This is a genomic window from Actinokineospora lacus (assembly GCF_053813445.1).
Genome location: NZ_JBQERA010000017.1, coordinates 1 through 56,640, shown reverse-complemented (window position 1 = coordinate 56,640; position 56,640 = coordinate 1). Strand labels below are relative to the sequence as shown.

The 56,640-nt window shown below is 73.3% G+C and carries 50 protein-coding genes (1 of these 50 only partly in view); 37 read left to right on the top strand and 13 right to left on the bottom strand.

Translation table 11 applies throughout. The annotated features are described in order from the left end of the window. The 3 genes in view from ACTG9Q_RS30805 to ACTG9Q_RS30795 are tightly spaced (at most 17 nt apart) and all read right to left on the bottom strand, a layout consistent with a single transcriptional unit that may run on beyond the window. Window positions 1–1,052 carry the 5' portion of an FAD-binding protein gene (locus tag ACTG9Q_RS30805; RefSeq protein WP_455576462.1) on the bottom strand. It extends 448 nt beyond the left edge of the window, so 1,052 of the gene's 1,500 nt are visible here — the first part of the coding sequence; it begins with the start codon at window positions 1,050–1,052; the stop codon falls past the left edge of the window. Window positions 1,053–1,069: 17 nt separating this feature from the next. Further along, a complete protein-coding gene (locus ACTG9Q_RS30800; RefSeq protein WP_455576461.1) occupies window positions 1,070–2,623 on the bottom strand; it encodes a flavin-containing monooxygenase in 1,554 nt (517 codons plus the stop codon). A gap of 12 nt (window positions 2,624–2,635) precedes the next feature. Further along, window positions 2,636–3,520, bottom strand: coding sequence for a class I SAM-dependent methyltransferase (locus ACTG9Q_RS30795; RefSeq protein ID WP_455576460.1), 885 nt, complete (start codon window positions 3,518–3,520; stop codon window positions 2,636–2,638). 176 nt (window positions 3,521–3,696) lie between these two features. Here ACTG9Q_RS30795 and ACTG9Q_RS30790 point away from each other — a divergent pair, with 176 nt between their 5' ends. From ACTG9Q_RS30790 to ACTG9Q_RS30770, 5 genes are all read left to right on the top strand, one after another. Next, window positions 3,697–3,948, top strand: a complete 252-nt coding sequence (locus ACTG9Q_RS30790; RefSeq protein ID WP_455576459.1) for a hypothetical protein — start codon at window positions 3,697–3,699, stop codon at window positions 3,946–3,948. Window positions 3,949–3,956: 8 nt separating this feature from the next. Continuing rightward, complete coding sequence (locus ACTG9Q_RS30785; protein WP_455576458.1) at window positions 3,957–4,940, top strand: 3-oxoacyl-ACP synthase III family protein; 984 nt, start codon at window positions 3,957–3,959, stop codon at window positions 4,938–4,940. After that, window positions 4,937–5,689, top strand: a complete 753-nt coding sequence (locus tag ACTG9Q_RS30780) for an SDR family NAD(P)-dependent oxidoreductase (RefSeq protein WP_455576457.1) — start codon at window positions 4,937–4,939, stop codon at window positions 5,687–5,689. Before ACTG9Q_RS30785 ends, ACTG9Q_RS30780 begins: the two co-directional genes overlap by 4 nt. A 229-nt stretch (window positions 5,690–5,918) precedes the next feature. After that, complete coding sequence (locus ACTG9Q_RS30775; protein ID WP_455576456.1) at window positions 5,919–6,890, top strand: AAA family ATPase; 972 nt, start codon at window positions 5,919–5,921, stop codon at window positions 6,888–6,890. Window positions 6,891–7,090: 200 nt separating this feature from the next. Then, window positions 7,091–7,840 carry a putative protein N(5)-glutamine methyltransferase gene (locus ACTG9Q_RS30770; RefSeq protein ID WP_455576516.1) on the top strand — a complete coding sequence of 250 codons (750 nt, stop codon included), beginning with the start codon at window positions 7,091–7,093 and terminating at the stop codon, window positions 7,838–7,840. A 137-nt stretch (window positions 7,841–7,977) separates the two neighbouring features. Here the strand turns inward: ACTG9Q_RS30770 and ACTG9Q_RS30765 are convergent, their stop codons facing one another. After that, the gene (locus ACTG9Q_RS30765; protein WP_455576455.1) at window positions 7,978–11,220 is read right to left on the bottom strand and encodes a BTAD domain-containing putative transcriptional regulator; all 3,243 of its coding nucleotides are present in this window, start codon (window positions 11,218–11,220) and stop codon (window positions 7,978–7,980) included. 273 nt (window positions 11,221–11,493) lie between these two features. Between ACTG9Q_RS30765 and ACTG9Q_RS30760 the strand changes: the two genes are divergently transcribed. The 19 genes from ACTG9Q_RS30760 (at window position 11,494) to ACTG9Q_RS30670 (ending at window position 27,717) form a co-directional block, all read left to right on the top strand. Then, the gene (locus ACTG9Q_RS30760; protein WP_455576454.1) at window positions 11,494–12,705 is read left to right on the top strand and encodes an aminotransferase class I/II-fold pyridoxal phosphate-dependent enzyme; all 1,212 of its coding nucleotides are present in this window, start codon (window positions 11,494–11,496) and stop codon (window positions 12,703–12,705) included. 3 nt (window positions 12,706–12,708) lie between these two features. After that, window positions 12,709–13,935 carry a beta-ketoacyl-[acyl-carrier-protein] synthase family protein gene (locus tag ACTG9Q_RS30755; RefSeq protein WP_455576453.1) on the top strand — a complete coding sequence of 409 codons (1,227 nt, stop codon included), beginning with the start codon at window positions 12,709–12,711 and terminating at the stop codon, window positions 13,933–13,935. Next, window positions 13,935–14,786: a MaoC/PaaZ C-terminal domain-containing protein gene (locus tag ACTG9Q_RS30750; RefSeq protein WP_455576452.1), complete on the top strand. Its 852-nt coding sequence runs from the start codon at window positions 13,935–13,937 to the stop codon at window positions 14,784–14,786. Before ACTG9Q_RS30755 ends, ACTG9Q_RS30750 begins: the two co-directional genes overlap by 1 nt. After that, entirely contained in the window at window positions 14,779–16,260 is a 1,482-nt protein-coding gene (locus ACTG9Q_RS30745; protein WP_455576451.1) for an AMP-binding protein, read from the top strand. The genes ACTG9Q_RS30750 and ACTG9Q_RS30745 overlap by 8 nt, the downstream gene beginning before the upstream one ends. Next, window positions 16,257–16,508, top strand: coding sequence for an acyl carrier protein (locus ACTG9Q_RS30740; RefSeq protein WP_455576450.1), 252 nt, complete (start codon window positions 16,257–16,259; stop codon window positions 16,506–16,508). The genes ACTG9Q_RS30745 and ACTG9Q_RS30740 overlap by 4 nt, the downstream gene beginning before the upstream one ends. A 1-nt stretch (window position 16,509) precedes the next feature. Then, entirely contained in the window at window positions 16,510–17,508 is a 999-nt protein-coding gene (locus tag ACTG9Q_RS30735) for an anthranilate phosphoribosyltransferase (protein WP_455576449.1), read from the top strand. After that, the gene (gene trpA / locus ACTG9Q_RS30730; RefSeq protein ID WP_455576448.1) at window positions 17,501–18,313 is read left to right on the top strand and encodes a tryptophan synthase subunit alpha; all 813 of its coding nucleotides are present in this window, start codon (window positions 17,501–17,503) and stop codon (window positions 18,311–18,313) included. The genes ACTG9Q_RS30735 and trpA overlap by 8 nt, the downstream gene beginning before the upstream one ends. Beyond that, the gene (locus tag ACTG9Q_RS30725) at window positions 18,310–18,684 is read left to right on the top strand and encodes an ectoine synthase (RefSeq protein ID WP_455576447.1); all 375 of its coding nucleotides are present in this window, start codon (window positions 18,310–18,312) and stop codon (window positions 18,682–18,684) included. Before trpA ends, ACTG9Q_RS30725 begins: the two co-directional genes overlap by 4 nt. 22 nt (window positions 18,685–18,706) lie before the next feature. Beyond that, entirely contained in the window at window positions 18,707–19,846 is a 1,140-nt protein-coding gene (locus ACTG9Q_RS30720; RefSeq protein ID WP_455576446.1) for an acyl-CoA dehydrogenase family protein, read from the top strand. After that, window positions 19,846–20,520, top strand: a complete 675-nt coding sequence (gene trpF, locus ACTG9Q_RS30715; protein WP_455576445.1) for a phosphoribosylanthranilate isomerase — start codon at window positions 19,846–19,848, stop codon at window positions 20,518–20,520. The genes ACTG9Q_RS30720 and trpF overlap by 1 nt, the downstream gene beginning before the upstream one ends. After that, window positions 20,517–21,227: a hypothetical protein gene (locus tag ACTG9Q_RS30710; protein WP_455576444.1), complete on the top strand. Its 711-nt coding sequence runs from the start codon at window positions 20,517–20,519 to the stop codon at window positions 21,225–21,227. Before trpF ends, ACTG9Q_RS30710 begins: the two co-directional genes overlap by 4 nt. Beyond that, window positions 21,224–22,411 (top strand): methionine adenosyltransferase, encoded by a 1,188-nt coding sequence (gene metK, locus ACTG9Q_RS30705; protein WP_455576443.1) that lies wholly within the window; start codon window positions 21,224–21,226, stop codon window positions 22,409–22,411. Before ACTG9Q_RS30710 ends, metK begins: the two co-directional genes overlap by 4 nt. A 27-nt stretch (window positions 22,412–22,438) precedes the next feature. Further along, window positions 22,439–23,188, top strand: coding sequence for a thioesterase II family protein (locus tag ACTG9Q_RS30700; RefSeq protein WP_455576442.1), 750 nt, complete (start codon window positions 22,439–22,441; stop codon window positions 23,186–23,188). A gap of 49 nt (window positions 23,189–23,237) precedes the next feature. Then, entirely contained in the window at window positions 23,238–23,585 is a 348-nt protein-coding gene (locus ACTG9Q_RS30695) for an antibiotic biosynthesis monooxygenase family protein (protein WP_455576441.1), read from the top strand. A gap of 99 nt (window positions 23,586–23,684) precedes the next feature. Continuing rightward, the gene (locus ACTG9Q_RS30690; RefSeq protein ID WP_455576440.1) at window positions 23,685–24,851 is read left to right on the top strand and encodes an acyl-CoA dehydrogenase family protein; all 1,167 of its coding nucleotides are present in this window, start codon (window positions 23,685–23,687) and stop codon (window positions 24,849–24,851) included. Continuing rightward, window positions 24,851–25,852 (top strand): s-methyl-5-thioribose-1-phosphate isomerase, encoded by a 1,002-nt coding sequence (locus ACTG9Q_RS30685; RefSeq protein WP_455576439.1) that lies wholly within the window; start codon window positions 24,851–24,853, stop codon window positions 25,850–25,852. The genes ACTG9Q_RS30690 and ACTG9Q_RS30685 overlap by 1 nt, the downstream gene beginning before the upstream one ends. Then, on the top strand, window positions 25,849–26,562 hold the full coding sequence (mtnC, locus tag ACTG9Q_RS30680; RefSeq protein ID WP_455576438.1) for an acireductone synthase: 714 nt from the start codon (window positions 25,849–25,851) through the stop codon (window positions 26,560–26,562). Before ACTG9Q_RS30685 ends, mtnC begins: the two co-directional genes overlap by 4 nt. Next, window positions 26,555–27,145 (top strand): methylthioribulose 1-phosphate dehydratase, encoded by a 591-nt coding sequence (mtnB, locus tag ACTG9Q_RS30675; RefSeq protein ID WP_455576437.1) that lies wholly within the window; start codon window positions 26,555–26,557, stop codon window positions 27,143–27,145. Before mtnC ends, mtnB begins: the two co-directional genes overlap by 8 nt. Further along, window positions 27,142–27,717, top strand: a complete 576-nt coding sequence (locus tag ACTG9Q_RS30670) for a 1,2-dihydroxy-3-keto-5-methylthiopentene dioxygenase (protein ID WP_455576436.1) — start codon at window positions 27,142–27,144, stop codon at window positions 27,715–27,717. The genes mtnB and ACTG9Q_RS30670 overlap by 4 nt, the downstream gene beginning before the upstream one ends. A 12-nt stretch (window positions 27,718–27,729) precedes the next feature. Here the strand turns inward: ACTG9Q_RS30670 and ACTG9Q_RS30665 are convergent, their stop codons facing one another. Continuing rightward, window positions 27,730–28,401 (bottom strand): DUF305 domain-containing protein, encoded by a 672-nt coding sequence (locus ACTG9Q_RS30665; RefSeq protein WP_455576435.1) that lies wholly within the window; start codon window positions 28,399–28,401, stop codon window positions 27,730–27,732. A 71-nt stretch (window positions 28,402–28,472) separates the two neighbouring features. Beyond that, a complete protein-coding gene (locus ACTG9Q_RS30660; RefSeq protein WP_455576434.1) occupies window positions 28,473–29,225 on the bottom strand; it encodes a lytic polysaccharide monooxygenase in 753 nt (250 codons plus the stop codon). Window positions 29,226–29,536: 311 nt separating this feature from the next. Here ACTG9Q_RS30660 and ACTG9Q_RS30655 point away from each other — a divergent pair, with 311 nt between their 5' ends. From ACTG9Q_RS30655 to ACTG9Q_RS30645, 3 genes are read left to right on the top strand one after another with little or no spacing between them, the layout of a single operon-like run. Next, a complete protein-coding gene (locus ACTG9Q_RS30655) occupies window positions 29,537–31,588 on the top strand; it encodes a DNA gyrase/topoisomerase IV subunit B (protein WP_455576433.1) in 2,052 nt (683 codons plus the stop codon). A 29-nt stretch (window positions 31,589–31,617) separates the two neighbouring features. Further along, window positions 31,618–35,388, top strand: coding sequence for a DNA gyrase subunit A (locus tag ACTG9Q_RS30650; RefSeq protein ID WP_455576432.1), 3,771 nt, complete (start codon window positions 31,618–31,620; stop codon window positions 35,386–35,388). Window positions 35,389–35,437: 49 nt separating this feature from the next. Continuing rightward, window positions 35,438–35,941, top strand: a complete 504-nt coding sequence (locus ACTG9Q_RS30645; protein WP_455576431.1) for a ClpX C4-type zinc finger protein — start codon at window positions 35,438–35,440, stop codon at window positions 35,939–35,941. Here the strand turns inward: ACTG9Q_RS30645 and ACTG9Q_RS30640 are convergent. Then, complete coding sequence (locus tag ACTG9Q_RS30640; RefSeq protein WP_455576430.1) at window positions 35,929–36,702, bottom strand: TetR/AcrR family transcriptional regulator C-terminal domain-containing protein; 774 nt, start codon at window positions 36,700–36,702, stop codon at window positions 35,929–35,931. The two genes, ACTG9Q_RS30645 and ACTG9Q_RS30640, sit on opposite strands and share 13 nt — an antisense overlap. A 74-nt stretch (window positions 36,703–36,776) precedes the next feature. Here ACTG9Q_RS30640 and ACTG9Q_RS30635 point away from each other — a divergent pair, with 74 nt between their 5' ends. From ACTG9Q_RS30635 to ACTG9Q_RS30595, 9 genes are all read left to right on the top strand, one after another. Further along, on the top strand, window positions 36,777–39,044 hold the full coding sequence (locus tag ACTG9Q_RS30635; RefSeq protein WP_455576429.1) for an ATP-binding cassette domain-containing protein: 2,268 nt from the start codon (window positions 36,777–36,779) through the stop codon (window positions 39,042–39,044). 80 nt (window positions 39,045–39,124) lie between these two features. Further along, window positions 39,125–40,423, top strand: coding sequence for a hypothetical protein (locus tag ACTG9Q_RS30630; RefSeq protein WP_455576428.1), 1,299 nt, complete (start codon window positions 39,125–39,127; stop codon window positions 40,421–40,423). Next, window positions 40,420–41,418 carry a transporter substrate-binding domain-containing protein gene (locus ACTG9Q_RS30625; protein WP_455576427.1) on the top strand — a complete coding sequence of 333 codons (999 nt, stop codon included), beginning with the start codon at window positions 40,420–40,422 and terminating at the stop codon, window positions 41,416–41,418. Before ACTG9Q_RS30630 ends, ACTG9Q_RS30625 begins: the two co-directional genes overlap by 4 nt. 12 nt (window positions 41,419–41,430) lie before the next feature. Continuing rightward, window positions 41,431–42,678 (top strand): caspase, EACC1-associated type, encoded by a 1,248-nt coding sequence (locus ACTG9Q_RS30620; protein WP_455576426.1) that lies wholly within the window; start codon window positions 41,431–41,433, stop codon window positions 42,676–42,678. Then, on the top strand, window positions 42,675–44,903 hold the full coding sequence (locus ACTG9Q_RS30615) for a tetratricopeptide repeat protein (protein WP_455576425.1): 2,229 nt from the start codon (window positions 42,675–42,677) through the stop codon (window positions 44,901–44,903). Before ACTG9Q_RS30620 ends, ACTG9Q_RS30615 begins: the two co-directional genes overlap by 4 nt. Before the next feature lie 74 nt (window positions 44,904–44,977). Then, entirely contained in the window at window positions 44,978–45,856 is an 879-nt protein-coding gene (locus ACTG9Q_RS30610) for a PP2C family protein-serine/threonine phosphatase (RefSeq protein ID WP_455576424.1), read from the top strand. Then, entirely contained in the window at window positions 45,853–47,112 is a 1,260-nt protein-coding gene (locus tag ACTG9Q_RS30605; protein ID WP_455576423.1) for a VWA domain-containing protein, read from the top strand. Before ACTG9Q_RS30610 ends, ACTG9Q_RS30605 begins: the two co-directional genes overlap by 4 nt. After that, the gene (locus tag ACTG9Q_RS30600) at window positions 47,109–47,681 is read left to right on the top strand and encodes an FHA domain-containing protein (protein WP_455576422.1); all 573 of its coding nucleotides are present in this window, start codon (window positions 47,109–47,111) and stop codon (window positions 47,679–47,681) included. The genes ACTG9Q_RS30605 and ACTG9Q_RS30600 overlap by 4 nt, the downstream gene beginning before the upstream one ends. Before the next feature lie 460 nt (window positions 47,682–48,141). Continuing rightward, window positions 48,142–49,245, top strand: coding sequence for a S1 family peptidase (locus ACTG9Q_RS30595; protein WP_455576421.1), 1,104 nt, complete (start codon window positions 48,142–48,144; stop codon window positions 49,243–49,245). Between the two features lie 233 nt (window positions 49,246–49,478). Here the strand turns inward: ACTG9Q_RS30595 and ACTG9Q_RS30590 are convergent, their stop codons facing one another. Continuing rightward, a complete protein-coding gene (locus ACTG9Q_RS30590; protein ID WP_455576420.1) occupies window positions 49,479–50,198 on the bottom strand; it encodes an SRPBCC domain-containing protein in 720 nt (239 codons plus the stop codon). 96 nt (window positions 50,199–50,294) lie between these two features. Beyond that, complete coding sequence (locus ACTG9Q_RS30585) at window positions 50,295–52,163, bottom strand: ABC transporter ATP-binding protein (protein WP_455576515.1); 1,869 nt, start codon at window positions 52,161–52,163, stop codon at window positions 50,295–50,297. Between the two features lie 91 nt (window positions 52,164–52,254). On the opposite strand from ACTG9Q_RS30585, the gene ACTG9Q_RS30580 reads away from it, so the two are divergent. Continuing rightward, the gene (locus tag ACTG9Q_RS30580; RefSeq protein ID WP_455576419.1) at window positions 52,255–53,004 is read left to right on the top strand and encodes an EI24 domain-containing protein; all 750 of its coding nucleotides are present in this window, start codon (window positions 52,255–52,257) and stop codon (window positions 53,002–53,004) included. Between the two features lie 144 nt (window positions 53,005–53,148). Here the strand turns inward: ACTG9Q_RS30580 and ACTG9Q_RS30575 are convergent, their stop codons facing one another. The 4 genes from ACTG9Q_RS30575 to ACTG9Q_RS30560 form a co-directional block, all read right to left on the bottom strand. Further along, window positions 53,149–53,967 carry an SAM-dependent methyltransferase gene (locus ACTG9Q_RS30575; protein ID WP_455576418.1) on the bottom strand — a complete coding sequence of 273 codons (819 nt, stop codon included), beginning with the start codon at window positions 53,965–53,967 and terminating at the stop codon, window positions 53,149–53,151. A 160-nt stretch (window positions 53,968–54,127) separates the two neighbouring features. Further along, a complete protein-coding gene (locus ACTG9Q_RS30570; RefSeq protein ID WP_455576417.1) occupies window positions 54,128–55,045 on the bottom strand; it encodes a carbohydrate kinase family protein in 918 nt (305 codons plus the stop codon). A gap of 41 nt (window positions 55,046–55,086) precedes the next feature. Next, window positions 55,087–55,482, bottom strand: coding sequence for a nuclear transport factor 2 family protein (locus ACTG9Q_RS30565; protein WP_455576416.1), 396 nt, complete (start codon window positions 55,480–55,482; stop codon window positions 55,087–55,089). Between the two features lie 17 nt (window positions 55,483–55,499). Then, window positions 55,500–56,390 (bottom strand): XRE family transcriptional regulator, encoded by an 891-nt coding sequence (locus tag ACTG9Q_RS30560; RefSeq protein WP_455576415.1) that lies wholly within the window; start codon window positions 56,388–56,390, stop codon window positions 55,500–55,502. Window positions 56,391–56,640 lie beyond the last annotated feature (250 nt).

The window sequence follows — 56,640 nt, the reverse complement described above, 5'->3', positions numbered from 1 at the left end:
CCCTCCTTGAGCAGCACCTCCAGCGGGTCGAGGCGGAACAGCCAGTCCCGGTAGGGGTACTCGGTGACCTGGATGTCCGAGCGCACGTCGCACAGGCCGCTGAGCAGCCGGGCGCGGTCGGGCGCGGTGGCGTCGGTGTAGTAGGACACCGCCTCGATCTTGTAGCGCCAGCCGCTGCCGTCCGGGGTGCGGACGATCTCGCCCTCCTGGTGGCTGAACCGGCCGTCCAGCATGATCTTCTCCTGGTCGGCCACGAAGGCGTCCAGGCTGTTGTAGAACAGGTTCTGCACCAGCGCCTTGGTCGGCGCGGGCACCAGCTTGACCAGTGCCTTGGTGATGATGCCGAACTGGCCGTTGCCGCCGAGGGCGGACTCGAGCAGGTCGGTGCGGTGCCCGGCCGAGGCGGTCAGCAGCTCGCCGGTGCCGGTGACGATCTCGATGGCCTCGGCCACGTCGCACTGCAGGCCGAACTTCTGCACGGTGCCGCCGACGCCGCCGACGCTGATCGTGCCGCCGATCGACAGGTGCAGGTAGTCGGTCAGGCCCACCGGGGTCAGGCCCTGGGCCAGCGCGGCGTCGGTCAGCTGGGCCAGGGTGACACCCGCGTCGACCAGGGCGTGCGTGCGGCTGATGTAGTGGATCTTGTTGAGGCCGCGGGAGTCGATGGCGATGCCGCCGCGGGTCAGGGCCTGGCCGTAGTTGGAGTGCGACTCCAGGTCCGTGCCGTTGCCGCTCTGCCCGTTCATGGCGATCGTCAGCCGGTTGCGCCGGGCGAACTGCACCATCTTGACGATGTCGTTGACCGAGCCCGGCCGCAGCACCGCCTGCGGGGCGCCGGTGACCAGCTCGCCGAAGTCCTTGCCGAACCCGGTCAGCGCGGCGGCCGAGTAGTCCAGCGTGCCCTCGAGGGTCGGGACGCTCGCCATGCCCGCCGGAGCCGCCTGCGCCGTGGTCACCCACATCGAGTTGGCCGCGCTCCAGCCGACCACGGCGGCGGCCCCGGCGGCCGCGCCGCCCCTGAGGATGCCCCGCCGGGAAACCGATCTCGTCATTGCTCTCTCCACATCGTTCACCGGTTGGTCACGGTTTGGGGGGCGCTCGCGTCGGCCGAGGTCGCCAGCCGGTAGGCGGCGGGGTCGGCGTGCTTGGTGGCCTTGCGGAATCGCCAGGTGTAGGTCGGCCAGATCGAGGGGTTGCGGCCGGTGTCGTCCATGTACCAGCTCTTGCAGCCGCCCGCGTGCCAGACGGTGCCGTCGAGCTTGGCGTCCAGGCGGGTGTTGTACTCCTCCTGCGCTTCGGCGCGAACCTCCACACTGGACAGGTTGCGGCTGTCCATCAGCTTCAGCGCGTCGAGCACGTGCGCGATCTGGGCCTCGATCATGACCGTCTGCGAGGAGTGGCCCAGCGTGGTGTTGGGGCCCAGCAGCATGAACAGGTTCGGGAAGCCCGCCACGGTGGTGCCCGCGTAGGCGGACATGCCGTGCTGCTTCCAGGCGTCGGCCAGCTGCACGCCGTCGCGGCCGTAGAGGCGGCCCGCGACCGGGCGGTTCGTCGCGGCGAAGCCGGTGCCGAGGATGATGGCGTCCACGGTCCGCTCCGAGCCGTCGGCGGTGACCACGGAGTTCGCGGTGACCCGGGCGATGCCCTCGGTCACGACCTCCACGTTGGCCTGCTGGATCGCCGGGTACCAGTCGTTGGAGAACAGCAGGCGCTTGCAGCCCACGGTGAAGTCCGGGGTCAGCTTGGCGCGCAGCTCTGGGTCGCCGACGCTCTTGGCCAGGTGCTTGGCCGCCATGCCCTGGATCGTCTTCTCGGCGACGGCCGGGCGCGCCAGCATGAACGCCAGCACCTCGCGGCCCCACATGTTGAAGTTGCGCCGGAAGTTCTGGTAGCCGGGCAGGCGCTTGCGCATCCAGCGGGTGCGCTTGCTGATCTCCTTGTCCGCCTTGGGACCGACCCACGGCGCGGTCCGCTGGTGCAGGTACAGCTGCCCCACCCGCGGCTGGATCTTCGGCACGAACTGGATGGCCGAGGCGCCGGTGCCGATGACGGCCACCCGCTTGCCGGTCAGGTCGAAGTCGTGGTTCCAGTTCGCCGAGTGGAAGACCTCGCCGGTGAACTCGCCGAGACCGGCGATGTTCGGGACCACCGGGTCGCTGAGGTAGCCGGTGCCGGTGACCAGGACCTGCGCGGTGTAGTCCCCGCCGGTGGTCTCGATGTGCCAGCGGCGCTCCATGTCGTCCCAGCGCGCGCCCAGCAGCTCGTGCCGGAACCGGATGTGCGGGCGGACGCCGAACTTGTCGGCGCAGTCGCGCAGGTAGGCGTAGAGCTCGTCGCGCTTGCCGAAGGTGTGGTCCCAGTCCGGGTTCTGCGCGAAGGAGAACGAGTACAGCAGCGACATCACGTCGCAGGCGCAGCCGGGGTAGGAGTTGTCCCGCCAGGTGCCGCCGACCTCGTCGGCGCGCTCGAAGACGGCGAAGTCCTCCACGCCGGACTGCTTGAGCCGGATCGCCATGCCGAGGCCGGAGAACCCGGTGCCGACGACCGCGACGCGGAAGTGCGGGACGGGCCGCCCGGTGTTCTCCTCGGTCCGGGGGACCGCGGGGTTGATGGTGCTGGTCATGTCGTTCCCTCCTCAGGCCCGCCGGGTCAGGGTCATGCGGAAGTTGTTGAAGACGCCGTCTTCCAGGGTGTAGGCGAAGATGTCGAGGTAGCGCTCGAAGCGGGCCACGACCTCCTCGCTCTCCAGGGCGACGGCCTCCTCGCGGCGCTCGGCCAGGAACTCCAGCCACACCCGGCAGGCGCGCGAGAACGACAGCGGCTCGTTGACGATCTCCTCGACGTAGAAGGAGTTCTCCATCGCCTGGGCCAGGTCGTGCAGGTGCGGGATGTAGCACCCGGCGAACTCCTCGCGCTGCAGGAACTTCAGGTCGTCGATGAGCTCCCGGCGCAGCGGCGGGTTCTCGATGGTCATGATGTGCAGCACCAGCTTGCCGCCGGGCTTGATGAGCCGGTGGCACTGCTCGAAGAACGCGCGGAAGCGCTTCACGCGCTCCTTGGGCGGCAGCGACGAGAGCACGAAGTGCTCCAGGGCGTTGACGCAGAAGGCGGCGTCGTAGGGCTCGTCGGTGGTGTGGTCCTCCCACGACTCGACGATCACCTCGACGTCGGGGTTGCCGAGGCCGTCGACGAACTCCTTCTGGGTGCGGCTCAGCGTCACCCCGACGGCCTTCTCCGCGCCGTGCACGCGGGTCACGCGGTCGAGCATGGTGCCCCAGCCGCTGCCGATGTCGAGGACCTTCTTCGCGCCCGCCGCGCCCGCCAGCTCGATGAACTTGTCCAGCTTGCGGTACTGGGCCTCGGTGTGGGTGGCGCGCAGGTCCTCCCCGTCCTCCCAGTAGCCGCCGGAGTACATCATCGGCTCGCCGAGGATGATCCGGTACAGGTCGTTGCCGACCTCGTAGTGGTGCCGGATCGCGTCGACCTCGGGGTTGACCGTCTTACGCTCCACCGTCGTCATGCCTGCCTCATTCCGGGTGATGTCTTCCGTCCTCCTTGTGCGGCACGAGTTGATCGGGTCGGACGCAACAGCGGCGCAACACGGCGCGAATTGCGCTTCCGTTGCGCGAAACCCGCTTGTATCCGTGGCAGAGCCGGACCAGCGCCGGACGTCCCGAGGTGTGAGGAGCTATCGAGATGGAACTGCCCAACGTCGAGGAGCTGGCGTCCCAGCTGCAGGCCGTGTCCGGCGCCGATGAGGTCGACGTCGACGCCCCGCTGCTGCAGATCGCCGATGTCGACTCCCTGGACCTCATGGAGTGGCTGTACGGGTTCCAGAACCAGTACCCGACCATCCCGGCCGACGAGTCGCTGTTCAAGGACATCGACGACACGACGACCCTGCGCACCGTGCACGAGCGCCTGCTGGCCCTCGCGCCCGCCGCCTAGGCCCGGCCGTGAACGGCTTCGAGATCGCCGGGTGGGGTGTGTCCGTCCCCGATCAGGTCCTGACCAGTGTCGAGTTGGCCGAGCGCCTGGGCGTGGACGAGGACTGGATCGTCAGCCGGTGCGGCATCCGTGAGCGCCGGATCGTCGAACCCGGCCAGACAACCGCGTCCCTGGCCATCGAGGCCGGCCGCCGCGCGCTGGACAAGGCGGGTCTGACCGGGGCGGACATCGCGCACCTGATCGTCGCCACCGCCACGCCGGAGCAGCTCTCCCCGGCCACGTCGGCGTTCGTGCACCACGGCCTCGGCATCGCCGGGTCCGCCCACGACGTCAACGCGGAGTGCTCCGGCTTCGTCTACGGCCTCATGACCGGCGCCGCGCTCATGGCGCTCGACCCGCGCCCGATCCTGCTGATCGGGTCGGACACCCACTCGCTCACCGTGGACCCGGCCGACCGGGACCTGAGCATCCTGGTGGGTGACGGCGCGGGCGCCGTGGTCATGACCCCGACCCCGGAAACCTGGGTGCGGGCGTGGAACCTGGGCGCCGACGGCTCCCGCCACGACAGCCTCAAGGTCGTCGCGGGCGGCAGCCGGATGCCCACCACGGCCGACACCGTGGACCAGGGCCTGCACTACGCCAAGATCAACGGCAACGAGATCTACCTCAACGCGGTGCGCTTCACCGTGCGCACCGTGAAGGCAACCCTGGAGCAGGCCAAGGTCGGTCCCGACGACATCGACCACGTGGTCCCGCACCAGGCCAACATCCGCATCATCAACTCGATCCTCAGCCACACCGGTCTCCCGCCCGAGAAGCTGGTCACCAACCTCGAGCGCTACGGCAACACCGCGTCGGCGTCAATCCCGATCGCGCTGGCCGAGGCGCTGGACAGCGGCCGGATCCGCCAGGGCGACCTGGTGCTGCTCGCGGGCTTCGGAGCGGGCATGACCTGGGGTTCGGTGCTGCTGGAGTGGGGAGGACCGCGATGAGCAAGGCCATTTCCGGCATCCGGCCGGAGGCGCCGGTGGCGCTGGTCACCGGGGCCTCCGGCGGGCTGGGCCAGGCACTGGCGATGGAGCTCGACGCGCTGGGCTGCCGGGTGGCGGTGCACTACAACAGCTCCAGGGACCGCGCCCTCGCGGTCGCGGAGAAGTTGCAGAACCCGTCCTGCGTGGTCGGCGGCAGCGTGGCGTCGTGGGAGGCGGTGCAGCAGATCCACGCGGCCGTCGCCGCGGAGCTGGGCCCGATCGACGTGCTGGTCAACAACGGCGCCGTCCGCAAGGACTCGCTGATGGCCATGCAGGACCCGGCCGACTGGCGGGAGGTCATCGAGACCAACCTGATCGGCACTTTCCACACCGCGCGGGTGTCCGTCGGGCACATGCTGCGGCAGCGGTGGGGGCGGATCATCAACGTGGTCTCGCCGTCGGGGATCATCGCCACGGCGGGCCAGACCGCCTACGGCGCCTCGAAATCCGGCGTCATCGGGTTCACCCGCACCCTGGCCGCCGAGTGCGGCCGCCGCGGGGTGACGGTGAACGCGCTCTCGCCGGGCTTCATGATCACGGACATGACCAAGGACCTGTCGGACCAGGTCATGGCCTCGATCAAGGACAAGGCGCCGGTGCCGAGGTTCGGCACCACCGAGGAGGTCGCCCGCAGCATGGCGCTCTTCCTCGACGGCGACTACATGACCGGACAGGTCATCAGCATCGACGGCGGTGTGTCGGTGACCTGATATCCGGCGGTGGCGGCGGTTGGGCCTTCCGGCCCAACCGCCGCTTTCTGCTTTTGGTGGGGTAATCATTTCGACTACCTCATGGATAACAGCTTTCCGGCGCTTTCCGTAGCGCTTTTCGTGACGTTGATTCTTTGGCATCGCGGACTTAGTCTTGGACTACATTCCTGCTGTGAGTGGTCGCAAGGGGGCACCCATGTCCGAGGTCCGCTCGAATCCATTACCCGGAATGGTGACCGCGCTCCTGGTGGCCTCGGTCGACCGGCGCCTGGTCAGCGCGGTGTACCACAGCGTGTGCGACGCGACACGGGCCGCGCTCGAGGTCATCGCCGCCCTGACCGCGACGGGCCTGCGCGTCGTGCTGTGCACCGCGGCGGCCGACCGGGACTTCCCGGGCCGGACGGCGCTGGGCAACGCCCACCGGCTGCTGGCGACTGCGGCGCCGGGCCAGATCCTGGCCACCGCGCCGACCGCCGTGGTGGCGGGCCCGACCCTGCCCGCGGGGATCGATCTGCTCGACCGGGGGCTGTGGACGCCGGGGCCGGGACAGGAGCCCGAGCGGGTCTACGAGATGCGGGTGGAGCAGATCGACGCGTCGTCCAACGTGGCGTGGGCGCGGCGGGCGGTGCAGGAGGGCACCGGGGAGGCCGCGGGGTACGTGGAGGCGGCGGTGTCGGGGTGGTCCGGGGCGGGGCGGGTGGTGGCGGTGACCGGGGGCACCGCGGTGGAGCGGACCGGGGTGGTGGCCGAGCTGGCGCTGCGGCTGCACGCCGGGGGCGCCCTGGTGCTGCGCGGGGGCTGGACGGGCTCGCCCTACGGCGCGTTCCGGGAGGCGTTCGGGTACTACGCGGCGAACTGCGGGCGGGAGCGGCTGTGGGCTGACTTGCAGGGGTGGGCCGACGAGATCGCGGCGCTGCTGCCGGAGGTGGGGGCGCGGGTGGGGGGCGCCCGGCTGGCCTGCGCGGCTGACGGGGACCGGCTCTACGACGCGGTGGAGGCGTGGCTGCGGGCGCTGGCCGCCCGCTCGCCGGTGGTGCTGGTCCTCGACGACGCGCACCTCGCCGACGGGGGGTCGGTGTCGCTGATGTCGCACCTGTGGCACGCGTGCGCGGGGCTGCCGGTGCTGGTGGTGCTGGCGGGGGAGCACCGGGTGGAGGCGGAGTTCGTGGAGGACGGCGCGCTGGTGCGGGTGGCCCTGTAGCTGTGACCTTGTGGCTGTGCCCCTGTGGCTGTAGCTCTGTGGTTGCGATCCCGTGGTTGTGGCGCTCTGGCTGAGCCCTGTGTTGTGGCCTTGTGGGTGTGGCCCTGGGGTTTGTGCCCTGTAACCGGCCCGGAAATTGGTGCTGTGGCTGGTGGGGTCGTGCGTCGGGACCACGGCCTAGGCTCCCGGCGGTGACGTACGTGGAGACGGTGGCCCGGTTGCGGGCGGCGGGGTGCGTGTTCGCCGAGGACGAGGCGGCGCTGCTGCTGGCGGCGCCGGGTGGCGCGGACCTCGTGGCGCGGCGGGTGGCGGGGGAGCCGCTGGAGCACGTGCTGGGGTGGGCGCGGTTCTGCGGGCTGCGGATCGCGGTCGAGCCCGGGGTGTTCGTCCCCCGACGGCGCACCGAGGTGCTGGTGCGCGAGGCGGTGGCGCGGGCCCGGCCGGGTTCGGTGGTGGTCGACCTCTGCTGCGGGTCGGGGGCGGTGGGGGCCGCCGTCGAGGCCGCGCTGGGGCGGGTGTCGCTGGTCGCGGCGGACATCGACCCGGTGGCGGTGCGGTGTGCCCGGCGGAACCTGGGTGACGGGCGGGTGTTCCAGGGGGATCTTTACGGCGCCCTGCCGGACGGGCTGCGCGGACGGGTCGAGGTGCTGGCCGCCAACGCGCCCTACGTGCCCGCGGGCGCGATCGCGCTGATGCCGCCGGAAGCGCGCGACCACGAGCCGCTGATCGCCCTGGACGGCGGCGGCGACGGGCTCGACGTCCATCGCAGGGTGGCGTCCGGGGCGGTGGACTGGCTGGCCCCCGGCGGCTGCCTGCTGATCGAGGTGGGGGAGCGCCAGGTGGCGCCGGTGGTCGGGCTGTTCGGCCGGTGCGGCCTGCGCGCCGAGGTGATCGACGACCCGGACGCGACCGTGGTGATCGGCACGGCGGGCCCGGTCGGCCCGGGGTAGCGGGCAGCCGGCCGCCACGAGCCCAGGCGCACCTCGTGGCCGCTGATCGGCGCCCCGCGTGTGGCAGGGCCGCTCGGCGCCGTCCCACCCGTGTTCCGCCCCGTGTTCCGCTGCGTGGTCCGCTGGAGGCGTGCCGCTCAGGCGCAGTGGCGGAGGCCGAGGCTGCTCAGGGTCCAGGTGGCCTCGGTGCGCAGCGCCGCCGCGGCGCGCAGGTCGCCCATGCGGCCGCGGTTGACCAGGGCCTCGGCCAGAGACTGCTGGGCCACGGCGATCCACGGGCGGGCGCGGCGGGTCGAGAGCTGGGCGATCGCGGCGGAGAGGTAGCGCTCGGCGCCGTCCCAGTCGCCGGTGACCACCGAGAGCCTGCCCAGGTGGAAGGCGGCCGTCCCGACGAAGCTGCGGTAGCCGGTGCCGCAGGTCAGCTCCGCGTACGGCGTCAGCAGCGAGGCCACGGCCGCCGCCGTCGTCGCGTCGCCCAGTTCCACCGCGCACAGCGCCAGCACCCCGACCGCGTGCGCCCACTCGTCGCCCGCGGGCAGCGGGTCGGCCCCGATGGCCGAGGCGCGGACGGTCAGGTGCGCCGCCCCGCGGTCCCCGCGCAGGATGGCGGAGAGGGCGCGGTCGATGCCCTCCAGCGGCTCCTCGGTCGGGCGGTCGCCGCTGAGCCACCGGGCCACCAGCCGCTGGCGCGCGCTCAAGGCGCCGGGCGGGGACGAGTGGGTCAGCACGGCGGCCACCTCCGGCGGGACCGGGGTCGGCCGCGCGGACGTCGCCGGGTCGGCGAGCCTGCCCCGGGTGATGGCCACCGCGACGGCGTGCTCCAGCAGGAGGATGTCGCCGACGGTCACCTCGACCCCGGTGCCGTCGGCCACCGCGGCGGCCAGGGCGGCCAGCGCGGTGTCGCGGGTGCTCAGGTCGCCGGTCAGCTCGGCGGCCGCGGCGAGGTGGTGGGCGGCCACGACCCGGCCGGTGGTGTCGCCGACGGCCTCGGCCACGGCCAGCGCCTCGCCCGCCAGGCTCGCCCGCCAGCGGGTGTGGTCGGGGCCCTCGAGCAGCCGCAGCTCCCGGCTCATCGCGCACATCGCCCGGCGGACGGTGTCGTCGGCGGTGATCCGGGTGCCCAGCAGGCTCTGGTGGGCCAGCAGCCTGCCGACGGTGACGTCGTCGACCGCCGAGGCGCCCTGGCCCATCCGCCGCAGCAGCAGGTCAATCATCGCCGCGGCCTCGCTGCGCAGCCGGGGACGGGTGCGCACCGCGTCGGCCAGCCCGAGGGCGGCCTGGGCCGCGGTGGCGAGCCTGCCGGTGTGCAGGGCCTGGATGGTGCCGTCGAGCAGCGTCTGGTCGCAGTCGTGGCGGCCCGCGTCGGCCTGGGCGAGGCCGAGGCGGGTCAGGGCGTCGGCGCGCAGGGCCGCGTCGGTGGCGGGCACGTGGGCCAGCGCCTGCTCCAGCAGCCGGACCGCCTCGGTGGGCGAGCCCTCGCGGGTCGCCCAGGCCGCCGCGTACCACCCGGCCTGCACCGCGCGGGTGTCGCCGTCGGGGGAGGCGCCCCCGGCCCGGTGCCGGGCCAGCGCCCGGCTGTGGCGGGCCGGGTCGTCGGCGCGGCGGTGCTCCAGGGCGTCGGCGAGGCGGCCGTGCAGCCAGCGCCGCCGGGTGTGGCTCAGCCGCTCGAGGACGGCGCGGCGCACGACGTCGTGGGTGTAGCGGTACTTCGGCGACGACCCGGGCACCTCGGTGAGCAGCCCCGCCGCGACCAGCAGGTCGAGCGTGTCCATCGCCGCGGCCCCGGTGAGCTCCGCGGTCTCGGCCACCAGGTCGGCGGCGAAGACCGGACCGGCGACCGCCGCGGCCCGCAGCAGCGCGCACGGCTCCGGGGCGAGCCCGCCGAGCAGCGCGTCGGCGTGGTCGTGCACCCCGGCGGGCAGCGGCCGGTCGCCGGGCCCTTCCCGGTACCAGCGCAGCAGCTCCACGACGAGCACCGCGTTGCCCGCGGTGTCGGCCCGCAGCCGGTACGCGGGCGGCACGTGCCCGACGCCGGGCGCCAGGTGCCGGGCCAGGGCCCGCACGTCGGACTCGTCCAGCCCGCCCAGCACGACCCGCTCGGGCCGGTCCAGCTCCCGCACGCCGCGCGGGCCGGAGGTGGCCATCACCAGCATCCGGACCCCCGACCTGGCCAGCACCCGCCGCACCAGCCCGACCACGGCCCCGACCATCGCGTTGTCGGCGCCCTCCGCCGCGTCGAGGTCGTCGAGCACCAGGCACAGCGGCTGCTGCGCCAGCTCGACCAGCAGTTCCGCCACGGCGCCGTCGCTGTCGTCGCCGGGTCTGCGGGCCACCACGTCGGCGAGCACCCGGCGCGCACGCGGGGACAGCGCGTCCGGCGGTGTCGCCGCCGCGAAGTCGGCCAGCGCCCGCACGACGGGCCGCACGCCCTCGCCCGAGCAGTGGGCGTACATCACCAGGCCGCCGTCGCGGCCGATCCGGCGCGCGGCCTCGGTGACCAGGCGGGTGCGCCCCGCGCCGCGCTCCCCGGCGACCAGGACGAGCCCGCCCGCGCCGGACTCCGCGCGGGCCCACGCCGCGGCCAGCGCGGCCAGCTCGGCGCGCCTGCCGACGAACGGCACCCGCACCGCCGCCGCGCCCGTGCGCGGCTCGCCGCTGCCGCCCAGCAGCTCCACGTACGCCGCCTGCGTCTCCGGTGACGGGTCGATCCCCAGCTCGTCGGACAGGACCTGGCGCAGTCGCTGGTAGGCGCGCAGCGCGTCGGCCCGGTTGCCGCCCGCGGCGTGCGCCGACATCAGGCAGCGGTGAGCGCTCTCACTGAGCGGCACCAGCCGCACCGCCTCCTCCGCGAACCGCACCGCGTCGCGGTTCTCGCCCAGGGCGGCCGCCGCCGCGCACGCGGTCTCCAGCGCCGAGAGCAGCAGCGCCTCGACGTGCTCGCGCACGCCCGCGACCCACTCGCCCTCGTGCTGCGGCAGGAACGGCTCGCGCAGGTAGCCGATCGCCTCGGTCGCGGCCGCGCGGGCGCCCGCGTGCTCGCCCGCGGCCAGGGCGGCCCTGGCCCGCCGGAGCGAGCGCTCGGCGATCTCCAGGTCCACCTCGGCGTCATCGGGCAGGGTCAGCACATAACGCCCGCCCGCCGAGGTCAGCGGTCCGGGCAGCAGCGTCCGCACCCGGCTGACGACGCTGCGCAGCGCCGAGGCCCAGGTGTCGGGCAGCCCCTCGGGCCACACGGTGTCGGCGAGCCGGTTGCGGTCGGTCCCGGTGGCCCGCTCCAGCACGAGCCGGGCGAAGGCCACCTGCGTCTGGGCACTGGACAGCGGTCGCGGAGGGCGCCCGGCCTCCTCGACGGCGACCAGGCCGGTCAGTCGGATCAGCATGGCTGCAACGGAGTGGTCATCGTTCCCCCTGCTTATTAGCGGCGAACACCTACCCCCATAGGCCAAAAGGTGGAATACGCCAAACGGGCGTTTCTCACGTATTCGCCGGGTACTTGCCCAAAAGCGTACAGCGGTACCGCTTCCAGCTGTCAAGACCGTTGATGACACCGCCCTGACGTGTTCATGTTGCGCCGCTCTTGCGGTTGCTGCCGTAGAAATCGCCAACAGAGAAGACAGCCAATTGCCGGCGCGGCCCGGATAAAGGAGAAGCACGTGACTGCTGCATGGAACCGACTGGCGCCGCGCCTGGCGGCGATCCGCAAGCGGCTGGGCGCGCTGGAGTCCACCCCTGAGCGGCGCAACAGCTTCATGCCGTACACCCCCGAGCGCGATTCCGCCTACGTCGACCTCTACGGCGAGCGCCTGCTGATGATGTCCGGCTACAGCTATCTCGGCCTCGGCGGCGACGAGCGCGTCGTGGCCGCGGCCAAGGCCGCCGTCGACACCTACGGCACCGGCGCCCACGGCGTCCGGGCGCTGGCCGGGTCGACGCCGCTGCACGAGGAGCTGGAGGGCGAGGTCGCCCGGCTGCTGGGCCGGGAGTCGGCGCTGGTCTTCGGTTCCGGCTACGCGGTCAACGTCGGCACCATCGCCGCCCTCGTCGGCGCGGGCGACCACGTGTTCATCGACAAGTACGACCACGCCAGCATCGTCGACGGCTGCCAGCTCAGCGGCGCCACCGTCACCCGGTTCCGGCACAACGACCCCGACCACCTCGACCGCCGCCTGAGCGCGGCCGCGGGCGACGGCGTCCGGCTGGTGATCGTCGACAGCGTCTACTCCATGGACGGCGACATCGCCCCGCTGCCCGCCCTGCGGGAGGTGTGCGACAGGCACGAGGCCCTGCTGATGGTCGACGAGGCCCACGCCCTCGGCGTGATCGGCAAGTCCGGCCTGGGCATCGAGGACCACTTCGACTACCAGGTCAGGGCGGACATCAAGGTCGGCACGCTGTCCAAGGGCATCCCGTCGACCGGCGGCTGGGTGGTCGGCTCCCCGGAGCTGATGCTGTTCATGAAGTACAACGCCCGCCCGTTCCTGTTCTCCGCCGCCCTGCCGCCCGCGCAGGCGGGCGCCGCGCTCGCCGCCCTGCGGATCATGGAGGCCGAGCCCTGGCGGGTCCGCCACATCCAGCGCGAGTCCGCGCGCCTGCGGGACATCGTGTCCGCGGCGGGGATGCGCACGCTCTCGAGCGAGACCGCGGTCGTGCCGCTGGTCGCCGGGTCCGACGAGGCCGCCTACGACTACGCCACCGCGTGCCGCAAGGCCGGTGTGGTCGGCATCCCGGTCGTCTCGCCCGCGGTGCCCAACACCCTGGCGCGCCTGCGGATCGCGGTCACCGCCCGGCACTCCACAGAGGACATCGACACCGCCGCCGACATCTTCCTGCACGCCGCCCGCCAGTGCGGCCTGATCGAGGGCTGAGCCATGTCCGCGCAGGTCGTGATCACCGGAATGGGCGTGGTGACCCCGGCGGGCTGCGACCTGGACACGTTCTGGGCGCGTCTGCTGGGCGCCCGCTCCCCGGCCGTACCATTGTCCGATGTGGACTTCGGCGGTGCCAGGGTGCCGTTCGGCTGCCGCGTCGAGGGGTTCGACGCCGTGCTGGCCAAGGGGGACGTGCTCACCGCGAAGGAAGCCCGCCGGATGGACCCGTTCGCCAGGTTCGGGCTGGCCGCCGCGCTGGCCGCGCACCGCCACGCGGGCGCCCCGGCGCCCAACCCGGCGCGCACCGCGATCGTGGTCGGCACCGCGGTCGGCGGGCGGGCCACCAGCGACGCCGAGAGCGCCAACTTCTACCTGCGCGGCCCGGCGCGGGTGAACCCGCTGATGCCGCTGGTGACCATGCCCAACTCGGCCGCGGCGCTGATCGCCATGCGGCTGGGCTGGCACGGCCCGGCGCTGACCGTGGCCACCACCTGCGCCAGCGGCGTCGACGCGGTCGGGCTGGCCGCGGACATGGTCCGCTCCGGCCGGGTCGACGTGGCCATCGCGGGCGGGTGCGAGTCCACGCTGACCCCGGTCAGCCTGGCCGGTTTCGCCAACCTCAACGCGATGTCCACCCGCGACGGGGACCCGGCGCGCGCGTCACGGCCCTTCGACGCCGACCGCGACGGGTTCGTCATGGGCGAGGGCGCCGGGTTCGTGGTGCTGGAGCGCCGCGCCGACGCCCTCGCCCGGGGGGCGCCCGCGCACGGGGAGATCCTGGGCTACGCCGCCACCGCCGACGCCCACCACCTGGCGATGCCGCTGCCCGACGGCGCGGGCGCGATCGCGGCGATGACCGGCGCGCTGACCGAGGCGGGCCTGTCGCCGCGGGACATCGGGCACGTCAACGCGCACGGCACGTCCACCCCGCACAACGACCGGGCCGAGGCCATCGCGCTGCGCAAGGTGTTCGGCTCGTCCGGCCCCCCGGTGACCGCCACCAAGGGCGTCACCGGCCACCTGATCGGCGCGGCCGGGACCGTCGAGCTGATCGCCACCGTGCTGGCCCTGCGGGCCGGGACGGTCCCACCCACGGCCAATCACGAACGGATCGAGCCTGACATGGACATCGACGTGGTGCACGGAACTGCGCGGGCGGCATCGGGTCCCGCGCTGTCGAACTCCTTCGGCTTCGGCGGCCACAACGCGTGCCTGGTGGTGTCGTGATGACCACGACGACGCACACCACCAGCGACATGCGCGCGGTCACCGCCGCCGAGATCGCCGCCTACCGCGCGGTCCTGCGCGAGGCCATCGGCTCGACCACCCCGACGGTGGGCGTGCCGCAGGCGTCCCCGGTCTACCCGTTCGTGATCTCGTCGCCTGCCTTCGAGCAGATCATGGACCAGCTCACCGCGGGCGGCGGGCCGCGCCCGGTCAACGTGCACCTGAGCCAGGAGGTGCACCTGCACCGCCTGGTGCGCCCCGGCGAGCGGGTCGCCGTCGACGCCGAGATCACCGCGGCCCGCCGCGAGCCCAAGGGCGCCCGCCTGGCCATCCGGACGGTCCTGGTCGGCGACGACGGCGCGCTGCTCGCCGAGCTGCTGACCGGCGCGCTGCTGGTCGACGCCACCGCCCCGGAGCCCTTCGGCGACATGCCCGCGGGCGCCACCCTGGCGGCGGGCCCCGGTCCCCGCGAGAGCACCACCGTGGAGTGCGTGATCCCGCGCGAGACCGTGCGCCGCTACTGCGAGGTCTCCGGGGACCGCAACCCGATCCACACCGACGACGCCGCCGCCGTCGCCGCGGGCTTCCCCGGCGCCATCGCGCACGGCATGAGCGTGCTCGCCCTGGTGTGCGAGGACGTCATCGACCGCTTCGCGGGCGGGGACGCCGCGCGGATCGCCGGGATCGGCTGCCGGTTCTCCGCCCCGGTCCGCCCGGAGGAGCCACTGTCCATCGTGTACCAGACCGACGGCGGGCCGACGGTGAGGTTCTCCTGCAAGACCGAGCGCGGCACCGCCTTCAAGGCGGGCTGGGTCACGGTCCGGCCGGACGGCGAGGCCAGTGATGGCTGAGCCCGCCTGGGAGATCGTCACCGGGTTCCGCCGACAGGCGCAGACCCGCCCCGCCGCCCCCGCGCTCCTGTGGCACGGCGCCGAGATGTCCTACGGGGAGCTCTACGGCCGCGCGCTCGTCGAGCGCGACCGGATCTGCGCGCTGGGCCTGCGCCCGGGGCAGCCGGTCGGCATCCTCGCCGACAAGTCGCCCGCCGCGGTCGCCCTGGTGCTGGGCGCGCTGCTGGCCGAGCGGCCGTTCCTGCTGCCCTCGCCCGCGCTCGCCGACGTCACCCTGGCCACGCTGTTCGCCCAGGCGGGCTGCACCCATGTGCTGTCCCCGGCGGGGCAGGAGCGCGACCTGCCCGCCCCGGCCCCGGTCGAGGCGCCCGAGCCCCTCGGCGACGACATCTCCTTCATGCTCACCACCTCCGGGTCCACCGGGCTGCCCAAGATCGTGCCGCTGCCCGGCGCCGGGATCGACCGCTTCGCCGGGTGGGCCGCGCCGACCTTCGGCATCGGCCCCGGCCGCTCGGTGCTGAACGTGGCCCCGCTGAACTTCGACATCTGCCTGCTCGACGTGTGGACGACGCTGGCCTACGGCGGGCGGGTCGTGCTCGTCGACCCGGCGCACGCGGCCAACGGGCGCAGGCTGCACACGCTGCTCACCGAGCACGAGGTGCACGTCGTGCAGGCGGTGCCGATGTTCTTCGGCCTGCTCGCCGAGACCGCCGCCACCCGAGGCGGGGTGTTCGAGCGGGTCGAGCACGTCATGTTCACCGGCGACGCCATCCCGGCGCACGTCCTGCGCGCCCTGCCCGGCCTGTTCCCCCAGGCGCGCGTGCACAACATCTACGGCTGCACCGAGACCAACGACAGCTTCGTGTACGAAGTGGACACCTTCGACGAGCAGGCGCGCTCGGTGCCGATCGGCGACCCGCTGCCCGGCGTCGCCACCCTGGTCGTCGCCGACGGCGCCGTGCTCGATGGCCCCGGCGAGGGCGAGCTGTACGTCTCGACCCCGTTCCAGGCCACCGGCTACCTCGACCGGGCCCGCACCGCGGAGAAGTTCCTCGCCCACCCGGCCGGGGCCGACCACCGGAGCTGGTTCCGCACCGGCGACCTGGTCCGCCGCGGCGCCGACGGGTCGGTCGAGCTGATCGGCCGCGCCGACTTCCAGGTCAAGGTGCGCGGGGTGGCGGTCAACACCGCCGAGGTCGAGGCCGCCCTGCTCGCCCACCCCGACGTGCTGGAGGCCGCCGTCCGCGCGGTGCCGGACCCGATCGCCGGGCGCACCCTCGCCGCCGCGGTCCACCGGGCCCCCGGCAGCGGGCTGACCAGCCTCGCCCTGCGCGAGCACTGCGTGGCCACGCTGCCCCGCGCCGCCGTGCCCGGCTCGCTGCGCCTGAGCGACGAGCCCCTGCCCAAGACCGCCACCGGAAAGGTCGACCGCGCCGCGGTCAACCCAGAACACGTCGAAAGAAGGGTGTCATGAGCAACGTCGACACGATCACCAAGTACGTCGTCACCGAGTTCCTGCCGGACGTGGGCGGCCTGACCCCGGACTACGACCTGCTCGCCAACGGCGTCGTGGACAGCCTTGGCCTGCTCAAGCTGATCGCCTGGGTGGAGGACCACTTCGGCGTGGAGGTCGGCGACGACGACCTCGACCCGGAGAACTTCCGCACGGTCGCGGCCATGGACGCCTTCGTCGCCCGCGCGTCGGTCACCGCGAGCGCCTGACATGCACGAGGTGATCACGGCCCTGCTGACCGGGCGCGGCGGCGTCCACGTCGCGGCCTGGCACGGCCTCTGGGACCGGCTCGACGACGGCGCCCTCGACCGCGCCGAGGTCGCGGCCCTGCTCGGCACGCTGGCCACCCGGCTGCCCGAGCGCGACACCCTGCGGGCCCTGGTCGCCTCCCTGCGCGAGCGGCGGCCGAGCGCCGGGGCGACGTGGCCGGGCACGGTCAACATCGTCGGCACCGGCGGGGGCCCGCGCACGTTCAACGTCTCCACCGCCGCGGCGTTCACCGCCGCGGCGATGGGGGTCAAGGTGGTCAAGTCCGGCTCCCGGGCGTACACCGGCAGCGTCGGCTCGGTCGACCTGCTGGAGCGCCTGGGGGTCCGGCTGACCCGCTCGCCCGCCGAGACCGAGGCCGCGCTGGCCGCGCACGGGGTCGCCTTCGTGGGGCCCCACGTCTATCCCGCGCAGCTGACCAAAATGGCGCGGCAGCTCGTGCCGCTGGGGTTGCGCCCGTTCGGCCGGTTCCTCAACTCGCTGGGGCCGTTCCTGGCGGAGGTTCCGGTCTCCGCGCAGGTGACCGGGGTGTCGGCGGCGGCGCCGCTGGCCGAGCTGTGCGGGCTGGCCGCGGCCGAGCCCGTCAAGCGGGTCTGGCTGTGCGCCAACGCCGCAGGCGCCGACGAGCTGCTTCCCTTCGCCGACAACACCATCTACCGCAACGACGGCGTCGAGCTGACCCGCCACCCCACCGTGGTCGGCTCCCTCGCCGATCTCGCCGAGTCCGAGACGCTGATCGAGCACTTCCGCGCGGTGCTCTCCGGCACCGGCAACCCGGTGGCCACCGAGGCCGTGTGCCTCAACGCCGCCGCGCTCGCGGTGGCCAGTGACACCGAGCCGCACTGGGAACTGGCCCTGGCCAAGGCCCGCGCCGCGGTCGCCGACGGCGCCGTCACCGACCTGCTCGACCGGATGGGCGCCAGGGTGATGGCCCATGGCTGAGTTCTTCACCGGCGGGAAGCCCGGCCTCGCCCTGTTCCTCAACGCGGGCGACCCGCCGCTCGACCGGCTGGGCGAGCTGCTGGGCGTGCTCGACGAGTCCGGAGTGGGCTGCGTCGAGCTGGCCGTGCCGTTCCCCGACTCGGTCACCGACGGCCCGGTCGTGCGGCGCTCGGCGGACCGGGCCCTGGCCCAGGGCGTCGACCTGTTCGCCGTGCTGGACTTCATCGCCAGGACCCGGTCGTCCCTCAAGCGGCTGCGCGTCGCGCTGCTGGCCGACTGGAGCCATTCCCTGCGGGGTCTGACCCCGGAGGACGTCGCCATGCGGGCCGTCGATTCCGGTGTGGACGGAATCCTGGCGCACGGATTGCCGCCGAGGCTGCGCGGGCGCCACTTCGACGCCGCCGACGCCGCGGGCCTGCCCGTGGTGACCACCTGCTACCACCGGGTCTCCGGCCCGGAAGTGCTCGCCGAGGCCGCCGCGAGGGCGACGGCCTACCTGTATCTCGTGGCCCACTACGGGCGCAGCGGAAGCGCGCCCGCGGCGGGCTACGCCGAGTTGGCCGACACCGTGACCACCCTGCGCGCGACGGCGACGGCGCCGATCGCGGTCGGGTTCGGTGTCCGGACACGGGAGGACGTCCTCGCCATCCACAGAAGCGGGGCCGACGCGGTGATCGTCGGCTCGGCGGGGGTGGCCGTGGTCGAACGCGCCGTGGTCCAGGGCCGGGACGTGCTCGCCGACGTCGATGAGTTCGTCCGGTCGCTCCACCCTGTATCCCCTGTCACCTCCGGGAGCCATCCATGATCATCCGCGAGTTGGACAACGTTCGCACCGTCGACTGGGGCAACGGCCTGAGCAGGCGGTTCCTGGTCGAGTCCGATGGACTGGGCTACACCCTGACCGACACCACCGTCCGGGCGGGCACCAAGTCCCGGCTGGAGTACCGCAACCACCTCGAGGCCTGCTACTGCATCGAGGGCACCGGCGAGGTCCAGGACCTCGACGGCAACACCTTCCCGCTGACCCCGGGCACCCTCTACGCCCTGGACCAGCACGACGCGCACTTCCTGATCGCCGACCCGGACTCGGACCTGCGACTGGTGTGCGTGTTCTCCCCGGCGCTGCGCGGCGACGAGGTGCACAGCCTCGACGAGGCGGGCTTCTCCCACTACTGAAAGAGGAAGGCGGCGACCAGCCGTGATCGAGTGGACCCCCGACCAGGCCGAGCTGCGGGCGGGCATCGCCCAGTGGTGTGACGCCCTCAGTGCCGACCACATCGCCCAGGACGAGGCGGGCGAGTTCTCCTGGGACAAGTGGAAGCTGATCCAGCGCGCCGGGATCACCGGGCTCCCGTTCGACGAGGAGTACGGCGGCCTCGGACAGGACCTGGTGACCACCATGGCCGTGCTGGAAGCCCTCGGCGAGGGCAACCGCGACGGCGGCCTCAGCTTCTCGGTGACCACCACGATGGCCAGCACCGGCGTGCCGCTGAACGACTTCGGCACCCCGGAGCAGAAACGGCGCTACCTCACCGGGATCTGCTCCGGGGAGACCGTCGGCGCGCACGCCATCACCGAGTCCGAGGGCGGCTCCGACGCCCTGCGCATGCGTACCGTCGCCAAGCGCGACGGCGACGGGTTCGTGCTGAACGGCGGCAAGACGTTCGTCAGCAACGGGCCCATCGCCGACGTCATCGTGGTGTACGCGTGCACCCGGCCCGGCGGGGGTCCGCTCGGCATCACCGCGTTCCTGGTCGACCGCGACTCACCCGGGCTGCGCTTCGGCAGGCCGATGAAGAAGATGGGCCTGCGCACCTCGCCGCTGTGCGAGCTGTTCCTCGACGACGTCCGCGTGCCCGCCGACCGGGTGCTGGGCCGCGTCGGCGGCGGGTTCATGGTGCTCAACCACGTGATGCAGCGGGAGATCCTGTTCTCCTTCGTCGTCAACGCGGGGGAGATGCGCCACCGCCTGGAGCGGACCCTGGCCTACGCCAAGGAGCGCAGCGCCTTCGGCAAGCCGATCGGGCAGCACCAGTCGATCGGCAACAAGATCGTCGACATGATGATCCGGCTGGAGACCTCCCGCAAGTGGCTCTTCGACACCGGCCGCAGGCTCGCCGACGGCCACAACGTGACCACCGAGATCGCCATCGCCAAGCTGCTGACCAGCGAGTCCAACATGGCCACCAGCCTGGCGGCCGTGCAGATCTTCGGCGGCCACGGCTACATGTCCGAGCTGGGTCTTGAGAAGGACGTCCGCAACGCCGTCGCGGGCACCATCTACTCCGGCACCACCGAGATCCAGTACAACCGCATCGCCTCGATGCTGGGGCTGTGATGGGCACGCCACTGCTCAAGGTCTGCGGCGCCACCAGCGCCGAGGACGTCGGCACCCTGGCCGCGGGCGGCGCGGACCTGGTCGGGCTGTGGCACGGGGTGCCCGGCGGCGGCGCGGAGCTGTCGCGGGAGCGCCTGGCCCGGCTCGCGGCGGCCGCGTCGGCCGCCAGGGTCCGCCCGGTCCTGGTCACCTTCCTCGGCGACCCGGCCGTCATCGCCGACGTGCTGGTCTCCGCCGGGATCGAGTGGGTGCAGCTGCACGCCTACCAGTCGCCGCTGGTGGTGCGCGAGCTGCGGCGCCTGGTCCCCCGGGCGGTCGTGGTCAAGGTGCTGCACATCTCCGACGACGAGTGCGTGGAGCGCAGGCTGATCCCGGCCTACGAACGCGCGGGCACGGACATGTTCCTGCTCGACCGGGTCGACGGCGGGCGGGTCGGCAGCACCGGCCTGCCGCTGGACGAGGACCGCGCCATCGCCGTCGCGGCCCGCTGTTCGGCGCCGTTCCTCATCGCGGGCGGCATCCGCGCCGAGACCCGGTACCCGCGGCTGGCCACCGAACCCGGGTTCGCCGGTGTCGACGTCGACACCGGCGCCCGGGACGCGGCGGGCCGCTTCGACCGGGCCGCGGTCGAGGCGCTCGCCGCGGCGTGGACGCCCATGGAGGCCACCGGATGAGCACCCGCTTCCTCGACGCGCTCCTGGCCGCGGACCGCCCGCTGGTCATGGAGGTCAAGCGCCGCGACCCGCACGGCGGCGACCTGCTCGCCGGGCGCGCCCCCGCCGACGTCGTCGCCGAGTACACCGCCGCGGGGGCGGCCTGCCTGTCGGTGGTGACCGGCAAGTGGTTCGGCGGGACGATCGGGCTGCTGGACGAGGTGGCCGCGGTGACGTCCCTGCCGATCCTGCAGAAGGACTTCATCACCCGCGCCGACCACATCCGCCGCGCCTACGACCACGGCGCCGCCGCCGTCCTGCTCACCGCCGGTCTGCTGCCGCTGACCGCGCTCGGCCGCCTGGTCGAGGCGGCGCTGGCGCTGGGCATCACCCCGTTCGTCGAGGTGACGACCACCGCCGAGATCGAGGCGGTGCCGCACCCCGGCGACTGCGTGATCGCGGTCAACAACAAGGACATCAAGCGCGCCGAGCGCGACCCGGCCGACCTCGGCCGCAGCCTGCGCCTGCTGCCCGCGGTGCAGGCCACCGGCACCCGCGCCCCGGTCAGCGCCAGCGGCATCGACGACCCGGTCACCGCCGCGGGCCTGCTCGACGCCGGGTACGTCGGGCTGCTGGTGGCGACCTCGCTGCTGCGCGCCGGAAACCTCACCGCCTGGCTGGCCGACCTCGACCGGGCCCGCCTGCTCACCCTGAAAGGGACGCCATGACCAGCCGCCTGTTCACCTCCGAGTCGGTCACCGAGGGCCACCCGGACAAGATCTGCGACGCGATCAGCGACACCATCCTCGACGCCATGCTGGCCGCCGACCCGCGCTCGCGCGTGGCGGTGGAGACGCTGGTGACCACCGGCCAGGTGCACGTGGCGGGGGAGGTGACCACCTCGGCGTACGTCGACATCCCCGGCCTGGTGCGCTCGCGGGTGCTGGAGATCGGCTACGACTCCTCGGCCAAGGGCTTCGACGGCGCCTCCTGCGGGGTCAACGTCGCGATCGGGGCGCAGTCCCCGGACATCGCCCAGGGTGTGGACACCGCGTATGAGTCGCGGGTCGAGAACGAGGAAGACGAGATCGCCCGGCAGGGCGCCGGTGACCAGGGCCTGATGTTCGGCTACGCCTGCGACGACACCCCGGAGCTGATGCCGCTGCCGATCGCCCTGGCGCACCGCCTCGCGCGGCGCCTGACCAAGGTCCGCAAGGACGGCACCGTCCCCTACCTGCGCCCGGACGGCAAGACGCAGGTGACGGTGGAGTACGCCGGGGACACCGCCGTGCGGCTGGACACCGTGGTGGTGTCCTCCCAGCACGCCGACGGCATCAGCCTGGAGGGCATGCTGGCGCCCGACGTCCGCAAGCACGTCGTGCTGCCGGAGCTGGAGGACCTGAGCCTGGACACCGAGGGCGTGCGGCTGCTGGTCAACCCCACCGGCCGCTTCGTCATCGGCGGCCCCATGGGTGACGCGGGCCTGACCGGCCGCAAGATCATCGTCGACACCTACGGCGGCATGGCCCGCCACGGCGGCGGCGCGTTCTCCGGCAAGGACCCGTCCAAAGTGGACCGCTCCGCCGCCTACGCCCTGCGCTGGGTGGCGAAGAACGCGGTGGCGGCCGGTCTGGCCACGCGCATCGAGGTGCAGGTCGCCTACGCGATCGGCAAGGCGGCGCCGGTCGGCCTGTTCGTGGAGACCTTCGGCACCGAGACCGTGGACCCGCTGAAGATCCAGCAGGCGATCCAGGACGTGTTCGACCTGCGCCCGGCCGCGATCATCCGCGACCTCGGCCTGCTGCGCCCGATCTACGCCCCCACGGCGGCGTACGGGCACTTCGGCCGCACGGACGTGGACCTGCCCTGGGAGCGCACCGACCGCGTCGACGCCCTCCGCGCCGCCGTCTGAGGACAACGAGACACAGGAAGCGACGAGATGGCCAAGCACCCCCCGGCCGCGCTGCGGCTGGTCTGCCTGCCCCCGGCCGGGGGGTCCTCGGCCACGGTCAAACCCTGGCGGCGCGCGCTGCCCCCGGAGTTCACCGTCCAGCCGGTGGACCTCCCCGGCCGCGGCACGAGACGCGCGGAACCACCCCCGGCGTCACTGGAGGCCGCCGCCGCCGCGGTCGCCGAGACGGCCGCCGGGCCCGACCCGTACGCCCTGGTCGGCCACAGCCTGGGCGGCCTGCTCGCCTTCGAGGCCGCCCGGCACCTCGACACCCGCCCCGACCTGCCCGGCCCGAGGTTCGTCGTGCTGGCCGGGGCCCGCCCGCCGCACCGGTCCTCAGCCGCGGTCTTCGCCCCCCTGCTCGGCGGCGACGACGACGAACTCCTCGCCGCCCTGTGCCGCCTCGGCGCGGCCAACCCGAGCCTGGCCACCAGCCCGCTGCGCGCGCTGTTCCTGCCCGCCCTGCGCGCCGACCTGCGCCTCATCGCCGACTACCACCCGGACCCCGCCGCGGCGCCGGTCGGCGCGGACCTGGTCGCCTGGAACGCCATCGGCGACCCGCTCGCGCCGCCGGAACTCGGCCGGGAGTGGGCGGGCTACACCGCGGGCCGGTTCAGCGCGCACGCCTTCGACGGCGACCACTTCTTCCTGTACTCCCAGATCGACGCCGTGGTCGCCGCCCTGCGCGCGGAAATGTCGGCACGGGACCCGATGGCCGCGGTGGGCCATTCGGAGTAGAAGCCGATACTCCCTTGCGCCCGGCCCCGCTCACGGTTTCGATACCCGCGTGAACACTGGGGACCGACTCGCCGAGACACCGGAACCGCCCTACTACGCGGTGATCTTCTCCTCCGTGCTGTCGCCGGACTCCGAGGGCTACGCCGACGCGGGCGCGCACATGTTCGACCTGGTCACCACCACCCCGGGCTACCTCGGCGCCGACCACGCCCGGGAAGGCGTCGGCATCACCGTGGCCTACTTCCGCGACGAAGCGGCCATCGCCGCCTGGCGCGAGCACCCCGAGCACGTCGCGACCCGCGAGCGCGGCCGCGCGCAGTGGTACGCCGCCTACGAGATCCGCGTCGCCAAGGTCGAACGCGCCTACGGCTTCCGCAAGTCCGAAGTGGACAGGTGATGCCGGTCACGCCCTTCCGTCCCGGATGGTGAGGGGAGGGGTGCGGCGCAACCCTCGCGGGGCATACTTCCCCTCCGGAGCACGCCGGGAGGGAAGCCGATGAGCACGCAGTGGGTGGACGCCGCGCGGAGGGTGGCCAGGGCGCTGGCCGCCGACGCCGTCGAGCGCGAGGCCAAGGGCGGTGAGCCGCTGGCCGAGGTCGGCCTGCTGCGCGCGCACGGCCTGCTGCCGTTGCTGGTGCCCGCCGACCAGGGCGGCCACGGCGCCGACTGGGCCACCGCGCACCGGGTGCTCGCCGAGATCGCCGCAGCGGACGCCTCCGTCGGGCACCTGCTCGGCTACCACTACCTGCACGTGTGGCGGCTGCGCCTGTTCGACCGCCCGGAGTTCGCCGCCGAGTGCGAGCGCGCCACCGTCGAGCACGGCTGGTTCTGGGCAGGGGTGGCCAACCCGCGCGACGACGCCCTCGTCATGTCCGATGTGGATGGTGGACACCTGGTCAGCGGGCGCAAGATGTTCGCCACCGGGGCCAGCGTGGCCGACCGCCTCGTGGTCAGCGCCGCGCGCGGCCCGGCGAAGGTGACCTTCGTCTGCCCCGCCGACGCCCCCGGCCTGCGCCCCCTCGGCGACTGGGACAACCTCGGCCAGCGGCTCTCGGCCAGCGGCGGCGTGGAGTTCACCGAGGTCTTCGTCCCCGAGTCCGACGTCCTCGGCGCCCAGCCCGCGCCCGCCGCCCCGGGGTACAGCCGGGCGAACCTGCCCGCGCTGGGCTTCCAGCTCGTGCTCAGCCGCGTCCTGACCGCCACCGCCCGCGGCGCGCTGGCCACCGCCGCCGACCACACCCGCCAGTTCACCCGCGCCTGGCCCGCCTCCGGCGTCGAGCGGGCCGTGGACGACCCGCACACGCTGGCCGCCTACGGCACCCTGCTCGCCCGCACCGACGCCGCCGACCTGCTCGTCGACCGCGCCGCGGCGGCGTTCGCCGACGCCGACGCCGCGGGCGCGGCGCTGACCCCCGAGCAGCGCGGCGCGACCGGCCTGGCCATCGCCGCGGCCAAGGCCGTCGCCTCCGAGCTGGCCACCGACGTCACCAGCAGGGTGTTCGAGCTGACCGGCGCCCGCGCCACCGCCAGCCGCCACGGCCTGGACCGCTTCTGGCGCAACGCCCGGACGCTCACCCTGCACGACCCCGCCGTCTACAAGGCCGCCGAGGTGGGCAGGCACCTGCTCACCGGGGAACTGCCCCCGGTCACGGGCTACAGCTGATGGAGCCGACGCTCGCGCACAGCGTGCGCATCGATGAGGCGGGCGTGCACATCCTCGACCGCCGCCGCTTCCCGTTCGAGCGGGTCTGGCTGCGCTGCGAGAGCGCCGCGGAGGTGGCCAAGGCGATCGCCGACATGGTCACCCAGTCCTCGGGGCCGTACTTCGCGGCGCTGTGGGGGATGGTGCTCGCCGCCCGCGCCGCCGCCCCCCTGCCGCCCGAGGCCGCCCGCGCCGCGATGGCCGACGCCGCGGCGCTGATCGTGGCCGCCCGGCCCACCAACGACCACCTCGCCAAGGCCGTCTCCCACGTCCTGGCCGCGGTCGGACCGGGCGCCGACCTGGTGGCCGACGCCGTCCGCGGCGCCGAGGCGGGGGACGCGGAGTACCGGGAGCGCAGCCGCGCCCTCGGCGAGCACACCGCCGCGCTGCTGCCCGACGGCGCCCGCGTGCTCACCCACTGCTGGGCCGACCTGTACCTCACCGAGACCGTCGCCGCCGCCCAGCGCGCGGGCAAGGCGCTGTCCTTCGTGTGCACCGAGACCCGCCCCTACCTGCAGGGCGCCCGCCTCACCGCCGAGACCCTCGCCGAGATGGGGGTGGAGACCACGCTCATCACCGACGGCATGGGCGCCGCCGTGCTGTCCACGGGCATGGTCGACGTGCTGCTCACCGCCGCCGACCGGGTCGCCATGGACGGCCACGTCGTCAACAAGGTCGGCACCCTCGGCCTCGCCGTGGCCGCCCACGCCTTCGGGGTGCCGTACCTGGCCCAGGTCCAGGCCCCCGACCGCACCGCCAGGAGCGCCGGGGACATCCCGATCGAACACCGCGACGGCGAGGACGTGCTGCACACCCTGGGCGCCCGCACCGCGAGCACCCGCGTCCGCGGCCACTACCCGGCCTTCGACGTGACCCCGCCGCGCTACGTCACCACCGTGGTCACCGACCGCGGACCGCTGCCGCCCGACGCGCTGAACCGCTACTGGGAAGGAACCCCGTGACCGTCTCCGTCGACTGGGTCGTGCTCGACATCGAGGGCACGATCATGCCCACCAGCGGCGTGCACGTCGTGCTCTACGACCACGCCCGCCCCCGCCTGGGCCCGTGGATCGACGCGAACCCGACCGACCCGCAGGTCGCGGGCGCCGTCGCCGAGATCCGCGCCGAGGCCGGGCTGCCCGCCACCGCGGGCACCGCGGAGATCGTCGAGGTCCTGCACGGCTGGATGGCCGCCGACCGCAAGGCCACCCCGCTCAAGACCCTGCAGGGCCTGATCTGGCAGGACGGCTACGCCCGGGGCGAGCTGGTCTCGGAGTACTTCCCCGACGTCGTGCCCCGGCTGCGCGCCTGGCACGCCGACGGCGTCCCGATGGCGGTGTTCTCCTCCGGCTCGGTCGCGGGGCAGATCGCCTCCTTCTCCAGCACCACCGAGGGCGACCTGACCGGGCTGTTCCGCCACCACTTCGACACCGTCAACGCGGGCCCCAAGCGCGAGGCCGCCTCCTACGCCGCGATCGCCGAGGGTCTGGGCGGCCCGGCCCCCGACCGCATCCTGTTCCTGTCCGACGTCCCCGCCGAGCTGGACGCCGCCGCCGAGGCGGGGTGGCGCACCCGCGGCCTCGCCCGCCCCGGCGAGCCCTACGCCGACGCCGACTTCGGCGCGCACCAGGTGGCCAAGTCGCTCGCGGAGATCGAGGTCGTCCATGCTTGACGCCGGGGCCGCCCTGGCGGCCGAAGCCGCCCGCTACACCGCGCTGGGCTGGATGCGGGGCACGTCGGGCAACCTCTCGGTGACCCTGTCCCGGGACCCCCTGCGGCTGGCGGTGACCGCGTCCGGACTGGACAAGGGGGAACTCTCGGCCACCGACCACGTCGTCGTCGACGCCCGCGGGGAGGCGGTGTCGCCCTCGGCGCTGCGCCCGTCGGCCGAGGCCGGTCTGCACGCGCGGATCGCCCTGGTGTCGGGCGCCGGGGCCGTCGTCCACCTGCACATGCTGGCGCCGGTGGTGGCCGCCGAGCTGTGGCCGGGCGGGATCGTGCTGCGGGACCTGGAGATGCTCAAGGGCTTCGGGCGCGCGGCCGAGGACGACGAGGTCACCATCCCGGTGGTGCCCAACAGCCAGGACATGCGCGTGCTCGGCGACGCCTTCGAAGCCGGGTTCGACCCGTCGACGCCCGCCCTTGTCGTCGCCCGGCACGGGGTGTACGTGTGGGGGGACGACCTGGTCTCGGCCCGGCACCGGGCCGAGTGCCTGGAGTGGATGCTGCGGTTCGCGACGGAGGTGACACGGTGACCCTGCTGACTGTGTGGGCGGACACCGACCCGGCGGTCGAGGTCGTGCGGACCTCCGACGCCGCGGAGATCGGCGCGGCGCTGGCGGCGCTGGGGGTGCGGTTCTCCCGGTGGGACGTGGTCGAGCTGCCCGCCTCGCCGTCCTCGGAGGAGGTCCTGGCCGCCTACCGGGCCGAGGTCGACGCGGTGATCGCCGCCGAGGGCTACTGCCACGTCGACGCGGTGTCGATGTCGCCGGAGGACACCCCGCTGTGGCGGGAGAAGGCCGCGGCCGCGCGGTCGAAGTTCCTCTCCGAGCACACCCACGACGACGACGAGGACCGGTACTTCGCGCGCGGGTCGGGCATCTTCTACCTGCACGCGCGGGGCAAGGTCCACGCCGTCCTGTGCGAGGCGGGCGACCTGCTGAGCGTGCCCGCGAAGACCACCCACTGGTTCGACATGGGCACCACGCCGGACTACGTCTCGATCCGCTTCTTCCACGACGAGGACGGCTGGGTGGCCGACTTCCTGCCCGACTCCATCGCCCACCGCTTCCCGACCTACGACCAGATCACCGCGCGCCCGCGCTGATCGCGGAAACCCTCAGCCCGCGCCGAAGTTCAGCAGGGCGCTGATCTGCCCGGTCCGCGACCGCACGACCTTGTCCGCGAACGCCTTGACGTCCGGGCTCACCCCGTCGGCGAGTTCTTGGCGGGCCATCTCCACCGCGTTGTGCTGGTGGCCGGTCAGCACCGTCACGAACTCGCGTTCGAACTCGCCCTCCGGGGCCCGCCCCAGCTCGGCGATCGCCGCGGGGTCGGTGAGGGGCATGCCGCCGTGGTGGGCGTGCGCGTCGGGGTTGGTGTCGACGGTGGCCGGGTGGCCCCAGGCGCGCAGCCACGCGCGCATCTGGGGCACCTCGGAGTTCTGGGTGGACCCGATCGCGGCGGCCAGCTCGGCGACCTCCGGGCGGACCGGGCGCGAGGTGGCGAGGGCGACCAGTTCGATGCCCTGCTCGTGGTTGGCGATCGCCATCTGCAGGTACATCACGTCGGCCAGGTTGTAGTCGCCCACCGGGGGAGCGCCCTCGGAGGGCGGCGCCGTCGAGGCGGGGCCCGCCGACGGGGAAGTGCCTGCCGACTGGGCGGCGGGCGCGTGGCCGTGGGCGGGGGCCGCCGACGAGGCGAACTCGGCGGGCAGGGGGCCCGAGCAGGCCGCCAGCATGGCCAGCGCGGGCACGGCCAGCGCCAGGGCGGACAGCGCCAAGCGCCGCATGGGGACTCCTGGATGCCGGGGCGCCGGTGGAGCCCGCCGCGTCGCGGGCTCCACCGGCTGGGTCGGTCAGGTCAGACCCGCGCCCAGAGGGCGGGGGTGGTGGGCGGCTCCCAGCCGGCCAGGGCGGTGTGCGCCTGGATGCACCGGTAGGAGGAGCCGTTGTAGGTCACCGTCGAGCCGACCGAGTACGCCGTGCCCGGGGACCACGTGCCGCTGGCGGGCGGCGTCGTCGTGGGCGGGCGCGTGGTGGTCGGCGGGCGGGTGGTGGTCGGCGGGGTGGTGGTGGTCGGCGGGGTGCCGCCACCGCCGATCTGCACGTCCACGCAGTTGTAGAAGGCCATCGGGGTGTCGGCGATGTTCCAGATGGCCAGCACCTTCTGCCTGCCGCTGAACCCGCCGAGGTTGACCTGGTGGGTCACCGTCGCGCCGGGCTGGCGGCCGCCGTCGTTGAACAGCGCGACGCGGGTGCCGCCGATGTAGTACTCCCAGGTGGAGGTCGAGTGCCGCGCGGTGAGGACCCAGTTGAACGACACCGACGAGCCCACCGAGGTGGCCCGCCACGGTCGCGAGTCGTCGTTGAGCACGGCGAACTGGGACAGCCCGCCATGGCAGTTGCGCTGGCCCTTGGGGCCTTCCACGCTCTGCGGCTCGTAGACGATCGAGCCGCAGTTGCTGACGGTGCCCGCGGCACACTGCGCCTGCCTGCTGGGCGGTGAGGAGATGTAGCCGTGCGCGGCGGCGGGGGAGGCGGGCAGGGCCAGCAGCATCAGCGGGCTGATCCCGACACCGGCCGCCATGACGGCGAACTTGCGCTTGAGTTTCATTGTCTGCTCCTCCACGGGGGCGGACTGCGTTTCCGCCGGAAGGCTCCGGCGCAGGGGACGAAACGGGCAAGCAGTGGGACGGCCTGCAACCCGATGTGGAAGTTGAGCTTTGGTCTAGACCATAACCAGCGCTCCGATCACCCGTCAAGACCAGCCGGGTGCTCCGGTCGCTGAGGGAAATTTCCCAGTCGGCGACCCGGCATCACAGCAGGTGGACGCGGGGGACGGCGCGGCTGTCGGGCACGCCGGATAGCCTCCGGTACGTTGGGACACCTGTTCGACTTGAGAAGCCATTCCCGGGGAGCGACGAAGTGACTGCCGAGACCCTCTACGGCGCCGACGACCTCACGCACCTCGAGGGCCTCGAGGCGGTCCGCAAGCGTCCCGGCATGTACATCGGCTCCACCGACAGCCGCGGCGTGAACCACCTGTTCACCGAGGTCGTGGACAACTCCACCGACGAGGGCGTGGCCGGGCACGCGAGCAGGGTCGTGGTCACCCTGCACGCCGACGGCAGCGTCCAGGTCGACGACGACGGCCGCGGCATCCCCACCGGCGTGCACGCCAAGTCCGGGCTGTCCGGGGTCGAGCTGGTGCTCACCCGCCTGCACGCGGGCGGCAAGTTCGGCGGCTCGGGGTACAAGACCTCCGGCGGCCTGCACGGCGTCGGCGCCTCCGCGGTCAACGCCCTGTCCCTGCGCTTCGACGTCACCGTCAAGCGCGAGGGCAAGGTGCACGAGATGTCCTTCGCCCACGGCGTGCCCGGCGTCTTCGACGGGCCCGGGCCGAAGGCGAAGTTCACCCACCAGTCCGGGCTGCGCGTCACCGGCAAGACGAAGCGCGCGGAGCCCACCGGCACCTCCATCCGGTACTGGCACGACACCCGCTACTTCGAGAACGGCGCCGCGCTCGACATCGAGACCGTCCGCACCAAGCTGCGCAACACCGCGTTCCTGGTGCCCGGCGTGACCTACGTGCTGCGCGACGCGACCGAGGGCGCGATCGGCGATGAGCACTTCCACTACCCCGGCGGCCTCGCCGACATGGTCACCTTCCTGGCCCCGGACAGCGAGCGCGAGGTCTGCGCCCCGCTGCTGATCAACGGCGAGGGCGTCTACTTCGAGAACGCCGCCGACGAGAACGGCGTCATGCGGTCCAAAGTGGAGCGCCGGGCCGAGGTCGAGGTCGCGCTGCGCTGGGGCACCGGCTACGAGCGCACGGTCGAGTGCTTCACCAACACCATCCGCAACGTGCACGGCGGCACCCACCGCAAAGGCTTCGAGCGCGGCGCGGTCAAGGCGCTGCAGGAGGCGATCTCCCGCACGCGCGGGCTGCTGAAGCCCAAGGAGGACATGCCCACGCTGGAGGACGTGCTGGAGGGCATGACCGCCGTCGTGCACGTGCGCATCCCCGAGCCGCAGTTCACCTCCCAGACCAAGGACGAGCTGTCCACAGCGGGCATCACCAAGGTCATCCAGGGCGTGGTGGACAAGCACATCCGCGCCTGGAGCGACGACCGGCGCACCAAGTCCGAGGCCAAGGTCGTCCTGCAGAAGATCGTCGACGCGGGCCGGGTGCGGATCGCGCAGAAGCACCAGAAGGACGCCGCCCGGCGCAAGACCGCCCTCGAAGGCGCGGCGATGCCCGCCAAGCTGGTCGACTGCCGGACCACCGGGGTCGCGCGCAGCGAGCTGTTCCTCGTCGAGGGCGACAGCGCGCTCGGGTCGGCGCGGATGGCGCGCGTGTCGGAGTACCAGGCGCTGCTGCCGCTGCGCGGCAAGATCCTCAACGTGCAGAAGGCCAGCCTCGCCGACACCCTGCGCAACGCCGAGATCGCCGCGATCGTCCAGGTCCTGGGCTCGGGCACCGGCCGCACCTTCGACCTGCCCGCCATGCGCTACGGCCGCGTGATCATCATGGCCGACGCCGACGTCGACGGCTCGCACATCCGGACGCTGCTGATCACCCTGTTCGCCAAGTACATGCGCCCGGTCATCGAGGACGGCAGGCTGTACGCGGCCATGCCGCCACTGCACAAGGTGCAGACGAAGGGCCGCAACTCGCAGACCTTCTTCACCTTCACCCAGCGGGAGATGGAGAGCAAGGTCGCCCAGCTGACCAAAGCGGGCAAGCAGATCATCACCCCCGTCCCCCGCTTCAAGGGCCTCGGCGAGATGGACGCCGACGAGCTGTGGGACACCACCATGAACCCGGCCACCCGCAGCGTCCGCCGCATCACCATGGACGACGCCGAGGCCGCCGAGGCCGCCCTCGACCTGCTGATGGGCGAGAAGGTGGAACCCCGCCGCGCCTGGCTGGTCGACTCCGCCGCGCGCGTCGACCAAGACGCCATCGACATCTGAGTCCCCGCCACACGAGGAAGCCCGAACACATGGCACGCCGCAAGGCCGTCTCGACCAAGGTCGACCCCGCCGCCTTCGACCGGGCGGGCGCACAGGTCTTCGACAACCCGCTGAAGACCGAGATCGAGGACTCCTACCTGGAGTACGCCTACTCGGTCATCCACGCCCGAGCCCTCCCGGACGCGCGAGACGGCCTCAAGCCCGTCCACCGCCGCATCCTGTTCTCGATGAACGAACAGGGCTACCGCCCCACCCACGCCTACGTGAAGTCCTCCCGCGTCGTCGGCGACTGCATGGGCAAATACCACCCGCACGGGGACATGGCGATCTATGACGCCATGGTGCGGATGGCGCAGGACTTCTCCCTGAACGCCCCACTGGTCGACGGGCACGGCAACTTCGGCAGCCCGGACGACGGCCCGGCGGCGAGCAGGTACTGCCTTGTCGGTGACACTCGCATCCGGCTGGCCGACGGCACCAGTCCGCGGATCGCCGATCTCGTCCCGCTAGCCCCGGACAGCGAGGCGGTGGTCGACTTCGAGGTCTTGGACAAGGACGGCAAGGCCGTCCGCGTGGACCGGGTGTTCAACTCGGGCGTGCACCCCACGATCCGCATGCGGACCCAGTCCGGGTACCGGCTTCGCGGCAGCGAGAACCACCTGGTCCTGTGCCTCGAGGCGCCGATGGGGGTGCCGCTGTTCCAATGGCGGAGGCTGGACGAGCTGACGCCGGGCATGGTCGTCTGCGTCGCCCGCAACGCCTGGATGAACGTCGTGCCCACTGCTCGCGAGTACATGCTCGGGGTGCTGGCAGGCGCATGGGTGTCCGAGGGGTGGGCGAGCGCCGACCGCGCGGGCTTCAACAACACCGACGAGCACTACTTCAACGAGGTCCTGCACGCCTACGACAACATGGTCGGCGGCCAACGGTACGTCTCCACGCGGCAGACCCGCGTGGACCGCCGGACCATCCACGAACTCGATGTCCAGGAATACCGGGGCGGGATGGACGCGTTCCGGAACGGTCCGCTCGCGGAGATGATCGGTGTGCGGGCGAGCCAGAAGACGGTCCCGGAATGCGTGTGGCTCGGAGGGTGGGGCGTGAAGCGCGCCTTCCTCATGGCCGCGTTCGAGGGCGACGGTGGCCCGCGGGTCGCGAAGGACGGGTTCACCGTCCATTACTCGACCTATAGTCAGACGCTGGCCGCTGAGCTGCAGGAGTTGCTGGCCGAGTTCGGCGTGCTGGCGCGGCAGCACCGCTACACCCGTGCCAGCGGTGCTGTGGAGTACCGGCTCATCATCTCGGGCCTGCGCAACGTCCGGGCGTTCGTCGAGCGCGTCGGCTTCATGAAGACCAAGCAGGACAAGGTGGTCGAGCTGCTGCGGCGGTCGCCGCTGAGGCCGCACAGGCTCAGCGGGGACAGCGTGCCGTTCGTCGCGGACTACGTCCGCGGCGCGCTGCCCGAAGGCCGTGGCGGTGGTCGCAAGTGGCTTTCCCGGCACAACTTCGACCGCGTCGAGCGCTGGGAGACCGAACGGCTGCGGATCATCGACCGGTTCAAGGACCCCGAGGTGCTGGCCACGATTCTGCCGGTGATGGATTCCGGCTACCGGTTCGAGACCGTCAGCGAGGTCGTTCCGGACGAGGCGGCCGAGGTTTACTCGGTACGGGTCGTCTCCGAAGACCACTCCTTCCTCGCGGGCGGCTTCGTCAACCACAACACCGAAGCCCGGATGTCGGCCGAGGCGATGCTGCTCGTCGGCGAGCTTGACGAGGACACCGTCGACTTCCGGCCCAACTACGACGGCTCGCTGCAGGAGCCGTCCGTGCTTCCGGCGGCGTTCCCGAACCTGCTCGTCAACGGCTCGTCGGGGATCGCCGTCGGGATGGCGACCAACATGATCCCGCACAACCTCGGCGAGGTCGTCGCGGCGGCGCGGTGGCTGGTGAACCACCCCGAGGCCGATCTCGACAAGCTGATGGAGTTCATCCCCGGGCCCGACCTGCCCACCGGCGGGATGCTGCTCGGGCTCGACGAGGTCCGCAAGGCGTACGAGACCGGGCGCGGGGTCGTGCGGATGCGGGCGCGCACCGAGATCGGGCCGCTGGAGGGGAGCCGGGGCAGGCAGGCGATCACCGTCACCGAGCTGCCCTACCAGGTCGGCGCCGAGAAGATCATCGAGAAGATCACCGATGAGGTGACCAAGACCAAGCGGCTCTCCGGGATCGCCGACGTCAAGGACCTCACCGACCGGGAGAACGGGACCCGGCTGGTCATCGAGTGCAAGGTCGGGGTGAACCCGCAGGCGCTGCTGGCCGACCTCTACCGGCTCACCCCGATGGAGCAGTCCTTCGGCATCAACAACCTCGTCCTCGTCGACGGCCACCCGCGCACGCTCGGGCTCAAGGCGCTGCTGGAGGTCTACCTCCGCCACCGCTTCGAGGTGGTCACCCGCCGCACGCGGTTCCGGCGCAAGAAGCGCGAGGACCGGCTGCACCTGGTCGAGGGCCTGCTCAAGGCGCTGCTCGACATCGACAAGGTCATCGCCCTGATCCGCTCGAGCGACGACGCCGCCGCGGCGAAGGCCGGGCTGATCACGCGCTTCGAGCTCTCCGACATCCAGGCGACCTACATCCTCGACACCCCGCTGCGCCGCCTGACCAGGTTCGACCGCATCGAGCTGGAAGCCGAGCAGGACAAGCTGCGCAAGGAGATCGCCGAACTCTCGGAGATCCTCGACGACGAGAAGGTGCTGCGCAAGGTCGTCTCCACCGAGCTGGCCAAGGTCACCAAGGACCTCGCCGAGGAGCGCCGCACCGCGCTGATCGACGGCGACCTCAAGGAGGTGCTGGCGGCCAGCAAGCCCGCGGGGCCGCTGGAGGTCGCCGACGACCCGTGCCAGGTGCTGCTCTCGGCCACCGGCCTGATCGCCCGCACCGCGGCGGAGTCCGAGGAGTCCAGCGAGGCCCGCAGGCGCAACGGCCGGGTCAAGCACGACGCCGTCTCCGCCTCCGTGCACACCACCGCCCGCGGCCAGGTGCTGCTGGTGTCCTCCCGCGGGCGGGCGTTCAAGGTGGACGTCCTGCCGCTGCCGGTGCTGCCCGAGCAGAGCGGGACGGTCTCGCTGTCCGGGGGGATGTCGGCGGGCGAGCTGGTCCCGCTGGAGAAGGACGAGCGGGTCGTCGGCATCGCGCCGCTGGGGGAGCCGGTCGAGGGCTCGCCCGGCCTGGCGCTGGGCACGCGCCTGGGCGTGGTGAAGGTGTGCGCGCCGGACTGGCCGGTGCGCTCGGACGAGTTCGAGGTCATCTCCCTGCGCGACGGTGACCAGCTCATCGGCGCGAGCTGGCTGGCCGACGGCGCCGAGACGCTGGCGTTCGTCACCTCGGAGGCGTCGCTGCTGCACTACCCGGCGTCCCTGGTCCGCCCGCAGGGCCCCAAGGGCGGCGGCATGGCGGGGGTCAGCCTGCCCGCGGGGGCCAGCGCGGTCTTCTTCGGCGCGGTCCGCACCGACGACCCCGACCACGGCGAGCCGATGGTGGTCACCGCGACCGGCAGCACGATCAAGGTCACGCCGCTGGCGCAGTTCCCCACCAAGGGCCGGGCCACCGGCGGCGTCCGCGCGCACCGCTTCCTCAAGGGGGAGGTGGCGGTCACCCTGGCCTGGATCGGTCCCCGCCCGGCGGGTATCAGCCGCACCGGGTCGGCCGTCGAACTGCCCGATCCCGACCTCCGCCGCGACGGCAGCGGCTCGGCCCACCCCGGCCCGGACATGGTCGGTCACCTGATCGAACGCGACTGACGTCTAGCACTCCTAGACATCTGGCCATGCGTCTAGCTAGCCTAGACGCATGGCCATCAACGACGACCTGCTGCGCCAGGCCCGCGCCGCCGCCCTGCGCCTGGCCGAGGCCCAGGAGCGGGCGGAAGCCGTCCGCGCGGACTACCACCACGCGGTGCGGCGGCTGCACCTGGCGGGCGCCTCGCTGCGGGAGATCGCGGAGGCGCTGGAGATCAGCCACCAGCGGGTGCACCAGATGGTGGAGGAGGCCGGGGGCACCCCGGGCTGGAAGCCCCGCCGCAAGCCCGCCGCCCTGGCCTGCTCGTTCTGCGGCGCCGTGCAGTCCGACCCGGCCGCCCTCGTCGCGGGTCCGGGCGTGTTCATCTGCCGCGCCTGCGTCACCCACTCCGGCGAGGCGCTGGAGGCGGCCAGCGTGCTCCCGACCCCGCTGGTGTGCTCGTTCTGCGACCGCCCGGCCGCGGAGGTCGACCACCTGATGAGCGGGCCCGGTGTGCGCATCTGCGAGCGCTGCGTCAAGTTCTGCGGCGAGATCGTCGACGCCTACCTCGGCTGACGGGCGGCGATGCCGTCGAGCAGGATCGACAGCCCGCTGTGGAAGCCGCGCATGGCGTGCCACTCCAGGTACGGCGTGCAGTCGTCCGGCGGCTGTTCCCCGTCGGACTCCACCCACGACACCATGGGGAAGCGCTCGGCGAAGTCCGGCACGGTCTCGACCAGGATGGGGGAGCGGGCGTACCACCAGTCCTCGTCGCTCTGGCCGGTCGCCTCGGCGGCGGTGCGGGCGTCGGTGACGGTCTGGGCGGAGCCGCGCACGTAGTTCATCAGGGTGCCCACCGCGCCGCGGGCGGCGCCCGCGGTCAGGCCGGTGCGGTGCAGGATGGCGGCGAGGGTTTCCAGGGACGTGAACTCGTTGGGCCCGAGGACCGGGCGCGCCTGGGAGATGTGCAGCAGCCACGGGTGGCGCAGGTGGAAGGCGAGGCTGTCGGCGGCCCACGCGGTCAGCGCGGCGCGCCAGTCGGGGTCCGGGTAGGACGTGGGCAGCTCGGCGAGGGCGCGGTCGTACATCAGCTCCAGCAGCTCGCCCTTGCCGGGAACGTAGGTGTACAGCGCCATCGCCGTGCGGCCCAGGCGTTCACCGACCGCGCGCATGGACACCGCGGGCAGCCCGTCGGCGTCGGCGATGGCGATGGCCGCCGCGACGATCCCGTCCACGGTGAGCCCTTGGCGGGGTCCGGGGCGGGTTGAGGCCGTGGGGACCTGCCACAGCAGCGGCAGGGAGCGGGCGGGGTCGCCCTGGCCTGCGTAGACAACCACCTTGCCTCTCCTTACTCCATAAAGTAGCGTGGCCGGACATCTCTTTACAGCATAAACCATGGGGGAAGACCAGCATGCCCACTGTCCACACCGCCGACAGCCACGACGTGATCGAGGTGCGCGGCGCCCGGGAGAACAACCTGGTCGGCGTCGACCTCGACATCCCCAAGCGCAGGCTGACTGTGTTCACCGGGGTGTCCGGCTCCGGCAAGTCCTCGCTGGTCTTCGGCACCATCGCCGCGGAGTCCCAGCGGCTGATCAACGAGACCTACACCGCCTTCATCCAGTCCTTCATGCCCAACGTGGGCAGGCCGGACGTGGACTCGCTGCGCAACCTCAGCGCCGCCATCGTCGTCGACCAGGAGCGGATGGGGGCCAACGCCCGCTCCACCGTCGGCACGGCCACCGACGCGCACACCATGCTCAGGATCGTCTTCAGCAGGCTCGGCACGCCGCACGTGGGCACCTCCGGGGCGTTCAGCTTCAACCTGGCCGAGGGCATGTGCCTGGCCTGCGAGGGCCTGGGCCGGGTCTCCGACATCGACATCGACGAGCTGGTCGACCGGGACAAGTCGCTGAACGAAGGCGCGATCACCGTGCCCAACTTCGGCGTCGACACCTGGTACTGGCGGACGATGGCCGAGTCCGGCTTCGTCGACCCGGACACCAAGCTGCGCGACTACACCCCGCAGCAGTGGGAGGACTTCCTCCACAAGCCCTCCACCAAGGTCAAGGTGGGCACCACCAACCTGACCTACGAGGGCCTCGTGGTGAAGGTCCAGCGCCTCTACCTGGTCAAGGACCGCGCCTCGATGCAGGGCCACATCCGCGCCTTCGTCGACCGCGCCGCGACCTTCACCACCTGCCGGGAGTGCGAGGGCGCCCGGCTCAACCCCGCCGCGCTCTCGTCGCGGATCAACGGGCTCAACATCGCCGAGTGCTCGGCCATGCAGATCAGCGACCTCGCCGCGTTCGTCCGCGACCTCGACGAGCCGTCGGTGGCGCCGCTGCTGGCGGGCCTGCGCGGCACGCTGGACTCCCTGGTCGGGATCGGGCTCGGGTACCTGAGCCTGGACCGGGAGTCGGGCACCCTCTCCGGCGGCGAGGCGCAGCGGGTCAAGATGGTGCGCCACCTGGGATCGAGCCTCACCGACGCCACCTACGTCTTCGACGAGCCCACCGTCGGCCTGCACCCGCACGACATCCAGCGGATGAACGAGCTGCTGCTCCTGTTGCGGGACAAGGGCAACACCGTCCTCGTCGTCGAGCACAAGCCCGAGGTCATCGCGATCGCCGACCACGTGGTCGACCTCGGCCCCGGCGCGGGCGCCAACGGCGGCCGGATCTGCTACACCGGCGACCTGGCGGGCCTGCGGGCCTCGGGCACCCTCACCGGCCGCCACCTCGACCACCGCGCCCGGCTGCGCGAGCAGGTCCGCGCCCCGAAGGGGCAGCTGCCGATCACCGGGGCCACCCTGCACAACCTGCGCGGTGTCGACGTGGACATCCCACTCGGCGTGCTGAGCGTGGTGACCGGCGTGGCGGGGTCGGGCAAGAGCTCGCTCATCCACGGCTCGCTGGCCAGGCGCCCGGGTGTCGTGGTGGTCGACCAGTCGGCGATCCGCGGGTCGCGGCGCTCCAACCCGGCGACCTACTCCGGGCTGCTCGACCCGATCCGCGCCGCGTTCGCCAAGGCCAACGGGGTGAAGGCGGCGCTGTTCAGCGCCAACTCCGAGGGCGCCTGCCCCACCTGCAAGGGCATCGGGCTCGTCTACACCGACCTGGCGATGATGGCCGGGGTCGCCTCGGTGTGCGAGCGCTGCGACGGCAAGCGGTTCACTCACGAGGTGCTGACGCACAAGCTGCGCGGCAAGGACATCAGCGAGGTCCTGGCGATGTCGGTGGCGCAGGCGCAGGAGTTCTTCCCCTCCGGCGGCGCGCGGGCGATCCTGGACCGGATGGTCGAGGTCGGCCTGTCGTACCTGGGCCTCGGCCAGCCGCTGACGACGCTGTCCGGCGGTGAGCGCCAGCGGCTCAAGCTCGCCATCCGGATGGCGGACAAGGGCGCGACCTACATCCTTGACGAGCCGACCACCGGCCTGCACCTGGCCGACGTCGACCAGTTGCTGGGGCTGCTCGACCGGCTGGTCGACGACGGCAACACCGTCATCGTCATCGAGCACCACCAGGCCGTCATGGCGCACGCCGACTGGATAATCGACCTCGGCCCCGGCGCGGGCCACGACGGCGGGCGGATCGTGTTCACCGGCACCCCGGAGGAGCTGGTGGCCAAGGCGGACACCCTGACGGCCAAGCACCTGCGGGAGTACGTCGGCCGCTGAGCGTTTCTGTTCGGCGTTTCCTGTTCGGCGGAAGCGCCCCACCTCCACCGTCCCGTTGGGTACTGTGATCATCTCTCAACGTGACGGTGGAGGTGCCCTTGGCGTTCCCGGCATGGGTCGCCGCCGCTCGGGCCACCGCGGGGCGCACCGAGGGCAGGCTGTCCCTGATGCTCGCCGCCGTCCTCACCGCCTTGATCGCGGCCGGGACCGTCGGCACCGTGGCGTTGGCCGACCGGTGGGCGGCGGCGAACGCGGAGACGGCGCGGCTGGGCACGGCCGTCAGCGCCGCGGGCGAGGCCAGGCGCGCGCTGTCGGAGGCCGACGCGCTGTCCTTCACCGCGGTGCTGGTGAACGCGGAAACGAGCCCGGAATCACGCGCGCTCTTCCGCAACGACATCGCCTCCGTGGCGCGCCAGCTCTCCGCCGCGTGGGGCGGGGACGTCGCCAGCAGGCTGCCGGTGTACTCCGGGCTGGTCGAGACCGGCTGGGTGTACGCCCGGCAGGGCCAGCCGCTCGGCGCCGCGTACCTGCGCCAGGCGGCGCACCTGTTGCACAAGGACGTGCTGCCCGTCGTCGAGCGAGCGGTGGCCGCCGACACCGCGGCGCTGCGCGAGGCCCAGCGCGACGCCGGTTCCGTGCCCTGGACCGCGCTGGCCGTCGGTGTCCTCGCGCTGGCGGTGCTCGCCAGGGTGCAGGTGTCGCTGGCGCGGCGGACGCACCGGCGGGCCAACCCCGGCCTGTTCGCCGCCACTCTGCTCGTGCTGCTCGCGCTCGGCTGGGTGTTCACGGCGACCCTGGCCGCGGCGGGCGCCGCCGAGCGGGCCGTGCGCGACGGGCTCGACCCGGCCACGCTGGCCGCCGAGGCCCGCGTGCACGGGTTGGCCGCGGACTCCCACGAGGCGCAGGTGCTGATCTTCCGGGACAACACCAGCCCGGAACGGGCCGAGTTCAGCCGCTCGCTCAAGGTGGTCGACGACCGCATCAACCAGTTGCTCGACGGGGAATCGGGGATCACCGACCCCGCCACCCGCGAGGCCCTCTCCGACGCCCGGCTGCTGGCGGCGCTCTGGCGCGGGGTCCCGACGAACAGCGTGGAGTCCGCCCGGCCGCGGATCGAGGACCTGGGCAAGCCGGTGCGCGACGAGCGCGCCAGCGACTCGTACACCCGCGCGCTGGCCTTCGTCACCGACGACACCGCGAGCACCTTCGACGGCCACATCGCCAGCGCGACCACCCACGCCACCGACCGTTTCAACGAGGCGGCCGCCGACGCGCGCGGGGCGCTGGGCTGGGCGCTGCCGGGCTTCCTGACGCTGCTGGCCACCGCCATCGCCGCCGCGGCGGCCGGGATGTGGCCCCGACTGGTGGAGTACCGATGAGGGCGGCGGTTCTGTTGTGCGCGTTGACCCTGCTGTCCGGCTGCGCCGCGGGCGCGCCCCCGCTGGGGGCGGGCCAGGCGGGAGCGCCGCTGGACATCGCGCCCTCCGGGGTGGCCACGGAGACCTCGGTGCCCGCGATGGCGGACCGCGACTGCGAGGGCGGGCGGTTCTCGTCGCTGCGCCCGCCCGCGGCCGTGCCGGACCCGGCGTCGGTGCCGAGGGTGGCCAAGATCCGGGCGGCGGGCAGGCTGCGGGTGGGGCTGAGTCAGAGCTCGCTGCTGCTGAGCCACCTCGACCCGCGCACCGGGCGGCTGTCCGGGTTCGAGGTCGAGATCGCCACCCGGATCGGGGCCGAGGTGTTCGGGCCGGATTTCGCCGCCGAGCGCGACATGGAGTTCAGCACCGTGGACACCGCCCAACGGCTCACCGCGCTGAAGGACCAGCAGATCGACATGGTGATCGCCACCCTCACCATGACCTGCGAGCGGCGCCTCGACCACGACATCGACTTCTCCACCGAGTACCTGCGCCCCCGCCAGGGCGTCCTGGTCCGCTCCGGCGGGCCGTCGATCGCCTCGGCCGACGACCTAAAGGGCGCGGAGGTGTGCGCGGGTCGGGGCACCACGTCGCTGGTCAGGGTCGCCCAGCTGGGGGCGGTGGCGGTCTCGGCCCGGGACACCTCCGACTGCATGCTGCTGCTGCAGCAGGGCGAGGTCGACGCGGTGTCCACCGACGACGTGGTGCTCGCCGGGTTCCAGGTGCAGGACCCCACGACGCGACTCCTCGACTTCCGGCTGGGGGAGGGTGACAGCGGCGCTGAGCCCTACGGCGTCGCCATGGACGAGTCCGACACCGGCCTGATCCGGTTCGTCAACGCCGTGCTCGCCGAGATGCGCGCCGACGGCACCTGGAAGGCGTACTACGACAAGCACTTGGCGGCCACGCTCCGCTCGCCGACGCCGCCTACGCCGCCGACGCCGGTGTACCGGGACTGAGGGGAGCCAGGGATGACGCCGCGCCTGCCCGACCCGGCCCGCTCGCGGGCCGTCCTGATCGGCGTCGGCCGCTACGCCGACCCGGCGCTGGCGGACCTGCCCGCCGTCGAGAACAACCTGACCGACCTGCACGCCGTGCTCACCTCCCCGCACGGCACCGGGCTGCCCAGCGCGCACTGCGCGCTCGTGCGGGACCCGGACGACCAGGCCGAGGTGGGCGCGGCGGTGTCGCAGGCGGCGGCCGAGGCCGAGGACACGCTGCTGGTCTACTACGCGGGCCACGGGCTGCTCGCCACCGACGCGGAGCTGTGGCTGGCCACCGCGCGCAGCAGGCGCACCATCGTCGCGTTCAGCTCGCTGAGCTGCGCCGAGCTGCGCAAGGCGGTGGGCGACAGCCCGGCCCGGCGGCGGGTGCTCGTGCTGGACTGCTGCTTCGCGGGCCGGGCCACCGCGCGGTCCATGGCGGGCGAGGGGTTCGCCGACCAGGTGGACGTGCGCGGGGCGTACACCCTGGCCGCGACCGCGCCCACCGCGCTCGCGCTGGCCCCGCCCGGCGCGCGCACGACGCTGTTCACCGGGGCGCTGCTGGACCTGTTGCGCAACGGCATTCCCGGTGAGGCCGAACTGCTCACCGTGGACAGTCTCTACCGGAGCCTGCGGGGAGAGCTGCGCCGCCGGGGCGGCCCCGAGCCCATCAAGCGCGACGACGGCGCGGGCGCCGGTGACCTCGCCCTGGCCCGCAACGCCGCCGACCGGGTGGCCGCGCTGCGCGCCGCGCTCGACGCCGCCGACCGCGAGCTGGCCGAGCTGACCCGCGCGGAGAGCACGCTCACGGTCCTGCTGCGCCGGGTCCAGCGGATGATCACCGGGCCGCAGCCGCCGCCCCCGGCCGCGCTCGCCGACCCGCTGCGGGCCCGGCACGGGGAACTGCTCGCCGCGGTGGACGCGGGCGCGTGGCCGTCGGCCGAGGCCGGTCTGGCCGGGCTCGACGCCGCGGTGGGCGCGGCCAGGGCGGCCGCCGAGGCCGAGCGGGCCCGCGCCGCGCGCCTGCTCGACGCGCGCGCCGAGCTGCGCGGCAGGCTCGACGCGTTCCACGCGATGGCGGTCCGGCTGCGGATCGCCGAGGACGCCGCGCTCGCCGGTCTGCACGGGGCGGCCTCCTCGCGGCTGCGGGAGGACCCCTGTGACCTCGGCGCGGCCGAGGAGGCCGTCTCGGCCTACCTGGGCGCGGTCGTGGCGCGCCGGGAGGCCGCCGGATGAGCGCCTGCGAGCGGGTCGGGTGCCCCGGGTCGTACCTGGCCGACGGCACCTGCGACGAGTGCGGGTTCAAGGCGCCCAGGGCGAGGGCGGCGCGGACACCCCACGCGGGACAGCCCGACTCCGGGCAGACTCGGTCAGGGCCACCCCATTCCGGCGCGCCGTCGTCAGGGCCGCTCCAGGAAGGGCCGCTCCAGCAGGGGGCACTCCAGTCAGGGCCGCTGCGGTCGGGGTCGCTCCCGTCGGCGCCGCGGCGGTCGCGGCCCAGCGGGGTCGGCGGCGGGCTGCTCGACCTGGCGCCGGTCGCGGTGCGCAGCCCCGAGGCCGCGGTGCTCTCCGAGCCGAGGGTGCCCGAGGCGCGGCGGGTGTGCAAAGGGCCGTGCGGAGAGCTCGTCGGGCAGCCGTCCGGGGGCGAGCCGGGGCTGACCCGGGGGTTCTGCCCGCGCGACGGGACGCCGTTCTCCTTCGAGCCCGAGCTGGCCCGCGGTGACCGGGTGGACCGCTACGAGGTGCTGGGCTGCCTGGCCTACGGCGGCCTGGGCTGGATCTACCTCGCCCGCGACCTGCACCTCGGCGACGAGGTCGCCGACCACTGGGTCGTCCTCAAAGGACTGATCGATCCCCGGGACCCGGACGCGCTGGCCTCGGCGGTCAACGAGCGCCGCTTCCTCGTGCGCGTCGACCACCCCAACATCGTGCGCATCCTCGACCTGGCCCGCCGCGTCGACCCGCACACCGGGCAGCAGGCCGACTACATCGTCATGGAGTACCTCGGCGGGCGCACCCTGCAGGACCTGTTCGCCCGCCACCGCGACGAGCGCGGCGAGCGCGCGCCGCTGCCGCTGCCCGCCGCGCTGGCCTACGGCGCCGAGGTCCTCGACGCGCTGGGCTACCTGCACGGCGAGGGCCTGGTGTTCTGCGACCTCAAGCCGGACAACGTGATGCACGTCGGCGACCAGGTCAAGCTGATCGACCTGGGGGCGGTGCTGCCGCTGGGCGGCTCCGGCGCGCTGTTCGGCGCCCCCGGCTACCTCGCCCCGGAACTGGACCACCTGCCGCCGTCGCCCGCCTCCGACGTCTACAGCGTCGGGCGGATGCTGGCGATGCTGAGCGCGCCGTTCCCCAAGTTCTCCACCGAGTACCGCCACCGCCTGCCCGACCCGGTCGACGGCGACCTGTACTCGGTGCACGAGAGCTTCCACCGGCTCGTGCTGCGCGCCACCGACCCCGACCCGGCCCGGCGCTTCGCCAGCGCGCAGGAGATGCGCGAGCAGGTGCGCGGGGTGCTGGTCGAGGTGATGGGGGAGGGCAGGCGCGCGCCGATCCTGTCCACCGTGTTCGGTCCCGAGCGCGGGTCGCTGGACCGCGCGCTCCCCGTGCCGCTGGTCGACCCGGCGGACCCGGCGGCGGGCTGGCTGGCCACCCTCGGCGCGGTCGACCCCGACGACCTCGCCGCCACGCTGGCCGCGGCCCCCGTGCTCAGCCCCGAGGTGCTGCTGCGCTCCGTCGACGCGCGGGTCGCCGCGGGCGACCTGGCCGGGGCCGCCGCCGACCTCGACGAGTTCGCCGCGACGGCGGCCGACGACTGGCGCGTGGCGTGGTTCCGCGGCGTGCTCGCGCTGGCGACCGGGACGGACGCGCGGGAGGCGTTCACCGAGGTCCACCACCGCCTTCCCGGCGAGCGGGCGCCCAAACTGGCCCTGGCCATCGCCGCGGAGCGGGCCGAGGACACCGCCCGCGCCGAGGACCTGTACCGCAGGGTCGCCGCCGCCGACGCCACCTCGGACAACGCCGCCTTCGGCATCGCCAGGGTCCGCCTGGCGCGAGGCGAGTGCGCCGAAGCCGTCGCCTGGCTCGACACCGTCCCCGAGACCTCGGCCCGGTACGCCACCGCCCGCGCCACCGCCATCGAGGCCCTGGCCGAGGCGGGCACCGAGGCGGCGCTGCGCGACGCCGAGGCCCGCACCCGCCGCCTGGCCCGCACCCATCCCAACGACGCCCGCGACACCCGGCTGCGCGGCGCCGTCCTCGCCGCCGCGCTGCGCTGGCTCGCCGACGGCGGCGTCCCCAGCCGCGAACCCCTGTTGGAAGAACCGTTGGCGGAGACCCCGGTGCGCCGCGCGCTGGAGCGCGTCTACCGCGACCTCGCCGCCCGCACCCCGGACCGGGCCGCCAGGACGGCGTTGCTGGACAAGGCGAACGAGGTGCGCCCGTGGACCTGGGTGTGAGGGCGCGCGCTCGGCGCGGGACAGGACAGGTGGTCGTGGTGAGAGCGGCGGTTCCAGACGGGAGGAGGTGCGGTGTGGCGGTCGAGGCGGGCACGTGTGCCGGGTGCGGGCGGGGGACCCTGGCGGGCTGGCGGTTCTGCGAGGGCTGCGGCCTGGACCTGACCGCGGCCGTCGGGCCACCGCGCATCCGGGTGTCCGGGCGGCGCGACCGGCACCGGGAGGTGGACCTCGGCGTCGTCGCCGGGGGCACCGACGTGGGGCGCGTGCGCAGGCACAACGAGGACGCGGTCGCCATCGGGACGGTGGGCCGGGCCGCGGTCGCGGTCGTGTGCGACGGGGTCTCCTCGGTGCCCGACTCCGACGTGGCCGCGGTCGTCGCCGCGGCGACGGGCGCCCGGGTCGCGCTGGAGCGCATCGAGGTGGGGGAGGTGGTCTCGGCCGCGGGGATGGCAGCGCTGCGGGCCGCCGCCCACGCGGCGGCCGCGGAGGGCGACCCGGCCGACCCGGAGCCGCCGAGCTGCACCTACGCCGCCGTCGTCGTCAGCGGCGGGCAGATCGCGGTCAGCTGGGTCGGTGACAGCCGGGCGTACTGGATCGACGGCGCGGGCGTGCGGGCGCTCACCGTGGACGACTCGCCCGCGGGCAGGCTGGTCGCCGACGGCGCGCCCCCCGACGACCCCCGGCTGTCCGACCCGTTGGCGCACGGCCTGGAGAACTGGCTGGGCGCCGACGCCCCGCCGCTCCCGGCCCGCGCGCACCTGGTCGAGCCGCGCCGTCCCGGGCTCGTCCTCGTCTGCAGCGACGGGCTGTCCTGCTACCTCGACACCGGCGCCGTCGCCTTCCCCGGTCCGCGCGCCAACCCGGCCGAGGCCACCACCACCCTGCTCAGGGCCGCTGTCGCCGCGGGTGGGCGGGACAACGTCAGCGTCGCGGTGCTGGCGGTGGGCCGGTGACCGAGTTCGACATCGCCGTCGACCAGAACGCCTACCTGCCGCTCGGCGGCCGGACCATGTACGCCGCGGTGTCGGTCACCCTGCGCGGCGCCCCCCGGCAGGCCAGGCCCGCGAGCGCGGCGCAGGTGCTGATGCTGGACTGCTCCGGCTCGATGTGGGGCGCCAAGCTGGCCCAGGCCAAGGCCGCCGCCATCGCCGCGGTCGACACCCTGCGCGACGGGACGGCGTTCGCCATCGTCGCGGGCACCGAGAGCGCGTGGCAGGTCTACCCGGAGCACGGCATGGCCGCCGCGTCCGGGCGGAGCAGGGCCGAGGCGCGCAAAGCCGTGCGCGCGATGAGCGCCGACGGCGGCACCGCCATCGGCGCCTGGCTGCGGCTGGCAGGCAGGCTGCTGGAGAACCGCACCGAGGAGATCAAGCACGGCCTGCTGCTCACCGACGGCCGCAACGAGCACCAGACCCCCGAGCAGCTCGCGGCCGCCATCGCCGCCTGCGCGGGCCACTTCGTGTGCGACTGCCGCGGCGTCGGCGACGGCTGGGAGGCCACGCCCCTGCTGGCCGTCGCCGACGCGCTCAGCGGATCGGCCATGGCGCTGACCGACCCCGCCGGGCTCGCCGAGGAGTTCCGGGCCATCACCGCCGAGCTGATGGGCAAGTCCCTCGGCCAGGTCGTGCTGCGCCTCTGGACCCCGGCCCGCGCCACCGTGCGGTTCGTCAAGCAGGTGTTCCCGAGGCTGGTCGACCTGACCGGGAGCGCCGTCGAGGTCAGCGCCCGCGTCCGCGAGTACCCCACCGGGCACTGGGGCGAGGAGTCGCGCGACTTCCACGTCTGCGTCGAGGTCCCCGCGGGCGAGGTGGACGAGGAGATGGCCGCCGCCCGGGTGTCGATGGCCGTCGACGGGCTCGAGTCCGCCCAGCGCACGGTCTGGGCGCACTGGGTCGACGACCCGGCGCTGTCCACCCGCATCGACGCCAAGGTCGCGCACCTGATGGGGCAGCAGGAGCTGGCCGAGGCCATCGACGCCGGGCTCGCCGCGCGCCAGGCGGGGATGACCGAGGAGGCGGGGAAGCTGCTGGGCCGGGCCAGGGAGCTGGCCGAGCGCACCGGGCACGAGACGCTGGCCGTGCTCGGCCGCATCGTCGAGGTCGACCAGGACAGCGGCACCGTGCGGGTGCGCCCGGACATGGCCGCCATCGACGCCGAGGTCGCCGCCCTGACCAGCCGCCGCACCCGGCGCGTGCGGGGACAGCCGTGACCTGCCCGGACGGCCACCCCACGACCGAGACCACCCACTGCGGTGAGTGCGGCAAGGCGCTGGTGCCCGCGCGCGCCTGGACCTGTCCCCGCGGGCACGGTGAGCGCTCGGCCCGCTTCTGCGAGGTCTGCGGCTACGACTCGCACCACCCCGCCGAGGAGCAGGCCCAGCCCGCGGGCGGCTGGCAGCTGACCGCCTCGGCCGACCGCGACTACTTCGCCGTCGTGCGGGGCCTCGGCGGCCCTGACCTCGCCGAGCTGGAGTTCCCCCAGTTCTGGGCGGAGCGCCGCTTCGCCCTGCGCGGCGAGGACATGCTCGTGGGCCGCCGCGACCTCGACAACGGCTTCGACCCGGAGATCGACCTGGGCGCCGACCGCGCGGTCGGGCGCGCGCACGCCAAGCTGCTGGCCACCCCGCAGGGCTGGTCGGTCGTCGACCTGCGCTCGGTCAACGGCACCTACGTCAACGACACCAGCGCCCCCATCCGCCCGGAGACCCCGGTCCCGCTGCGCGACGGCGACCGCGTCTACCTCGGCGCGTGGACCAGGCTGACGCTTCGCGCCCGCTGAGCCATTCACCGCCCCACTGAGCCATTCACCGCCCCACTGAGCCATTCACCGCCCCGGTGATCGTTGTCGATCCGTGTGTCGATATTGTGTCGCCGCGGGCACGGGCCCGTCGTAATAACCGCCTTACGCCCGGAGCGGGTGGGCCCGTGTTCGCTTCCATGCGTATTGGCATTGGGGCGGTTTCACAGTTAACAGAGGTGGTCGGTGGCCTTCTGTAGCGGCGTTGAGCTGCACGAATGGCCTAATGGGCCAATTCACAGTACCTCGCTGTGATCCGGGAAGAAGTCACCCTTGCACCCGGAGTGGCGGCCGACGATATTCGAGGGGCGGTTGATTCATCACAAGCCCGGTGAGGCGGGTCGGTGAATCGGTTGGGAATTCGGCGGCGAGGGTCGCCGAAATCCCGGTCGCGGGTCCCCCGCGATTGTGTCCCCCTGCACCCCACCTGTTGGAGATTGATGTGAAACGGAGTCTTGTCGCCGCGGCCGTCCTTGCCGCCGGCGCCACGGTGCTCGCCGCGCCCGGAGCCGCCATCGCCGAGGACGCTGTCGCCCCCGAGCTGCTCGCCGCCATGCAGCGCGACCTCGGCCTGAGCGCCGACGCCGCGATGGACCGGCTGGCCGCCGAGGCCGACGCCACCCGCTCGGAGAGCAGGCTGGCCGCTGCCCTGCCGACCAGCTTCGGTGGCGCCTGGTTCGACGCCGAGCGCAACGTCCTGGTCGTCGGGGTCACCGACGCCGCCCGCGTGGGCGTCGTTCGCGCGGACGGCGCCGAGGCCCGGGTGGTCAAGCACAGCGCCCGCACCCTGGACGCCGCGGTCACGCGCCTGGACGCCGCCAAGGCGCCCGCGGGCGTCACCGGCTGGTACGTCGACGTCAAGCGCAACGCCGTCGTCGTCACCGCCGCCCCCGGCACGGCGGCCGCCGCCAAGGCGTTCGTCGCCAAGGCGGGCGCCGCGAGCACCGCGACGGTCGTGGAGTCCACCGAGGCCCCGCGCACCCTGTACGACGTGCGCGGCGGCGACGCCTACTACCCGGGCGGCAGCCGTTGCTCGATCGGCTTCTCGGTCTCGGGCGGCTTCGTCACCGCGGGCCACTGCGGGAGCACGGGTACCGCCACCAGCGGCTCCAACCGGGTCGCGCAGGGCACCGTTCGCGGGTCGTCCTTCCCCACCAACGACTACGGCTGGGTCCAGGTCAACTCCTCGTGGGTCCCGCGCGGCGTCGTGAACCGCTACAACGGCGGCACCGTCGCCGTGCGCGGCTCCTCGGAGGCCCCGATCGGCGCGTCGGTGTGCCGTTCCGGTTCCACCACCGGCTGGCGCTGCGGCACCATCCAGGCCAAGAACCAGACCGTGCGCTACTCCCAGGGCGCGGTCTACGGCATGACCCGCACCAACGCGTGCGCCGAGCCGGGCGACTCCGGCGGCTCCTGGATCTCCGGTGACCAGGCCCAGGGCGTGACCTCCGGCGGATCGGGCAACTGCTCCTCCGGCGGCACGACCTACTTCCAGCCGGTCAACGAGATCCTGGGCGCCTACGGCCTGCGACTCGTCACCAGCTAGCGAGGGCGTAAGTGACAGTGAGGGGCGCCGCACCGGTCCACGCGGCGCCCCTCACTGCTTTCCCGTTTCGTCGTGGACCGGTGCCTTCTCCGAGCGGTCCGTCCCGCGCCACGGCCGCCAGTGACGGAACCACCGCCACGCGGGGCTGATCACCGCGTGGCGGTGGTTTCCGTCAGCTGTGCCGTCGTGGCCGGGATCGGCGCGTGCCGCGTGCCTGCGGCGGGCGGCATCGCCTAGGCGTAGAGCGCGTCGAGCCACTTCTGCCACGCGGCGCTGGCCGCGTCGGCGTCGGCGCCCTCGGCGAACAGGTGGTGGCCGAGGCCGACCGGCCAGCCCCAGACGTCGCGGCCGTAGAAGCGGTACATCGCGTCAGCGGTGCGGAAGCCGAGGAAGCAGTCGGTGCGGTAGTCGATGACGCCCTCGACCAGGCCGACGCCGGGGATCTCGACCCGGACGGCGTCGCCGACGGAGACCGGGGCGCTCAGGCCGAGAGCGGTGAGCAGCGTGGTGAAGGAGCCCGGGGCGGCGGAGGCATCGGGGCCGTCCGCGGTGGCGTAGGTGGCCGTGCGGCCGGGGAAGTGGGCCAGGTACTCGCCGAGGGTGTGGTAGTAGATGTCGGTGTGCGCCACGCACGACGCCTGCTCGGTCGCCCAGTCGTCCTCGTGCACACCCTGGTGGACGAAGGTCAGGTGCGTGCCGCCCTCGGCCCGCTTGAGGGTGTGGCTCAGGGTGTTGAACCAGCCGCCCGCCCGCTCGACGTGGGTCGTCAGCTGCCTGCAGGGCTCCCAAGCGGTGACGATGCCGCCCGCCAGGCCCATCTCGGCGCCGCCGATGTGCGGCTCGTAGGTGATCGGCCACATCCAGGCCGCGGCGTTCTCGGTGATGGCCGTCCAGGTCTCCTCGGGAGTGCCCGGCAGCAGTCCGGTGAAGCGGACCTCGAACTTCTCGCCCATGATCATTCCCTCCGGTGCGGTGGCCGGTCGTTCCGGCCGTCACCAACCCGACGGGCGGCGGCGGCCGGAATCGACAGGACCGGAGAAAAAACTTTTTCAGACCGCGGCGACGGGCTGCTCGGCGAACTGCGTGCGGTACAGCTCGGCGTAGCGGCCACCGCGTTCGAGCAGGTCGTCGTGGGTGCCGCGCTCCACGACCCGGCCCGCCTCGACCACCAGGATCTGGTCGGCGGCGCGGACGGTGGACAGGCGGTGGGCGATGACCAGCGCCGTGCGCCCGGCCAGCGCCTCGTTCAGCGCGGCCTGCACCGCGGCCTCGGAGGTGTTGTCCAGGTGCGCGGTCGCCTCGTCCAGGATCACCACGCGGGGACGGGCCAGCAGCAGCCGGGCGATGGTCAGCCGCTGGCGCTCCCCGCCGGAGAGGCGGTAGCCGCGCTCGCCGACCACCGTCCCCAGGCCGTCGGGCAGGGACTCGACCAGGTCGGCCAGCCGGGCCCTGCGCAGGGCGTCCCACAGGTCCTCGTCGGTGGCCTCCGGGCGGACGAAGCGCAGGTTCGCGCCGACGGTGTCGTGGAACAGGTGCCCGTCCTGGGTCACCATGCCGACGGTGGCGCGCAGCGAGTCCGCCCGCAGCTCGCGCACGTCCGTCCCGGCCAGGCGCACCGTGCCCGCGTCGACGTCGTAGAGGCGCGGGGCCAGCGACGCGATGGTCGACTTGCCCGCCCCTGAGGACCCCACCAGGGCCACGACCTGGCCGGGCTCGACGGTGAAGGACACCTCGTGCAGCACCTCCTCGCCGCCGCGGGTGTCGAGCACCGCGACCTCCTCCAGGGAAGCCAGCGACACCTTGTCCGCGGCCGGGTAGGCGAAGCGCACCTTGTCGAACTCGACCGACACCGGGCCATCGGGCACCGCCTTGGCGTCGGGCGCGTCGGTGATCAGCGGCTTGAGGTCGAGCACCTCGAACACCCGCTCGAAGCTGACCAGCGCGCTCATGATGTCCACCCGGGCGTTGGCCAGCGCGGTCAGCGGCGAGTACAGCCGGGTCAGCAGCAGGGCCAGGGAGACCACCGCGCCCGCGTCGAGCGAGCCCGCCAGGGCCAGCACGCCGCCCAGGCCGTACACCAGGGCCAGCGCCAGCGCCGACACCAGCGTCAGCGCGGTGACGAACACCCACTGCAGCAGCGCGCTGCGCACCCCGATGTCGCGGACCCGCCGGGCCCGCACCGCGAACTCGCGGGACTCCTCGTCCGGGCGGCCGAACAGCTTGACCAGGGTGGCGCCCGGCGCGGAGAACCGCTCGGTCATCTGGGAGTTCATGAGCGCGTCGTGGTCGGCGGCCTCCCGGCGCAGCGACGCCAGCCTGCTGCCCATGCGCCGCGCGGGCAGCACGAACACCGGCAGCAGCACCAGCGACAGCAGGGTGACCTGCCAGGAGATGCCGAGCATGACGATCAGCGTCAGCACCAGGGTGACCAGGTTGCCCACGACGCCCGCCAGCGTGTCGCCGAAGGCGCGGTGCGCGCCGATGACGTCGTTGTTGAGCCTGCTGACCAGCGCGCCCGTGCGGGTCCTGGTGAAGAAGGCGACCGGCATCTTCTGCACGTGGTCGAACACCCGGGTGCGCAGGTCGAGGATCATGCCCTCGCCGATGGTCGACGACAGCCACCGGTTCACCAGCCCCAGCCCCGCCTCGGCGACGGCGACCCCGGCGATGACCAGCGCCAGCGTGACGATGACGCCGGAGTCCTTCCCGCCGACGATCGCCTCGACGACGCGCCCGGCGAGCACCGGCGTGGCCACGGCGAGCGCGGCCAGCAGGGTGCTCAGTCCGAGGAACACCCCGAGTCTGCGGCGTAATGGCCGGGCGAAGGTGAGCACCCGTTTCAGGGTCTGCCGCGTGGGCACCGGCCCCGACCGCGCGCGCATCGTGTTGTAGAGCGACGACCACGCCGCCATCTGCATGTCCACCCTGGACCTCCGTCATCTGCTGTGGTGGGTACGAACGGTAGAAGCTCAAGTAATGTCGAGGTCAAGCTGCCGCTACACTGCGCGCGTGATCAACGCGGTGCGTGAGTTCGGGGTCGGATTCGGGATGTTGGCCAAGGGGTTCAGGCTGGTCCTGTCGTCGGGGTCGTTGCTGGTCAAGGGGGCGATCCCGGCCCTGCTGAGCAGCCTGGCGCTGTTCGGCGGACTGCTGGCGCTGGCCGTCAACATCGACGGCCTCGTCACCTGGCTGACCCCGTTCGCCGACGGATGGTCGCAGACCTGGCAGACAATCCTGCGCGTCGGTGTGGGCATCTCGGTCTTCCTGGTCGCCGTGGCGATCTCCGTGCTGGTCTTCGCCGCGCTGACCCTGATCATCGGCGGCCCGTTCTACGAGAGCATCGCCGAGGAGGTCGAGGACACCGTGCTCGGCGGCGTCCCGTCGGCGCGGGAGATCGGCTGGGGCCGCTCGGCCTGGATCGGGCTGCGCGACGCGGTCCTGCTCATCGGGCGAGTGCTCCTCTGGGGAATCCTGCTGTTCGCGCTGGGCTTCGTGCCCGTGCTCGGCCAGACCGTCGTGCCGGTCCTCGCGGTGTTCGTCGGCGCGTGGCTGCTGGCCATGGAGCTGACCGCGATCCCGTTCGTCCGCCGCGGCCAGGGCCTCAAGCAGCGGCGCCAGGCCCTGCGCCGCCACCGGGCCCGCACGCTGGGCTTCGCCGTCCCGGTCTACCTGCTGTGCCTCGTCCCGCTGGCCGCGCTGATCGTGTTCCCGGCGGCGATGGCGGGCGGCACGCTGCTCGCGCACCGCGCCCTGAACTGAGCACTGAACTGAGCACTGGACTGGTCAGGGCCGGACTGAGCAGCGCTGAACTGGTCAGGACGGGCTGATCAGGACTGAAACTCATCAGGACTGAACTCATCAGGACTGAACTCATCAGGACTGAACTCATCAGGACTGGGCTGGTCAGGGCTTGCGCCCCACGCCGCCGAGGACGAGGTGGTTCATCCCCGACAGCGGCCGCAGCCGGGGGCCGTCCGGCCACCACTCGTGCAGCAGGGCCAGACCGGGGTCCACCATCTCCAACCCGTCGAAGTAGCCGCTGATCGCGGTCCTGCTCCGGTGCACAGCGGCCAGCGGCGTGTTCGTGAACGCGGCGTCGAGCCTGCGGGCCAGGGCGCTGTGCTCGCCGTGGCCGGGGTCCCAGTTGTGGGTCAGCATCAGGAAGGAGCCCGCGGGCAGCACGTCCAGCCAGGCGCGGACGACTTTCCCGGCGTCCCCGTCGTCGAGGATGTGGTGGACCACCGAGCACATCATCAGCCCGATCGGCCGGTCGAGCTCCAGGTGGCGGGCCAGTTCCGGGGCGGCGAGCGCCGCGCCCGGCTCGGTCAGGTCGCACGAGGCCATGTGGGTGCGCTCGTTCTCCTCGAGCAGCGCCCGGCCGTACGCCTGGACCACAGGGTCGTTGTCGACGTAGACCACCCGGGCCGCGGAGTTGTGGCGCTGGACGATCTGGTGGGTGTTGTCCGCCGTGGGCAGGCCGGAGCCGAGGTCGACGAACTGGTCGACCTCGTGCACGGTGACCAGCATCCGCAGGCAGCGCAGCACCCAGGCGCGGTGGTCGCGGGCCACTTGGCGGGCGCCGGGGTCCAGGCTCAGCAGCCGGTCGACCAGCGCGCGGTCCGCCGCGTAGTTGTCCCGGCCGCCGAGCAGGGCGTCGACCAGCCTGGCCTGGTTGGGCCGGTCGAAGTCGAGGACGCCGCCGTGCGCGGTCCGGTCGTGCATACGCGCTCCCCCGGGGCGTGAAAAAGTTCCTGGATACGCAGCGTACCCAGTGTACGACCCTCAGTCAGTCCACGAACGGAGATCTCGCCCGCCTGGGGCACGCCAATCGCCCGAACGCCACTGTCCCGCCGCCGCCGCACCCACGCAGGGTCGTCGTCGGTCAGCCGGGGAGCAGCCCCCAGACCGAGTCGAGGTCGTCAGGTCGGGGCGGGTCGGCGCCCGGTCGGGCGCAGGTGCGGGCGGCCACCGCGTTGGCGAAGTCCAGGGCGGCGGTGAGCGCGGCGGCGTCCAGGGTGAGGCGGGACGGGGAGCCGAGCAGGCCGGAAAGCCACCGCAGCAGGCCGGAGGTGAAGGCGTCACCCGCGCCGACGGTGTCGACGACGGTGACCGCGGGGCCGGGGCGGTGGACGTCGGCGGCCCCCGAGATCCCGTGCGCGCCCTCGGCACCCAGGGTGACGACGACGAGCTTGGGGCCGAGGCCTGCCCAGCGCCGGGCGACCCCCACCGGGTCCGCGCCCGGGTAGAGCCACTGCAGGTCCTCCTCGCTGACCTTCACCACGTCGGCCAGCCCCACCTGGCGCTCGACCCGGGCCAGCGCCGGGCCGTGCTCGCCCGCCAGGGAGGGCCGCACGTTCGGGTCAAGGGAGACGGTGGCGCCCGCCGCCCGCGCGCGGACCATGGCGTCCTCGACGACGGCGGCGCCGGGCTCCAGCAGGGTGGCCAGCGACCCGGTGTGCAGGTGGGAGTCCACCGGCAGCGCGCTCAGGTCGGTGACGTCCCATTCGAGGCGGAAGTCGTAGGTGGCCACGCCCGCGGCGTCGGTCGCGGCGAAGGCGACGCTGGTCTGGGTGCTCAGCGCGGGCAGCGCGAGCACCTCGACACCGTCGGCGGCGAGGTGCTCGCGCACCATGCGGCCGAACAGGTCCTCGCCCACGCGGGTGCCCAGGCGCGCCGGGGCGCCCAGCCGGGCGAGGCCGAGGGCGACGTTGGCCGGGCTGCCGCCGGGGTGCGCGGTGAACGCGCGCCCATCCGGCCCGGCGATCAGGTCGGCCAGTGCCTCGCCAACGACGGTGATCACCTGCGGTTCTCCTCTGCTCGGGGTGGGGGAAGCCTGCCACATCACCCGCGTTCGGAGCGCTCCCACCCGGCGCCGTGGCCCGGCTGGACCATGGTCTGGAAGGCCCAGCCGTCGGGGGTCCGCACGAGGATGTCGGCGTAGCGCAGGGCCACGGTCTGCCCCTCGAAGACGGCCTCGGCGTCGGTGAAGACGACGGCGAGGTTGTCGCCCAGCGGGTGCGGGGTGCGGGTGGAGCGCATCGTGGCGCCCTCGCCGATCACCTCGGTCATCACGGCGACGAACTCGGCGCGGTCCCAGGACTTCGCGGCCGCGGTGCCGCCGGGGATGTCGGTGACCACGTTGAGCGGGAACACGGCCAGGTCGGCCAGTCCCTCGATGTCGGCGCGGGCGGCGCGGGCGTCGTACTCGGCGAACCAGGCCAGGATCTCGTCAGTCATGTCGTACAGTGTACGGGTCACCAGGACCAGCGGAGCCCGTACCGCCCCGCGGGCAGGTCGAGCCCGAGGGCGTGGGCGGTGAACTCCGAGTCCAGGTCCACCGCGCGCACCCGCTCCTCGCCGTCGACCTCGGAGAACTGCACGCAGTGGTGCGGCAGCGCCGCCGGGTCGAAGCGCACCTCCACCAGGTACTCCCGCACCGGGAGCCTGCTCATCCGCTGGTGGCTGACCGCGATCGGCCGCGGCGGCTCGGTGTGCAGCGCGTGCTCGACCACGATCGTCTCCCGCCGGGCCAGCGGGCGGTCGAACACCAGCTCCGCGGCGGTGAGCCCGGCCTCGTGGTCGACGTCGACCTGACCGATCGAGCAGTTGCGCACCGCCACCACCTCCGGCGAGGGCGTGTCCGGCCCGTCGCCCCAGCAGACGACCACCAGCCGGTCCACCCCGTCCTGCTCGGCGCGCAGCACCTGCCGCGTGTGCTGCACCCGCTTGTCCCGGTCCGGCCCGATCTCCACCTGGTCGTGCGCGCTGAGCCTGCTCAGCTGCTGGTCCCGGCTGAGGTCGTGGCGCTCCAGCACGCCGCGCACCTGGTCAGGCCGGTGCCACGGCGCCGCCCCGGTCACCGGCTCGACCTCCCGCCGCGCCGTCCACCCCCGCGGCCTGCGCTCGGGCAGCAGCTTGCGCAGCCCGCCCGCGGGCAACCCCAGCAGGTCCTCCAGCTCGGCCAACGCCGCCAGCGAGCCCGCCCGCTCCGGCCTGCTGCGCCCGGAACTCCAGTAGCTCAGCGCGGCCAGGCTGACCGGCGTTCCCCGTTCTCGCAGGTCGGCGACCAGCCGCTCCATCGTCACCCCGGCCGCGGCAATGGCCGAGCGCAACCCCGTGGCAAAGGCAGACGGCTGGTCGGTCACCCGCAGACGGTAGGCCAACGGGCCCGGTGATCGAAAGCGACCTGCGGCCGGCGGTAGCCCAGCCGCGACGAAACGAGGCCCCGCCGTCCTGGTGGGGCCTCGTCCGCGTCCGGTCAGTCCTCTGGTGATTTCTGGTTGCTCAGGCCTTCGGTGATCAGGCTCATGACGGTGTTGTCGGCGAGGGTGGTGGTGTCGCCGATTTCGCGGTTTTCGGCGATGTCGCGGAGGAGTCGGCGCATGATTTTGCCGC

What these genes read in the sequence shown, in the direction of transcription:
- ACTG9Q_RS30795 (WP_455576460.1), bottom strand. Translation starts at nt 3,520, where the DNA reads ATGACGACGGTGGAGCGTAAGACGGTCAACCCCGAGGTCGACGCGATC.
- ACTG9Q_RS30740 (WP_455576450.1), top strand. Translation starts at nt 16,257, where the DNA reads ATGAGCAACGTCGACACGATCACCAAGTACGTCGTCACCGAGTTCCTG.
- ACTG9Q_RS30660 (WP_455576434.1), bottom strand. Translation starts at nt 29,225, where the DNA reads ATGAAACTCAAGCGCAAGTTCGCCGTCATGGCGGCCGGTGTCGGGATC.
- trpA (WP_455576448.1), top strand. Translation starts at nt 17,501, where the DNA reads ATGGCTGAGTTCTTCACCGGCGGGAAGCCCGGCCTCGCCCTGTTCCTC.
- ACTG9Q_RS30765 (WP_455576455.1), bottom strand. Translation starts at nt 11,220, where the DNA reads ATGCTGATCCGACTGACCGGCCTGGTCGCCGTCGAGGAGGCCGGGCGC.
- ACTG9Q_RS30710 (WP_455576444.1), top strand. Translation starts at nt 20,517, where the DNA reads ATGAGCACCCGCTTCCTCGACGCGCTCCTGGCCGCGGACCGCCCGCTG.
- ACTG9Q_RS30665 (WP_455576435.1), bottom strand. Translation starts at nt 28,401, where the DNA reads ATGCGGCGCTTGGCGCTGTCCGCCCTGGCGCTGGCCGTGCCCGCGCTG.
- trpF (WP_455576445.1), top strand. Translation starts at nt 19,846, where the DNA reads ATGGGCACGCCACTGCTCAAGGTCTGCGGCGCCACCAGCGCCGAGGAC.
- ACTG9Q_RS30750 (WP_455576452.1), top strand. Translation starts at nt 13,935, where the DNA reads ATGACCACGACGACGCACACCACCAGCGACATGCGCGCGGTCACCGCC.
- ACTG9Q_RS30620 (WP_455576426.1), top strand. Translation starts at nt 41,431, where the DNA reads ATGACGCCGCGCCTGCCCGACCCGGCCCGCTCGCGGGCCGTCCTGATC.
- ACTG9Q_RS30645 (WP_455576431.1), top strand. Translation starts at nt 35,438, where the DNA reads ATGGCCATCAACGACGACCTGCTGCGCCAGGCCCGCGCCGCCGCCCTG.
- ACTG9Q_RS30800 (WP_455576461.1), bottom strand. Translation starts at nt 2,623, where the DNA reads ATGACCAGCACCATCAACCCCGCGGTCCCCCGGACCGAGGAGAACACC.
- ACTG9Q_RS30685 (WP_455576439.1), top strand. Translation starts at nt 24,851, where the DNA reads ATGGAGCCGACGCTCGCGCACAGCGTGCGCATCGATGAGGCGGGCGTG.
- ACTG9Q_RS30565 (WP_455576416.1), bottom strand. Translation starts at nt 55,482, where the DNA reads ATGACTGACGAGATCCTGGCCTGGTTCGCCGAGTACGACGCCCGCGCC.
- metK (WP_455576443.1), top strand. Translation starts at nt 21,224, where the DNA reads ATGACCAGCCGCCTGTTCACCTCCGAGTCGGTCACCGAGGGCCACCCG.
- ACTG9Q_RS30755 (WP_455576453.1), top strand. Translation starts at nt 12,709, where the DNA reads ATGTCCGCGCAGGTCGTGATCACCGGAATGGGCGTGGTGACCCCGGCG.
- ACTG9Q_RS30735 (WP_455576449.1), top strand. Translation starts at nt 16,510, where the DNA reads ATGCACGAGGTGATCACGGCCCTGCTGACCGGGCGCGGCGGCGTCCAC.
- ACTG9Q_RS30745 (WP_455576451.1), top strand. Translation starts at nt 14,779, where the DNA reads ATGGCTGAGCCCGCCTGGGAGATCGTCACCGGGTTCCGCCGACAGGCG.
- ACTG9Q_RS30575 (WP_455576418.1), bottom strand. Translation starts at nt 53,967, where the DNA reads ATGCACGACCGGACCGCGCACGGCGGCGTCCTCGACTTCGACCGGCCC.
- ACTG9Q_RS30635 (WP_455576429.1), top strand. Translation starts at nt 36,777, where the DNA reads ATGCCCACTGTCCACACCGCCGACAGCCACGACGTGATCGAGGTGCGC.
- ACTG9Q_RS30650 (WP_455576432.1), top strand. Translation starts at nt 31,618, where the DNA reads ATGGCACGCCGCAAGGCCGTCTCGACCAAGGTCGACCCCGCCGCCTTC.
- ACTG9Q_RS30690 (WP_455576440.1), top strand. Translation starts at nt 23,685, where the DNA reads ATGAGCACGCAGTGGGTGGACGCCGCGCGGAGGGTGGCCAGGGCGCTG.
- ACTG9Q_RS30625 (WP_455576427.1), top strand. Translation starts at nt 40,420, where the DNA reads ATGAGGGCGGCGGTTCTGTTGTGCGCGTTGACCCTGCTGTCCGGCTGC.
- ACTG9Q_RS30615 (WP_455576425.1), top strand. Translation starts at nt 42,675, where the DNA reads ATGAGCGCCTGCGAGCGGGTCGGGTGCCCCGGGTCGTACCTGGCCGAC.
- ACTG9Q_RS30590 (WP_455576420.1), bottom strand. Translation starts at nt 50,198, where the DNA reads ATGGGCGAGAAGTTCGAGGTCCGCTTCACCGGACTGCTGCCGGGCACT.
- ACTG9Q_RS30780 (WP_455576457.1), top strand. Translation starts at nt 4,937, where the DNA reads ATGAGCAAGGCCATTTCCGGCATCCGGCCGGAGGCGCCGGTGGCGCTG.
- ACTG9Q_RS30585 (WP_455576515.1), bottom strand. Translation starts at nt 52,163, where the DNA reads ATGCAGATGGCGGCGTGGTCGTCGCTCTACAACACGATGCGCGCGCGG.
- mtnB (WP_455576437.1), top strand. Translation starts at nt 26,555, where the DNA reads ATGCTTGACGCCGGGGCCGCCCTGGCGGCCGAAGCCGCCCGCTACACC.
- ACTG9Q_RS30725 (WP_455576447.1), top strand. Translation starts at nt 18,310, where the DNA reads ATGATCATCCGCGAGTTGGACAACGTTCGCACCGTCGACTGGGGCAAC.
- ACTG9Q_RS30790 (WP_455576459.1), top strand. Translation starts at nt 3,697, where the DNA reads ATGGAACTGCCCAACGTCGAGGAGCTGGCGTCCCAGCTGCAGGCCGTG.
- ACTG9Q_RS30775 (WP_455576456.1), top strand. Translation starts at nt 5,919, where the DNA reads ATGGTGACCGCGCTCCTGGTGGCCTCGGTCGACCGGCGCCTGGTCAGC.
- ACTG9Q_RS30700 (WP_455576442.1), top strand. Translation starts at nt 22,439, where the DNA reads ATGGCCAAGCACCCCCCGGCCGCGCTGCGGCTGGTCTGCCTGCCCCCG.